Genomic DNA, 49,195 nt, shown 5'->3' on the forward strand with positions numbered 1-49,195 from the left:
GATGCAGGCTGTTACGACGGTACAACGGCCAAGCAGTTTTTGCAGTGGGGCGGCGGTAAAGTCAAAAAAATTTATTCCTTCGAGTTCGACCCGGTCAACGCGGCCAAGTGTGAAGAGAATCTAAAAGATTTGCTCGATAAAGTTACACTCATAAAAAAAGGTACTTGGGACAAAGACGAAACTCTTTATGTAGATACTTTAGGCACCTCTGGAAGTTCAGCACTCCGCAAAGGAAATGAAAAAGTTTATCTCACTACAATAGATTCTGTAGTAAATGATGAGCGCGTTACATTCATAAAAATGGACGTTGAGGGCGCAGAGTTGAAATCCTTAATCGGCGCAAAGAATACTATAATCAAGAATAAGCCCAGACTCGCAATTTGTGTGTATCATAAGCCTGAAGATATTTACGAGATTCCAGAATATATTTTATCGCTTGTGCCGGAATATAGATTTTATCTGCGTCATTATTCTTCTATTCGTTGGGAGACGGTTTTATATGCCTCCTGCGATTAAGTGCTAATTGTAAAAATTTTTATGCGCTATAAATGTCGGTAAACTTTATTTGCACGTCAAAAAATTATCGCTGACTCTCATAATCTTGTCTAATCTTTGCAACGAATGAATTTATATGATATTCTAGCCAGTAAATTGAATCAACAAAAAATTTCATACTTATAAAAGGAGGAGCTTGTCGGATATGGGATTTCGTTCTATAGAAGAACTTTGCGGAGAACTTAGCGAAAAACGAAATGCTGCACTCTCAGGAGGCGGAGCAGATGCCGTATCAAAGCAGAAAGACAAAGGCAAAGGAACAGCCCGCGAACGTATTGCACAATTACTAGACCCGGGTTCATTCGTTGAGATCGACGAATTTGTGACTCACCGCTGCAATAATTTCGGACTCAACGAGAAAAAACCTTTAGGCGACGGCGTTGTAACAGGCTGGGGAACTATTGAAGGCCGCAAAGTTTTCATTTATTCGCAAGATTTTACAGTTTTTGGAGGCTCGCTCGGAGAAAAGCACGCAGACAAAATTTGCAAAGTTATGGATATGGCCATGCAAATGGGTTGTCCAATAATCGGCATTAATGACTCAGGCGGCGCAAGGATTCAGGAAGCTGTTGACTCACTTAACGGCTACGGAAAAATTTTCAAGCGCAACACACTAGCAAGCGGCGTTATTCCGCAATTTTCTATCATAATGGGGCCCACTGCCGGAGGAGCTGTCTACAGTCCCGCACTAACAGATTTTATTTTCATGGTCGATAAAGAAAGTATCATGCACATAACCGGCCCTGAAGTAATCAAAGCTGTAACCGGCGAATCAGTAACAAGTGAGGAACTCGGCGGCGCAGTAACTCATAACACAATCAGCGGCAACGCACATTTTTGCGCAAAAGATGAGGCCGAATGCTTTGCACAAGTCCGCAAAATTTTATCTTACTTACCGTTAAACAATCTCGATGACGCACCATTTAAGCCCAGCAATGACAGTGTAGAACGCGCTGACATGACATTAAGAGAAATCGTCCCGGTTAATCCTAATAAAGGCTATGACGTTCACGAAGTTTTATGCAGAGTCCTTGACGACGGAGAATTTACGGAAGTTCAAGCAGGTTTCGCGAAAAATATCGTAACAGGTTACGGGAGAATCGGCGGACGTTCTGTCGGAATTATCGCAAATAACGCTGATGTAATGGCCGGCTGTCTTGACATTAACGCGTCTGACAAGGCATCAAGATTCATCAGACATTGCGACTCGTTTAATATTCCGATTGTTACATTTGTTGATGTTCCCGGATATTTGCCCGGCGTTGAACAGGAAAACGGCGGAATCATTCGTAAGGGCGCGAAAATGTTATATGCCTACAGTGAAGCAACTGTGCCGCTTGTTACAGTTATTATGCGCAAGGCTTACGGCGGAGCATATCTCGCAATGAGCAGCAAATCACTTGGAGCCGATGTTGTTCTTGCGTGGCCTCAGGCAGAAATAGCAGTAATGGGCGCAGAAGGTGCAGCAAGTATCGTGTTCAAGAATGAAATTAACAACGCTGACGACCCAAGCGCAAAGAGACTCGAAAAAATCGACGAATACAGAGAAGCATTTGCTAACCCTTATAGAGCAGCTGAACGAGGCTACGTCGATAAAGTTATTTTGCCGGAAGAAACAAGAAAAGCAGTTTGGCAGGCAATCGAGGCAGTACAAAGCAAACGTGAGACTATGCCCAGCAAGAAACACGGCGTAATCCCTCATTAATAAATATATACAGATAGGAGGAAAATTTTTATGCACTTTGAAGGACTTTCCGGAGCTATTAATGTCAGCATAGTAGCATTCTCTATCGTGTTCGGAGTTTTGCTCGCATTGACCGCAGTAATTTTCGGAATGAAACTCTTTGCAGGCGGTAAAGACGAAAAAAAAAATGATGTAGCACCGGCAGCAAATAAGCCCGCTCCCGCAAAAACTGTTCCCGCGAAACCGGCCATGAATGCAGATAAAGCAAAAATCGTCGCAGCAATATCAGCAGCCATTATCGAGTTCACGGGAAATGCAGATTTCAAAATTTTATCTGTACAAGCAGACAACGGAGCATATTTACCAGCCGGAGACTATTGGACAAGTTTATGGAAGACTGCCGGAACTTTCGCGCTTAATTCCAACAGGTTAAACCGCAGATGGCGTTAAATTTTTTACGATTACGAAAGGAGAAAATAAATCGTGAGCAATAAATATAGAGTTATAGTTGATGGAACAGCTTACACAGTCGAAGTAGAAGCACTCGGAGCAGGAGCAGCAATCCCCGCACCCGCAGCAGCACCAGCCCCGGCACCAGTTGCAGCACCCGCACCAACTCCCGCAGCAGCACCTGAAGCACCCGCAGCACCCGCACCCGTCGCAGAAGGCGCAATGACAGTAACAGCTCCCATGCCCGGAAAAATTTTAAACGTTAAAGTCAATGTCGGCGACTCAGTCAACAGCGGAGATCTTGTATTACTGCTTGAAGCTATGAAGATGGAAAATGAAGTCTTCGCAACCGCATCAGGCAAAATCACAGAGATTCGCGTCAAATCAGGCGACAGCGTCAACACAGGCGATGTATTAATGGTAATCGCATAAAATAAAACTTTGGAAACAAGTCCCTTCTGTAAATTCATGCAGGAGGGAAATTTTTTTATTTATTCAGGAGGCTATATCATGACAAAAAAATTTATTCTCGCAGCAATATTTATATTATTAATTGCGTCTGTGTCGTGTGCAGACAATATCAGCTATCAGCATGTAAGAAATGCAACCGCAAAAATTTATTATGCAGACTCTGTGTTTCTTGTTGATCCATTTCTCGCGGAAAAAGGAGCTTATCCCGGTTTTGATGGTACTCCTAACTCAGATAAAAGAATCCCGTTAATTGACTTGGCCGAACCTGCAGAAAATGTAATTAAAGGAGTCGACGCGGTAATTTTGACTCACACTCATTTAGATCACTGGGATGACTACGCGCAAAAAATTCTTCCGAAAGATATTCCGTTTTTTGTTCAGAATGCCGGAGACGCTAGAACAATTCGCGAGCAGGGTTTTACTAATGTAATGGTAGTAGGAAAAAATACCCCCTTCAAAAATGTTAAAATCTCACGCACAGGAGGTCAGCACGGCCCCGATGAAATGTATGCAGTTCCTCAAATAGCAGAATTTGCCGGTGATGCTATGGGATTTGTATTGCAGGCTGAAAATTTCCCAACACTTTACGTCGCAGGCGATACAACGTGGCACCCTTATGTTGATGTAGCACTCGGACAATATAAGCCCGAAATTATTATTATGAATACCGGTTATGCAATGATAAACGGTTTCTCAGGAAGTCTCATAATGGGAACAGATGACATTTTACGCATGTATAACTCAATGCCCGCAGCAAAAATTATAGCTGTTCACATGGACGCAGTAAATCATACGACTATAAGCAGCAGTCAAGCAAGAAAATTTGTCAATGATAACGGACTCTCAGACAGAGTTTATATCCCTCATGAAGGCGAAATATTAAAATTTTAGTGAGCTTATACAGTGAGAAATAAAAAACTTGCACTAGACCCGGAAATTTTCCCGGAAACTATTCAATATTTAGAGAGCATTAAAGATGTCGATTATGATTTATTGCCGTATGAGATTGCGTCTCGCCTTATGAACTGCGACAAAACAAGCGCAATGACTCCGGAATTATTTAATTTCATAGTTGAACTTTATGAGGAAGCTATAAAATTAGGTAATGACTACGCAATGAACGATCTCGGAGCTTTATACTACGACGGCAGAGGGTGTAATCAGGATTTCGCAAAAGCAGTGCATTATTTCAAAATGGCCGCCTCGCACGGGAATAGCAAGGCACGTGAGAATTTAGGTTACTGCTATTATTACGGCAGAAGCGTCCCCGTTGATTACGAGAAGGCATTTAAATATTTTGCGTACGGAGCTTTTGAGGGCGAAATTATTTCACTCTACAAAATCGGCGACATGTACAAAAACGGCTATTACGTCGAGAAAGATTTATACGAGGCATTTATCATTTATTCCCGCTGTCTTGAGATGATAGAGCAGACTTCACAATATTACAGTGCAGGCCAAGTATATTTAAGACTCGGAAATGCTTATCTTCACGGCGAAGGGACAAATCAAGATCTCAAGGAAGCATTAAAACATTTTCAGCGCGCAGAAATTTTCTTATATAATCTCGTAGAAAACGGGGACTTAATGTACAAAAAAAGTCTTCAGGCAGCTATTGACGGTCAAGCACAGGCAAGAGCAGAAATTATAAAGCAATTACCCGCCAGAAATTGGCCGAATGAATAAAATTTTTTAAGGAGTGTTAATTTATTATGGAACTCGCAAAGAAATTCAGCAAAACAAAACCGTCCGGCATGGTCAGAGTCTTTCGTGCAATTGAAGAAATGCAGGGAGTCTTGAATCTCAGCATAGGAGAACCCGATTTTGTAACAGAACCCGACATCGTTGACGCAGGTGCAAGAGGCGCGAAAGAAGGTTTTACGCATTATCCTCCGTTGCAGGGCTTTCTTGACGTGAGAGAAGCGGCCTGTAATTATTGGGAACGTCATCACGGTTTTAAAGCTAATCCCGATGAAGTTCTAATCACTGTCGGAGGCTTACATATTCCGTGGCTGGCATTCGAGGCGTTATTAAATCCCGGCGATGAAGTAATGTTAATCGAACCTTATTTTACGCCCTATGAAGCACAAATCAGATACAGCGGAGGAGTACCCGTCGGCGTTAAGACTCGTGAGGAAAATAATTTTGCCCCGACAATCGACGAACTAAAAGCAGCCTGCACCGATAAAACGCGCGCAATAATATTAAATTATCCCGGCAACCCTTCAGGAAGAGTCGCGAGTCTCAAGCAGCTGGAAGACATTGCAGAATTTGTTATCGAGAAAAATTTATTTGTCCTCAGCGATGAAATTTACGAGTCAATGGTATTCAAGGGCGAGCATATTTGTTTTGCTAATTTACCCGGCATGAAGGAACGCACTTTATTAGCGTCGGGTGTATCAAAATCTCACTGCATGACAGGCTGGCGAATCGGTTATTTGTTTGCGCCAAAGAACGTAATTAATACAATGTGCGTGTTATCTTCTTTCCAAACATACGGGGTCAACACTTTATCGCAGAAAGCAGCAGCCTACGCAATGAACACTCAGGACGAGAAAGTCAAAGCCCGCGCAAAAATTTTCGGTGAACGCATGAAATACGTTGTTGATAGATTAAACGCTATGAAGGGCGTAAAGTGTGCACAGCCTGAAGGGGCATTCTATTTATTTCCAAACATTAGCGGTACAGGTTTAGACAGTGAAGCATTTACTTGGAAGCTGCTGCAGGATGCTAACGTTGCTGTATTGCCCGGAAGTGCATTCGGTGAATCGGGTGAAGGTTATATCAGAATCGCCTGCACTCAATCAATGGAAACTCTTATTCAGGCAATGGACAAAATGGAAAATTTATTAAGGAGGCTATAATTTATGAGCAGTAAAAAATTTTTGTTATGTATGCTCGTCTTAATGCTGGCAGTTTTTGCGCTGTCAGGGTGCGGAGGTTCTCCAGGGACTCCAAGCACAAGTTCAGATTCAGGAACAAACACGGGTGAAGACACTCAATCAGGCGAAATTATAACAGTTACAGACAGCGACACTCACGCAATATCTCTCACTGGGTCAAGCTCAACAGGTACATATTCAAACATTACGATTTATAAGAGCGGTGCAGCAAGTTCCAGCAGTGAAAACGCAGATTTTTACGGAACAAATGCGGCTGTATTGTCTTCAAACGGTGCGACTCTGACTCTTACTGATTCTTATGTATCAACTGACGCAAGATATGCAAATGCTGTGTTTGCTTACGGCGGTACGGTCAACGTCTCTAACACGACGATAAAGACTTATAGCAGCAACTCAGGCGGAATCATGACAACCGGCGGAGGAACTATGAACGCTACAGACTTGACTATCACGACATCGGGAAATTCAGCAGCTGCAATCAGATCCGACAAAGGAGGCGGCACTGTTACTGTTGACGGAGGAACTTACACGACAAGCGGCACAGGTTCGCCAGTAATTTATTGCACGGCAGATATTACAGTCAGCGGGGCAGATTTAGAGTCTCAGGCTTCAGAAGGCGTTGTAATTGAGGGCGGTAATTCCGTAACTCTTGATCAATGCAATTTAACAGCTAATCACACGAAATTAAACGGTCAAGACACGAGCTATCACGGAGTAATGATTTATCAGTCAGGTTCAGGCGACGCGAGCGACGGTACAGGCACATTCACAATGAAAAATTGCAGCTTTACAAATCAAAATGGTGCTGTATTCTTCACGACTCACACGACAGCAATAATAAATCTTGAGGATTCAACAATTACTAATAATGACAGTGATAATATTTTCCTGAACTCTTCCGAAGCAGCATGGGGCGACGGTGCAGCAGTTACACTCAACGCAACGAATCAAGCCATAACAGGAGATATTACAATTGACTCTACATCGTCATTAAATATGAATCTCACAAGCTCGTCAACTTTTAACGGCGCAATTAATAAGAGTTTAACGACTTCAGGCGGCACTGTTGCTGTAAATATTGCTTCCGGCTGTACTTGGACTCTAACGGGAAATTCTTATGTGAGCTCATTGACAAATAACGGCACAATAAATAAAGGCTCTTATACCCTTTACGTGAACGGAATCGCGCAATAAAATATAATTTACCCATGAACTTATATTTTTGCAGGAGGTAAATATTTTAATGACGAGCTTCAATTACGAAAACGCTTTAAAATTTGTACGCGCTCACGAGGTCGAAAGCATGAAAGTTATCACCCTCAATGCCGCCGAGAGACTCAAATCACGTAAGGGCGAGGGCAATGACTTCTTAGGCTGGATAGATCTTCCCGTCAATTACGACAAAGACGAATTTGCACGCATTAAGGCAGCCGCGAAAAAAATTCAGAGCGATTCAGATGTTTTGCTTGTTGCTGGTATCGGAGGTTCATATTTAGGCGCAAGGGCAGCTATTGAATTTCTGCGTCACGGATTCTATAACGAGATGACAAAGGAAGCCCGCAAGACTCCAAGAATTTATTACATCGGCAACAGCATGAACGGGACTTATATTCAGGACGTTATTGACTTGCTCGAAGGTCAGGACTTCTCAATTAACGTAATCTCTAAATCAGGCACTACAACAGAAACGGCCATAGCTTTTAGAGTCTTCCGCGAATTATTAATCAAGAAATACGGCCAAGAAGGCGCAGCAAAACGAATCTACGCAACAACCGACAAGGCTAGAGGCGCATTAAAGACTCTTGCTGATAATGAAGGCTACGAAACTTTTGTAATTCCTGATGATGTAGGCGGGAGATTTTCTGTTCTTACTGCTGTTGGATTATTGCCTATTGCTGTGAGCGGTGCAGACATTGACGCACTTATGGCAGGAGCGGCGGCAGGACGTGAGATCGCGTTAAATAATGCGTTCGAGAATAACCCTGCGTTACAGTATGCGGCGTTAAGAAATATCATGCGCAACAAAGGCAAAACTGTTGAAATTCTCGCAAACTATGAGCCTTCAATGCATTATATTTCAGAATGGTGGAAGCAGCTTTACGGCGAGAGTGAAGGCAAAGACCAGCGCGGAATCATGCCGGCCAGTGTTGATTTAACGACGGATCTTCACTCAATGGGACAATTTATACAGGACGGCTCTAGAATCATGTTCGAGACTGTATTAAATATCGAGAATGCCCGCAAAGATTTCGAGCTCAAGTCAGAAGAAAATAACCTCGACGGCTTGAATTATCTCGCAGGCAAAAAAATGAGCTACGTCAATCAATGCGCGATGAAAGGCACTATTGCAGCACACGTCGACGGAGGAGTCGCAAATTTATTTATCAGCATTCCCGAACAGGACGAGAAATCGCTCGGAGAATTATTCTATTTCTTTGAGTATGCTTGCGGAGTGTCAGGTTATATCGGCGGCATTAACCCGTTTGACCAGCCCGGAGTCGAGTTCTACAAGAGTAACATGTTTAAATTGTTAGGCAAGCCCGGCAAGTAAAAAAATTTATTTCCCCCTGTACAGCTTCTACGGGGGGATTTATTATTTTATGAGAGTCGGCCGCGTGAAAGAGTCTTAAATATTTTAGAGCGCATTATTTCAATTACAGTGCAGGAAATATACACGAGAAAAATTGCTAAAATAGTACACGGGATTAAATAAGGACTGTCATGCACACTAAAAATAAGAGCTTTACAATTTTCACGAATGAACGGCCAAACAAATCTATTCATGTGAATCAAGTACACTCCCAAAACGGCCGACGCTGTTAAATTTAATAATCTGCTGTGAATATGAAGATGTTTAAACCCGATAAGCAATGATACTGTGCCAAAAACTGTAAACGGCCCCATCATTCCGCATAAAAAATATGTCTGTCCCACAAAATATGGAATTTTCACGCCTAATAAATCAAATGTTACAATCGACAAATAATTTATCGCAATAGAACCAAATCCCAGCCAAATAAATTTTTTACTCCCAAAATCATCCGCCCATAGCCTTATATAACCGGCAATAAAATAAAGGCACACAAGAGTTACAAATCTTTCTTGATAATATGACTTAAACACGGTCGGAATTATACACCAGCACAACACAAGCGTAATTAAAAATTTCTTGTATTCATCGTGACTCATTGCACGCAGAAAAATATTTATGTATGGATGAAATATATATATCACAAAATATGCGGTCATAAACCACCATTGATTTTTTACGACAGGCAGAATACACTGAAGCATTGTCTTAATCGAAAAAGGTTCAAGCCCGGAAATAGTGAATATCAAGAAAAATGTTACTGAATAAAAGAATATCCGCAGCCATAAATTTAATAATCTCATCGGTTTTGCTTCATGAGACTTTGCGAGGAAATATCCGGAAATTAAAATAAATATGTCATTTCCTAAAGCTCCCCCCATTGTGATAAACTGCCCCCAAAGAGTATTAATCGTCGAAATATTAAATGGTAAGCGAAATTGCATCGAGAAATAATAAAAAAACATCTGCCCTACATGACAAGAGACTATCATTAACATTGCAACAATCCTCAAGAGTTCAAGCGCAGAATTTCTCTGACTCCTGACTCCTGACTCCTGACTCCTGACTCCTGACTCCTGACTCCTGACTCCTATTATATTATCCTTATATGTGTCCATGAAAAAAGTCAAGCTCCTTTTTACGTAAATTTTTAGCATGAAATTATTTTATCACGTTTATAATAGAGTCTAACGGCCTTCTTTGTGCACAAGCTGTAATAACTTCCTCGTCAAGTTCACCGAACCCGATAAAAGCTGCAATTATTTCACCGGGTTTAATGCCAAATTCGCGTTTAATTAATTCCTGCCTGTTATTTATCTGCAAGAACTGAAACAAGCAAGACCCAAGCCCGTGAGCATGTATCGACATAACTAGATAGCCCAGAAAAATCCCAGCGTTTAATAATTCCTGATCGTTAAGTTCAGCAGAATAAAATAATGCTCTGTCGCAAGTTACAATAAAACAATTATGCACGCACCCCGCACCCGTTACAAAACCGTCGCAATTTCTCAAGATTTTTGCTGTAATTTCCGGATTAGACGAGTAATAAACTTTGCATGGCTGTCTGTTACACGCTGAAGGATAATATTTTGCGTCGTCGATTATGGAATTTATTATTTCGCTGCTTATGATTGAATCCTTAAATTTTCTGATTGAATGCCGGGTTCTCACAAATTCGCGCCAATTCTGCGGAGTATACTTGAAAATTTCTGACTTTGCAAAACGTTCGCAGCCTCCCTTGAAAATATTTTGCGGGATATTATATTTTGCGATGAGTGAGTCTAATTCGCTCTTCTCGCTCTCATGGCCTGAAATGGCATTCAACGCAGATTTTATTATCGCAATACTTCCGGCCGTCTCGAAATTATTTGCGCTAATTCCGGATTCTATTAATTCAGCGATATTTTGAATCAGTGCGCTATAATTTATTGCGTTGAGATATTTTGTGTTGCCCATTACTAGACCTTTTTCGAGCATATGAACGGACATAAGAACAGATAAAATTTTTTCCCCGCGTCCTGTTTTCAGAGTCCCGGCTGATTTGTTCCATTCATCTTTTGCGGCGGATAATGCACTCTTTAAGCGTCTGACCCGCATTACATTTTTTGCGCCAACTAATTTTTTCACAAGCTGCTTAAATGCATAATAATAGTGATGTGATGTGATGTGATGTGATGTGCGATTTTACACGACTCATAATATTTTGTCAAGCCCCTTTTTTACGATTTTATAAATTCTTCGACGAGTTCGACTCCGTTTCTTACGCAGTCATCGCATGAACATAAAATTTTACCTGTGCCGACTCCTTTTATTTCTTTGCAGATTGAAGCCCCGCACTTATCCGCAAATTTTTTGTGAAGTTCAGCAGCTTTATCACGAATTGGAGAGCCTTTATATTTTGTGAGGCCAAGAATCATTTCAGCACCGCACAAAGCTCCGCAAGTCCCTTCAGTGCAGCCCATACCCAAACCGAAGCCCGCGCCGAGTCTCCGTAAAATATTTTCGTCGAGTCCTACTTCATCGGCAAACATGCACGCAACAGCCTGACAGCAATTATAATGTGCGTTACCGGTTCTGTTCTTGAGTTCGACTGCTTTATCCTGCTTTAATGACATTATATAATTTTCCCCTCTTTTAAGTATGTGAGAAAGATTTTATCAGCGAGAGAGAATGCACGCAAATTATGTCATACTTGTTTATGCTGCAAACGGGACCGGCACCGATTGTAAAAAGGTTTGCATTTATAGATTTTAAAGTATTCTCAGTATATAATGTATAAAGAAAATTCCCGCGAAAATTTATAAATCCCAGAAAAATATTTTACTAATACTTTTACCAATACAAAAATGTGAGTTAATTTCTATTATCGCAATGATTCACAGAGTAAAAAATTTTTATATCAACAAATAAATTCTCGAAAAAATTTTTACAGCAATTTATCTTGACGCACAAAACTAATTACTTTATCGCGCTGACATATTTTTTTGCCCGCACAATAAACATTTTCTGGAAGCTATGACAAAAAAACTTGAATATTTGTTGTACGTGTGCACCCCGTTTTTCCCCGTCCGTAATTATAAATGCACGTTTCCGAAAGACTTTATAGAAATTTTCTGCAAAATTGTATCAATTAATCTGCTAAAATTCTGAGTAATATAATTTTACATAAGGGAGCAAAAATTTTTTATGGTCGAAGCGATTCATAAAGTTAGAGACTCACTTGACAAGCTCGGAGCCTCTGACATTGAGATAAAAATTTCTGACAACACAATTTTTACAGTTGATGACGCAGCAAACGCAATCGGAGTAACACCCGGCGAAATCTTGAAGAGTTTAATATTTATACTGGACAAGAAGCAGCCCTGTTTAATCTTAATGAGCGGTGCAAATAAAGTCGACTCAAAACTTGCAGCACTATCACTCGGAGGCAAACGAGGCCGCATGATGAGTCCTGATGAAGTCTTTGCGCGCTACGGTTTCAAAATTGGAGGCGTTCCCCCGCTTGGTTATTCTGAAAATTTGCCGGCTGTCCTCGATGAAGATTTATTCACGCATAAAATAGTCTGGAGTGCAGCAGGTACGGATCACGCGTTTTTCCCCGTTGAACCTGAACGATTATTAGCACTCACTCACGGAATCAAAGCAAACATAAAGAAGGAATAATTTATCATGAAGACTAACGAAGATAAACAAGCAATTTTTGAGTCTTGGCCTATCCCGAAGGCACTTGCAGAGCTCGCTATACCGATGATATTCGGGCAATTAATTATATTGATTTATAATCTTGCTGACACGTTTTTTATCGGACGCACAAATAATCATTTAATGGTCGCCGGAGTCTCGTTATTATTGCCGGTATTCAATATTTCGATAACGTTTGCAAATTTATTCGGAGTCGGCGGAGGCACGTTAATATCGCGTTTAATGGGTGCAGGACGTAACGATGAAGCAAAGTCCGTAAGCTCATTTTGCTTTTACATGACAATTTTGACGGCTGGAATTTATGCGGGATTGATTTATATTTTCATGGATCCTGTATTAAAACTTTTGGGCGCGAGTCCTGACACGATTTTATTTGCCGGACAATATACTTTTTGCGTTATAGTAATAGGAGCGATTCCGACAATTTTAGGAATGACTCTCGCAAATTTTCTGCGTTCGACTGGATATGCAAAGCAGGCCGGTTTTGGTGTCTCAATGGGAGGAATAATAAATATTTTTCTTGACCCGTTATTTATGTTTGTCTTGCTGCCAAAGGGTTATGAAGTTCTCGGGGCGGGCATCGCTACAATGTTATCAAATTTGATTATATGCGTGTATTTCCTGATTGTGATATGCAGGTTGAAGAATAGCATTTTATCGCTGTCAATAAAAAATTTTCGTGCGTCCCTGCAAAATATCAAGTCAATTTTTTATGTGGGAGTACCTGCTGCAATTGCCGTAACTTTATTTGACGTTACGTATATTATAATCGATAAATTAATGTCGCTTTATGGTGATGTGCCTTTAGCTGCTGTCGGGATAGTTTTGAAAGCTGAGAGACTGCCGTTAAATGTCGGAATAGGGCTTTGTATGGGAATGATGCCATTAGCAGCTTATAATTATTCGTCGGGAAATTTTGCGAGAATGCGTGAGGCTGTAAATTTTTCGCGATTAGTGGGGCTTGTAATTGGATTTGTGAGTGTTGCATTGTACGAGATTTTTGCGGCAGACATTATGAAAATTTTTATTGAGGACTCTAAAACTGTTGAATTAGGGACTCATTTTTTGCGCGCGAGGACTCTTGCGACACCGTTTATGTTTATATGCTTTCACTTGGTGAACTTTTTTCAAGCTGTTGGGATGGGGGATCGTGCGTTAATTTTGGGTTCTGCAAGGTGGGTAGTGTTTAATATTCCGTTATTGTTCGTGTTAAATTATATTTTCGGGATGTACGGAATAGTATGGACGCAAGTTATCGCGGATATAATGATGACTCTTGTATCTATAATAGTGTACAAAAAATTTATTGCGCAATATAAATTATAGTGCGGATTATGCGTTAATTTTGGGTTCTGCAAGGTGGGTAGTGTTATTGTTCGTGCTAAATTATGTATAATAATACAGTCAGCACACTTTAATAGCAGTAAAAACTTTTTGTATATTATGTCATACTTGTTTATGCTGCTAGCAACGGGAGTAGCACCGGTTGTAAAAAGTTTTTTGCTTTTGACTAAAGTGTTTTCGCTATAATGTACAAAAATTTTTATGAAAGGATTAATATTTATGAAGTTTACAAAGTTTATTCCCGGTTTCATTAAGCGCAAAATCAAGGCAACAACATTTTATAAAGTCTACGCAATTTACACTAGGGGGGGGGGGGGGGATGTATCGCGCAGAAGGACGGACATGTTATTAACTGCGGAGCTACTTACTCACAATTTGGCGAAGACTGCATAATACGCGCTATATTTGAGTGTCTCGGAATTGAGAAGCCTTCATATATTGACATTGGAGCAAATGACCCGTTTTTACGCAGCAACACAGCATTATTTTACGATCAAGGCTCACGGGGAATTAACATCGAACCAAATCCGATTTTATTCAAGAGAATCGAATCAGCCCGCAAAGAAGATATTAACATTATGGCCGGAATAGGCGAGTCAGATTCTGTCATGCAATTTTACTTAATGGACGCTGACACTTTAAGCACTTTCTCAAAGCAGGAAGCAGAATCATATCGCGATAATCACGGGTTTAATATAATCGGCACAATAAATGTAAATGTTATCACGCTAAAATCTATAATCGATAAATATTGCGCGGGAGTCTTTCCTGATTTTATGTCGCTCGATACGGAAGGACTCGACGAAATTATTTTACGCACGTTAAAAGATTGTCCTTCGCTCCCAAAAGTTATTTGCACAGAGACATGGGAGTATGGCCGGAAAGTTCATCATATTCCGGAAGTGTGTGAAATTCTTGAGCCTCTTGGTTATATGCTGCTGATTGATAATAGATTGAATTCAATTTTTGTTATGCGCGGCTTATGGGAGAATGCGATAAACAGCAAAAAATTTCGGGACTCATAGTATAATGAATCACAAAATTTTTTATGAAAGGGGCTTGACACATGATTCATAATTTTGTAAAATTGGTTATCGGTTATCGGTTATCGGTTATCGGTTCTTATTGTCTTAATGATTCCCAGTTAAATTTATTCTCGTTGCGTAATGATTCTTGCTCTATGAGGAGGAGTCATAATGCGTGAGTTCATGAAGAAACATTTTCCAGCGTTAAGGCCTGTTGTGCGTTATTTTCGCAGTTATATCCTTTAGTGTGCTATCTTGCTTCAAAATATGATTCAGTGTTTAAAGATTTCAAGCGCAATTGTTTCTATAACCGCATTCTTGAATGTACCAGCGAACAAGAAGAATACGGCAGCCATATGTTGAAATTAATTGCAAAGATTCCAAATTTCAGTCCGACATTTGAAGACTGGCGGGAATTTGCAAAAAATGACCTCTACGGCAATCCGAGAGTATATCCCGTAAAATTTGACGGCGGGAAAATTAATCTCTCAAGCACTACAATCAGATATGTAAAAGTTCTCGGCGATATAATTTCAATGTTCGACACAAGCGAAATAAAAACTGTTGCAGAAATAGGAGTCGGTTACGGCGGACAATGCAGAATCATAATAAACAAATTACCGATAGAATCATATTCACTTTTTGATCTGCCGGAAGTACTTGGCCTCGCTGAAAAATTTTTGTCTCACTACGACGAGGGACGCAGAAATATTCGTTACATCGACGGCAGACATATTTATGTGAGTGACAATTATGATTTCTTCATGAGTAATTATGCTTTCACTGAATTAAGGCGCGAGATTCAGGATTATTACATGGAAAAAGTAATCTTGAAATCAAAAGCGGGCTATATAACTTGGAATGAATTTTCTGAGAATTGTTTTAGCGGCTATTCTGTCGATGAATTTATGAAGATTATACCCGGTTCCTCAAGAATCGAAATTGATTATCCCGGTGAATGCTTAGTAGTCTGGGGCAATAAGTAGCGCAAAAAAAATTCCCGGCCGTTAATGACCGGGGAAAAATTTTTATTCGAGTATTGCGCCTTTGTCGGCACTCGTAACGAGTTTTGCATAACGCGCAAGATAACCGGTTTTAATTTTTGGCTCGTTGGGAGTCCAATTTTCGCGGCGTTTTGCGAGTTCCTCATCAGAAACTTTCAGAGTTATGCTGTAATTATTTATGTCAATCGCAATAATATCACCTTCATGAACGAGTCCGATATTACCTCCTGCAGCTGCTTCCGGTGAAACATGGCCGATACTTGCTCCCCTTGTTGCGCCTGAAAATCTGCCGTCAGTGATAAGTGCAACGCTTGTATCGAGTCCCATTCCGCAAATTGCGCTTGTAGGATTCAACATTTCGCGCATTCCGGGGCCTCCCTTTGGTCCTTCATAGCGAATTACAATAACGTCGCCGGGCTTGATGACTTCTCCGGAATAAATTGCTTTGATTGCGTCATCTTCTGAGTCAAAGACTCTTGCGGGGCCTTCGTGCTTCATCATTTCAGGAGCTACAGCAGACCTCTTCACAACGCAGCCGTCCGGGGCGAGATTACCCTTTAATACTGCGATTCCTCCGTTCGGTGAATATGGCTTATCGATCGGGCGTATAATATTTTCGTTGAGGTTATGTGCGTCTGCGATATTTTCAGCGACAGTTTTTCCCGTTGCAGTAATTAAACTCGTGTCAATTAAATTTTTCTTCGCAAGCTCATTCATTACGGCATAGACTCCTCCGGCGCGGTCAAGATCTTCCATGAAAGTATCACCAGCCGGCGCTAAGTGGCATAAATTCGGGGTGCGTTCGCTGATTTCGTTTGCGTGGCTTAAATCTATAGTTATTCCGGCCTCGTGAGCAATTGCAGGCAAATGGAGCATTGTATTTGTTGAGCAGCCTAACGCCATGTCAACGGCCTCTGCGTTATTGAATGCTTGCTGAGTCATAATATCGCGCGGACAAATATTTTTCTCGACGAGTTCCATAATTTTCATGCCGGTTAATTTCGCGAGTCTTATTCTTGCGGAGTAAGGAGCTGGAATCGTCCCGTTGCCCCTTAATGACATGCCGATAGCTTCAGTCAAACAGTTCATAGAATTAGCCGTGTACATTCCTGAACATGAACCGCACGAAGGGCAGGCATTTTCTGTATAGTCATTGACTCCGGCCTCGTCAAGTTTTCCTGCGTGATAAGCTCCTACAGCCTCGAACATATGACTCAAACAAGTGCGCCGGCCGTCCTTCAAGTGTCCTGCGAGCATAGGTCCTCCCGCACAAAAAATTGTAGGAATATTTACGCGTGCAGCTGCCATTAATAAGCCGGGAACGTTTTTATCGCAGTTAGGAATCATTACAAGCCCGTCGAACTGATGAGCTAGAGTCATTGCTTCTGTAGAGTCTGCAATTAAATCACGCGAGACCAAAGAATATTTCATCCCGATATGACCCATTGCAATCCCGTCGCACACAGCAATAGCAGGAAACATTATAGGCGTTCCTCCTGCTGCTCTGATTCCTGCTTTGACGGCCTCTGCGATTTGATTCAAGTGCATATGACCTGGCACTATCTCGCTGAAGGAATTAACGACTCCGATTATAGGGCGTGAAATTTCTTCTTTCGTGAACCCGAGCGCATAAAGCAGACTCAAATTAGGAGTTCTCTCAACGCCCGATTTGATATTATCACTTCGATACGTCGTCAAGGCTTGAACCGTCCTTCCATAACATTTGTTCGCGTAATTCCTTGCCGATTACTTCCATAGGGTGCTTGGCCAATTGATCGCGCTTTGAGTTAAAGAATGTGCGGCCGTTTTTGTTTTCTGCGATCCAGCGTCCTGCAAAAGTTCCGTCCTGAATGTCAGCTAAAACTTTTCGCATGTTAGCTTTTACTTTGTCATGAGGTAAAACGCGCGGGCCTGATACGTACTCGCCAAATTCAGCCGTGTCAGAGATTGAATAATTCATAGCAGCGACTCCGCCTCTGTTGACGAGATCAATAATTAATTTCATCTCGTGAATGCATTCAAAATAAGCGTTGACAGGATCATAACCAGCCTCGCAAAGAACTTCAAATCCGCACTGCATTAAATCGACGACTCCTCCGCACAAAACAGTTTGTTCACCGAATAAATCAGTTTCTGTTTCCTGCTGCATTGTTGTTTCGAGGACTCCTGCGCGCGCACCTCCGATTCCAGCGATATAAGCAAGTGCAGTGTCGAGACATTTTCCGGACGCGTCCTGTTCAACAGCAACGAGACATGGAACTCCTTTACCCGCGACATATTGACTTCTTACAGTGTGGCCGGGTCCCTTAGGTGCAGCCATGAAGACATCTACTCCCTTAGGTGCAACTATTTGCTTATAACGAATATTGAACCCGTGAGCAAATGCGATAGTTTTTCCTTCTGTCAAGTAGGGTGCGATTTCGGATTTGTACATGTCGGCTTGCTTCTCGTCATTGATGAGTATCATAATAATATCTGCTGCCTTAGTGCATTCACTGACGGTCATAACTGTAAAGCCGTCTTTCTCAGCGATCGGCCAAGATTTTCCGCCCTTGTAGAGTCCGACGATGACATCACAGCCGGAGTCGCGTAAGTTCATTGCGTGTGCGTGGCCTTGTGAACCGTAGCCGATGATAGCAATTTTCTTGCCTGTAAGTTTGCCTAAATCACAGTCTTTCTCATAATAAACGCGTGCCATAAAAAAATTACTCTCCTTCATAAATAAATATCAGCGTAAAAAAGTTTAGAATATTTTAGCAGAAAAAAATTTAACTTCACGCTATAATTTCAAATATGTACAAAATCGACGAGATAAAAAATTTATTTCTTTGCGGGGACGCTGTCGAGGAAATGCAAAAGATTCCTGACAAGAGCGTTGATTTAGTTGTTACATCACCGCCCTATAACTTGAAGAACTCAACGGGAAACGGCCTTAAAAACGGGAGCTGCGGAAAATGGGCTAATGCTGCGCTAATAAAAGGTTACTCAACTTACGACGACAATATGCCCTATGACAAATATGTGAAGTGGCAGCGTGAATGTCTAAGTGAAATGATGAGACTCATAACTGACGACGGAGCAATATTTTATAATCACAAATGGCGTGTGCAAAACGGTTTGCTTCAAGACAGACGCGAAATAATTGACGGTTTTCCCCTCAGGCAAATAATAATCTGGAGGCGTAAGGGCGGAATAAATTTCAATCCCGGCTATTTTCTGCCTACTTATGAAGTTATATATCTGATAGCGAAACCAGCATTTAAACTCGTTCCGCACGCAAACTCATTCGGTGATGTGTGGGAGTTCCCGCAAGAAATGAAGAATAAGCACCCGGCACCGTTCCCAGTAGCTTTGATTGAACGCATAATATCAAGTACGAACGCGAACATAATTTTAGATCCGTTTATGGGCAGCGGTACTACGGCAGTTGCGGCGAAAAAACTTGACAGAAATTTTATCGGTATAGAGATTGCCCCGGAATACTGCGAAATGGCCAAGGAGAGACTATCATGTCAGTTACGAAGTACACAAAGAGAACTCTTATTGCCGCTTTGAAGGAAATAAGAAATATCGGCTGGATAAAGAATCATCGTAATACAAATAATGACGGTGCAATAGGAAATACACTTGAGGATTTATTAGGCATTGCAGAAAATAATTTGCCTATTCCTAATGCTGCTGAATGGGAATTAAAGACTCAAAGAAGAAATACTACAGCTTTGTTGACGTTATTTCATTTGGAACCTTCGCCGAGAGCATTGCATATAGTTGACTATCTTTTATTGAATTACGGCTGGAGACATAAAGAAGCCGGAATAAAGTATCCTGACAGCGAAAAAAGTTTTAGGCAGACTTTATGTTATATGCGGCCTACATTGCGGGGATTCTTTGTTGACATAGACTCAAAAAATGAAAGAGTAACAATAAACTTTGATCCTGATAAAATAGGCGGTGAAGCAGCTGACTGGAAAAACGAGCTTATAAAAAATTGCAGGCTGAAATATGATAAAGATTATATGCCGTACTGGGGATTTTACGATTTATATCATAAGGCCGGGATAAAATTAGGAAATTGTTTCTACATAATAGCTGATGTGAAACAGGAAAACGGAGAATATTTTTACAGATATTCAGATATTATGCAATTGTCGGGCTTCTCTCTTGATAAATTTCTGCTGAACATACGAGAACGAAATATTGACGCACGCACAGGACATAATCACGGCACAAAGTTTAGAATTATTCAAAGTGCAATCCCATCTTTGTATGATAATGTCATTCACATATGAAGGAAAAAAATTACCCCGGCTCGTGAAAACCGGGGCATTATGTGTGTGTAATTATTAATGTCTGCGGAATCTCTTAATCACGAATACAAGTCCTAATACAGCACCTAAGCCGCTAATTGCATTACAGCCTCCGCTGCCTGAACCTGCATAATTTGAACTACTTATCATAAAGTGTCTCGTTATCGTTCCTGAATAGTCCCCAACGCCTTGTACTCTGACTACTGCATGATCGCCGGACTCTGTATTATTAATATACGTTACTGTATAGCCGTCTTCAGGCACAATATCATCACTGCATAAAACTGTTACAGCAGGCTCGATCGGATCACCGGTATATGTGAATGAATCACTCTCAAGCAAAACGTCAGTAATATCTTTGCTGAGATTCATATAGTGCGGGGTGTCATTGTCGGAAATTCCAGGAGTCAGAGTCACACACTCAAATGCATAGAACGGGTTTTCAATGTCAGATGAATCAATATCTAAATTAAGGCTGGCTATAGAACTTATATCTGACGTCCTGCCTGCTGTAATGACGCTGCCATGATAAACTTGAGAAGACAGTGTATCTACAAAAAAGTAACACGTTACCTTGCCACTATCCCAGGCAGCAAAATCAACACCAGAAGGCTCTGTATGGAACGCCCATGCTTCATCAAAGCCCCAGTACCAATGCGATTCACCGTACAGAGCCCTTGCAGCAAGCATCGTATTTGAAGGCGGGTTGCCGTTACTACAATCAAATAAATCCGCCATTACTTTATCATGGCAGTGATAATATTGTTGTTCCACTTTTGAACCTGTGCCGACATCAATATGATACCAGCTCCCATCGGAAAAATAATCACCAACATACTTGGTCGCCTTCATATATATACCTTCCCCAAAGGAAAAATCCTCCGCCCCGCGGTAGTTAGTCATATAGATCTTATTATCGGTATCACCCTGTGCTCCGTACTTGTGGAGATATTCTCCAAAACTATTTGTTCCCTGAGGCAATTTCGTATACTGCTTGTAGATTATCGGCAAATAAACACTGTCTACGATAGTAGATATATTTTCTAGAGACCAATTATTTACATCGCAGCCGTCATATGTGAGGCCCTTGGCTGAAAGATGTATATTCATACTATAACTAATTTTCGGCGTTGACGCTTGAAGTATCGTTCCGGTGATGTAGCAGTAATTATCATATCCGGTAATGGCTTTACTTTTCCTGTTATTAATGCTTAATACAGTATTTACGAAGTAGTCCCGTATTTGTGTTTTTGTGTCCGTTGTCTGCAAACTGTCCTGACCCGCGCAGGTAAGTGCAAATTCTCCGTAGAAACCGACCTGTGCTATCATAGCATCTAAGAAATTAGTTATGTCGTCTTTGACTTCTCCCTCAAATGCATGTGTTAAATATATATAATTCAGGAATGCGTTAATACCTGAGTCCCGCTGAAGAATGTTATCGCAATAATGCGTGTAATTGCTTAGGACTTCTGCTACCCAAGAATTATTTTCAGTCATGACTTGGCAGGATATTTTATAAATTACTGTATTCAAAACATTTTCCGCGTAACTTTCCAGCATTGCCTGCTTAGATGAGCCGTTGTACTCGCTTTTTACTGAAGCACCGCAGTTCGAATCCAGTGCGTTGGCTGTTATAGCGTTCTCAAGCGCAGTAATCATTAAATTTTTGAAGTCATTACGGTATGTGTCGACATTAAATGTCGTTGCGCTTGTATTAGGCATATAAGCTGAAGGGATTCCGATACTCCATTCTTTATTTACTGTTTCATTGTTGATGTCGGATGTTGCCGGAAGTCCTGCACTATAATTCTGCTTTGAATATGTCAGTGCTCCTTCTTCAGTGTATTTTTTCGTCATGAGCACATAAACGCCGTCGTGTGAAGTCTGATTCCACCATGCTTGAATACCGGAATTAATTTTTGCCTGATACGCAACTACATAATTTGCTAATTTCTCCGTGTAGTTAGTATTGAAGTTATTCCAGTTCGTTGACATTGTAGTTGCATTATTGTTTCTGGATATTTCCTGCTGGGCTATCTGTATATTGATAAGATCCTGCGCGATTTGATTGAGGGTATGATTCATATTATCGAGCGTAGTCTGCACATCTTTTACAGCGTCGAGTATCTGCCCAAGCATTTGTACTGTCGGATCCTTAATAATTCCGGTCATCTGAAGAACTCCGATAACGCCTGAAGCAACAGATGTAATTCCGCCCAAACGATTACAGAAATTTGCGATTTTGCCTATGTTCTCACTTGCATCTTTTGCTGCAAACTTACCTATTGCGCTAGAGAATTTATCTACTGCGTCATTAACTTGCTGCGGAGTAACAGCATAGGCCTTGACGTTAGTTAGTGCTATCCCGTTGAACACGGTTACAGTTAGAACTAACACACTTATAAAATGCTTAATAAATTTGTGTTGCATTGTATATATTCCCTCTTTATGAATTGAGTATTTACCGTGTAAGTGTAGCAAAAAATTTCTATATTGCAATAATAAAAAAAATCCCCCTGATATTTCACAGAGGGAACAGCAGCAAATTATTTACTGATAAAATCTTCTCTCATGGGCGTAAAAATGTCTAACAGAGTCCCCGTTTCAATACATACAGTCCCGTGCGGCAAATTCGGAGTAAATGCAAGTGAATCCCCTGCGCTGACTTCTACTTCTTGGCCGTCAACGTTGAATCTGAATCGCCCTGAAATTATATAAACGTTCTGTGAATGCGGGTGAGTGTGGACACTGCCTATACTTCCTGCACAAAAATTTACTTCAACGATCATTAATTTTTCAGTGTATGCCAGAATCCTGCGCGAGACTCCCCCGCCTAAATCCTGTAATTTTGCATCACTATGCTTCGTGCATAACATGGGCGCACCTCTCACAAAGTCCGTGTTCGTTCACATGCTCTGAATATTTCCAGCAGCGAGGGCATTTATTACCAGTTGTGAATCCTCCGGCGATCTCAAAGCCTGTTTCAGAGTCAACAAATAATTTCGGCAGAGTCAAATTTTCGACCCATTCAAATTTTGAGACAATAGCAATATCTGCAAGTTCATCGGTCGTGAATGAGTCAGCGAGTTTAGCAAGTGATTTATCTTTCTTGACCTGTACAGCTGCTTCAAGTGAAGTCCCGATTGTTTTATCTGATCTCATAGTCTCAAGCATGCGGCTAATTGCACTCTTGAAATTAACTGCTTCGTCCCATAAAGAATTAAGCTCGTCATTTAATTTTGCGTTGTCCTGCTCTGGGAAGTCAGATAAAAATATGCTCTCAGGAAGGCTAGAGTCTATCTGTCTCATTTCCTGCCAAATTTCTTCAGCTGTGAAACTGATTAACGGCGCTAACATTCGAGTCAAACATGAAAGAATCTCCCACATTGCAGTTTGTGCGCTGCGTCGGGTGAGTGAGTCAACGCCTTCAACGTATAATCTGTCTTTGCTGATATCGAGATAAAACGCGCTCAACTCATTAACGCAGAAAGAATGAATCATCGACACAGGCACATGAAACTCGTAATCCTCAAATGCCTCGCGTACACGTTTAATGATCCTGTGCAGGCGGTCAAGAATCCATTTATCCATTGACAATAATTTATCGTATGGGAGTGAATTTTTTTCGGGGCTGAAGTCGTGCAAGTTGCCCAGCAAGAACCGCGCTGTATTTCTGATTCGCCTGTAGGTCTCTGACAAAGATTTTAGGATTTCCTTAGAGATTCTAACGTCATTGCGATAATCTGTTGAAGCAACCCATAAACGCAAAATATCAGCTCCGAACTCATCGCAAACTTCTTTAGGCGCGACAGTATTTCCCAGAGACTTTGACATTTTACGGCCTTCACCATCAAGCGTAAAACCGTGAGTCAAAACTTGTTTGTAGGGTGCCTCGCCTTTGATTGCTGTAGCTGTGAGTAATGAAGACTGGAACCAGCCCCGGTGTTGGTCGCTGCCTTCAAGATACATATCACACGGCCAATTGAGTCCGAATCTTTCATTTAGTACTGACATGTGAGAGACTCCGGAATCAAACCAGACATCTAAAATATTGCTGTCCTTCTCGACGTTGTGAGAGCCGCATTTGTCGCACTTGGCCAAGTCCCCGAATAAATTTGCAAGACTTTCACGCCACCATATAGAAGTGCCGTCGGGAGAGTCTTTAACTTTTTCGGCGAGGATTCTAATTCTTTCGGGAGTGAGGGTAAAAGCTCCGCAGTCCTTGCAGTGCATAGCGGGAACAGGCACGCCCCAGACTCTTTGTCTCGATATGCACCAGTCAGAACGCGAACTTACCATATTATAAATTCTGTCATGACCCCATTCAGGAATCCATTTTACTTTATTGTCAATTATGTCGAGTGCTTCATCTTTAAATTTTGCGACATTGATAAACCATTGATCTGTTGCTCGGAAAATAACGGGTTTCTTGCATCGCCAGCAATGAGGGTAACTGTGCATAATTTTGCCGAGTCCTAATAATCGTCCCTTAGCTTTGATTAACTCAAGTGCTTTATTTCCGCCGTCAGTTAAATTCATTCCGCCTACAATGGGTAATTCCTGCTCGAAATGTCCTGAATGATTAACAGAGCTGAAGACTCTTAATCCGTAACGTACTCCGGTTTCGTAGTCTTCCACGCCGTGCCCCGGTGATGTATGCACACAGCCTGTACCCGTTTCGAGTTCTACATAATCAGCAAGCACTACTAAAATTTCATGCTCGTAAAATGGGTGAAGAGGCTTTAAATTTTCGAGGTCTGCGCCTTTTACGAGTTTAACTGCGTCGCCGAAATTGAGTCCTGTTGCTTTGCTGACAGAATCTTTTAACCCTTCAGCGAGAATATAAACTTTTCCGTCAACCTCATAGAATCCGTAATCATAGCGCGGGTGAACAGCAACGGCAGCACTTGAAGGAAGAGTCCAAGGAGTTGTCGTCCAAATTACAATATTTACTTCTTTGTTAGCGAACTCCGGGAATTTCTGAGCTATACTTGGAATCGGGTAAGCAACATAAACGGAGGGCGACTCTTCATCCCAATATTCAATTTCTCCGGCGGCCAAAGCTGTTTGACAATCTGTGCACCAGTAAACCGGCTTTAATCCGCGATAAATTAAATCTTTCGCGACCATATCTGCAAAGGCGTGTAACTCTAAATGCTCGAATGCAGGATCAAGCGTTAAATAAGGTTTCTCCCATTCACCGAGCACACCGAGTCTCTTAAATTCTTCGCGCTGAACGTCTAAATAATGTAGTGCTGTTTCTTTACATTTTTTGCGTAACTCAACGGGATCGATTCCTGTACCTAATTTCGAGAGTCCGCCGTCCTTGAGTGCCCTTAATTCAATCGGTAGTCCGTGAGTGTCCCAGCCCGGCACATAAGGTGTATAACGTCCTGTCATTGTCTTCGCTTTGATAATAAAATCTTTCAGAACTTTATTGAACGCTGTACCGATGTGAATATCGCCGTTTGCGTAGGGTGGGCCGTCGTGAAGCTGAAAACTTTCGTGTGAATCTTTTCGCGCGTTTAGTGCTTTGTGATAGATGTCGTGAGAGTGCCAGAACTCAAGAAAGCCCGGCTCACGTTTTGAGAGATTCGCCCGCATAGGAAAATTTGTAACGGGTAAATTGAGTGTATCTTTATAGTCTTTAGTGTCCATTAAAAATTTTTGCCTCCTGTAATAACTGCTATAAAAAATTTTATAGATATTATCACAATTTTTGCAGGGAAATAAATTTTTGTGCGCTAAATTTATTATACGGATCTGATATATTATAAATGATATAAATTGCAATTATGATATACAAATATTATTATAAGGATGAGGCGATAATATGACGAAAATTATACGTCATTTAATATTAAATAATGTAACAATTTCCGAACTATCAGCAGGGACAATTTTTGATGGTGTTCATGAGATACCAGTTATAAATAAGCCGTCAAAAATATTAATTCCGGATTCATTTACGCCGTTTTCAGAGCGCAATAATATATCAGATTTTAACTCTGCAATATGCTTTTATGAGCGTGAAGAAAATTTTTCTGAATTACTGCTAAATCCTGCGCGCTATCTTGACGATTTGAGAAAATTTCAAGCTGTTATTTCTCCGGACTGCTCAATGTATAGAGATATGCCCTTGTCCATGCAAATAACGAATCTTTTCTACAGCCGGTTAATAGGCAGTTATTATCAACGTAAAGGCCTGTACGTTATTCCAAATATCCGCTGGGGAAGCGAAGACACGTATAGAGATTCAATTTTGCCGGAAAAAATTGCATTTCTAGGAGTCGCAAAACACAGCATTATTTCTGTAGGGTCATATGGCTGCATAAAAGATAAAGAAAATAAATTTTTCTTTGAGGCAGGACTCGCGTCAATGATGGAAACATTAGAACCTGAAATTGTGCTTGTTTATGGTGCAATGCCTGAGTCAATTTTCGGTAAATATTTTAACTATGCTCAATTTGTGCAATATGACAACTGGATAAAACGCAGGCACATGAAAGAAGGTAATAATTAATGGGGACAGGTATAAGCGGACGTTATTCAAAGACTAAAGGAGGCTCGCAGCCATATGCAGATGTATATCATGTCGTGCGTGAAATGCTGGAGAAGGACAAGAAAGATCCTGATGTTTATAACAAGGAAACTGGATATTTTAATAATCCTTCTGCTATTTCTTTACGTGAAGCCAGAAGAGGCAATAAATTTCATCAACGTAATGGAGATGTAGCGCAAGGAGAATTTACATATGTTATGGACAAAAGAGGGGAAATTATATTTGGTAAGCGGGAAAATCCTAATAATGCTACAGGACATGCACCACACCCAACTTTAATAGGCGGTAAAGACCCTGAAGTTGAGTGCGCTGGTATAATTGAATTTAGGGATGGCAGAATCTTTAGAGCAGACAATCAAAGCGGACATTACAAACCCGATATAAGGTCTTTAGACAAGGTTGAGGAATATCTGCAAAAGCTTTTTGAAGAAAATCCCTTATCATTTTACAAATTTTCTAAATGGAGGCTCAATAAATGGAAAACGAACAATTAAAATTAAAAACTGAGTATTTATTTAATCGTGTATGGGATGAAGAAATTTCCGACGAAGCTTCGGAAGAATATCTTGACAAAGCAAATGAACTTATTGCTGAATATGGCTGGCCGAAAGTTTTTGAAGCATGGAATAATTATCTTCATGAGAAATGTATATCTCCTGATTCTGTAGTCAACTTCGCAAATTTATACTGGACTTACTGTGGAGATTTATACTCAATACCAGAACCGCATAAATTTTTAGGGTATATGCTCTATAAAATTGATAATAATATGCATGAATACTCTAACGGCGACATAATCGAAAGCCTGGCAGTAAATATTTTATCTAAGGCAGGTTACAAAGAAGCAGATTTATTCTTGAATCCATATTACAGCGTCAATAAAGACTCTAAACTTTTAGCAGCTGTTGATTTCTGGAAAAGTCAGAACGCATAAATAAATCCCTCCCGCAAAAACAGGAGGGACAACAAAATTTTTTACTTCAACACACCTAATGCCGCATGAGCCGCCGCTATTCTCGCAACTGGGACTCTAAACGGTGAGCAGCTAACATAATTCAAATTAACGCTATGACAGAATGCAATACTAGAAGGATTCCCGCCGTGTTCGCCGCAAATTCCTACTGATAAATTCGGGTTCACGCTGCGTCCTTTCTCGACCGCCATTTTTACAAGCTGTCCGGGGCCGTCTCTGTCAAGTTCTGCAAATGGATTTTCCTTGAAGACTCCTTTGTCGATGTACTGGAACAAGAATTTATTTTCTGCGTCGTCGCGTGAATATCCCAATGTCGTCTGAGTCAAATCGTTTGTACCGCACGAGAAGAACTGTGCATACTCTGCTAACTGGTCAGCAACAAGAGCAGCTCTCGGAACTTCTATCATTGTCCCGACCAAGTATGAGAACTTAACGCCGCTTGCCTGCATGACTTCATTTGCGATTCTGTCGGCCATTTCACGGAAAAATTTCATTTCTGGTTTGGTGCCTACTAATGGGATCATGACTTCAGGTTTGACGGTGATATTTGCCTTTGTGAGCTCGACAACTGCCTCAAAAATTGCGTTCATCTGCATTTCGTAAATTTCCGGATAAATCATTCCAAGACGGCAGCCTCTGAATCCTAACATAGGGTTATTTTCGTGGAGCTGATGAACTTTTTCGAGAGTCTCATTTAAGCGCTTGGCTTCGGGTGAGTCGGGTGCTACTTTCTTGAGATCCTCTAAAATATTCGGCTCCTTCGGCAAAAATTCGTGTAAAGGCGGATCAAGCAATCTAATAATAACCGGCAGTCCGTCCATAGCTTTGAATATGCCTAAGAAATCTTCTTTCTGCATGACCTTCAATTTTGCAAGAGCGTCTTTGCGTTCTTCCTTGCCTGACTCACTTGTGCCGAGTGCTACAACTAAACGCTGCATGACCGGTAATCTGTCAACGCCCATAAACATATGTTCAGTTCTGCAAAGTCCGATACCTTTTGCGCCAAATTCACGAGCTCTCTTTGCGTCTTCGGGTGTGTCAGCATTTGCCCAGACCATTTGAGTCGCGTTCTCGTCAGCCCATGATAAAATTTTCTTGAAATCATCGCTGAAAGTTGCATCAATCATTTTTGCTTCGCCCGCAAGTAATTGACCTGTAGTGCCGTCAACTGTTACAAAATCGCCCTTCTTGAAGACTCTATCTCCGACAGTGAGAGTCTCTTTGTCAACGTCGATAATTGCACTTTCGCAGCCGCAGACAGCCGGTTTACCCATTCCGCGAGCAACAACAGCAGCATGACTCGTCATTCCGCCCCTTGACGTTACAACACCGTTTGAAGCAAATAATCCGTGAATATCATCAGGACTCGTTTCAGGACGCGCTAAAATTGTAGGTTTATTTTGTCTTGACCATTCTTCGGCCTCATCAGCAGAAAATACGAGCATTCCTGCACCTGCACCGGGGGAAGCTGGTAAACCTTTTGCGATTACGTCAAGAGCTGCGTTTTTGTCGACCTGCCTGTGTAACAACATTTCGACCTGCTCAGGAGATACGCGCGTTACAGCTGTTTTCGTGTCGATTAATCCCTCATTGACCATATCAACAGCGACTTTTACGGCTGCACTTGCTGTGCGTTTTCCTGCTCTTGTCTGAAGCAAGAATAATTTTCCGCGCTCGATCGTAAATTCGATGTCCTGCATTTCCTGATAAGTATTCTCAAGAAGTTTTGTGAGTTCGCAAAGTTTCTTATAATTATCGGGCATTTTTTTCTCAAGTTCAGCAATGGGCATAGGCGTTCTTATACCTGCAACAACGTCTTCACCCTGAGCATTAATGAGAAATTCGCCGTATAATTTATTCTCGCCTGTCGAAGGATTACGGGTAAAACAAACGCCCGTCCCGCAGTCGTCGCCGAGATTGCCGAAAATCATTGCGATAACGTTCACTGCTGTTCCTAAGCTGTCATCAATTTTGTTAATTTTCCTGTAAGTTATTGCGCGGGGGATATTCCAGCTCTTAAATACTGCCTCGATTGCGCGCCTTAATTGAACCCATGGATCTGTCGGAAAGTCTTGGCCGATTGCGTTTTTGTAGATTGCTTTGTACTCGACTAATAATTTTTCGAGCTGTTCTGCTGGGATTTGATAGTCCTGCTCTGCTCCTGACTCTTTGCGTGCCTTTGCGAGTGCTGCCTCGAATAAATCAAAATTTACCTCATCGACAACGCTTGAAAACATCTGAATGAATCTGCGATAAGAGTCAAGTGCAAATCTCTTATTTCCGGAAGATTCTGCAAGTCCCTTAACTGTTTCATCATTGAGTCCGAGATTTAAAATAGTTTCCATCATTCCGGGCATTGAAATAGGCGCACCCGAACGAACAGAGACTAACAGCGGATTTTTTCCGTCGTTGAAGCCTTTGCCGGTTTCCTGCTCTAATTGTGCAACAGATTTTTTCACGTCATCCCAGATTGAGTCCATAATTTTGGGATCCTGCATATATTTGCGGCACACTTCAGTTGTAATTACGAAACCTGCGGGAACGGGAAGACCTGACTGCGCCATTTTGCAGAGGTTAGCGCCTTTACCGCCTAATAAAAGCCTGTTGGAGCTGTCGCCATCCTTCAAGCTGTAAACGAATCTTTCACTCACTGATTTATCACTCCTGAATAAAAATTTTGTGTGCTTGCATTATAAACAATTTCGCGCTAAATTCATTACGTTATTTCACTAGTTTACATTTACGCGCCGTCCCTCTTGAGCTGACAAATAAGCCGCATAAATTATTTTCACTGTGTCAAACGCGATATTAAATCCTGATAACGGCTCTTTGTCATATGCGATAGTCTCTAGAAAGTCTCTTAACTCACCAGAATAGCCGCGTATAATTTCATCGTTGATAAATGCTTTGTTCCAACCGGTTTTACCCGGCAGCATTTCAGAAATATAAACGTTTTCGAGTCCTTCTTCATCGAGAAAGTAAGTATTTAATATATCAGTGGGGGTTATATTACACATTAAGGCCGAGTCATTTGAGTAAATCTCGATATAATTTTTTGTTCCGCCTAAGACCGTATCACTTGCGATTGTTAAACATTTAGTCCCGTCAGAAAAAGTTACAGTTACCGCTGCAAAGTCTTCTACATCTTCGGGATTTGCTGAAATATGCCGGTGTTCATGAGGGGTCAAAATTTTTGTAGTCGTTCCAACGTCGGCCAAAACGCTGGAAATTATTATATTTTCGCCTCGTGCTTGTGCTTCCTGCTGCTTAAGCCATAACATGCCGCTTAAAGGGTGAGTCCCTGTCCTGATTAGAGTCCCTCCGCCGGTTTTGTTCCATTTGCCTGCGACCGGTGAGCTTGAGCCTTTGAGACTCTCTTCACCCTTCATGAATAAAATTTTAGATTTCTTTGCTCTGATAATTTCTGCAGCTTTCTGAACCGGACTCGCATAAATAAAATTTTCGGCGTAAAGAAATTTTTTATCTGACTCGTTCAAGACCTCGCGCAATTTGTTCATCTCGTTAATTACGCTTTCATACATTAGGGCGCGCGGGGTAGTGAGTCCGATTCTTTCCTCGCCATTATGACCGAAATAACCTGTTAAAGGCTTCTCGCAGATTACATTTTTCCCGGCCTGAAGAGCTTTAATCGCCATTGGGATATGCAAAAACGGAGGTGTTACGATGTCGATTAAATTTATTTCTGGGTCTTGCAGCATTAAATCAAAATCTGACTCGACTCGTTCATAATTAAAATTTTGCTTTATTTCCTCTGCAAGTTTTGTGTTTACGTCACAGATAGTTTTTAGCTTGAATGGGACTGATGCGACATTTTTATAACCGTTTGCGTGGAGTCTGGCGGCGTAACCTGCTCCGACTGTACCGATAATTACGGGCTGCATGAGAAATTTCACCTTCTTAATTTATTAGAACATGCACATGTCCATTTTGTAAATTTTGCCTGCTGTAGTCTTGATTCTGAGATATGCAAGATTATTTTTATCTTGAGTGAGCCTGATCATATTTCCCCCGAAGTAAGGATCTTTCACTATGGAGACATCAATTATTGAGCCGCATTTACGTATTGTATTAAATTTCCCGGTTATGTAGTCGGGATATTCATTTGCATACATTGAAGCAAGTACCTTTTGAGAGTCATATTGAAATTCGGGATGAATATATTTAAGCAGTTCGGACGCGTTTAAATTTTTCCATGCATCAGCTAATATTTCGAGCAATTTTTGATGATTCTCCCAGTCAAATTCAGGATTCCATTTTGCGCGGGCATTATTTACGAGCCTGATTCCCAAATGATAAGCCTTTTGCAGATCTTCGGGAAAAACTTTTTCGCGGCGTTCTCTGCGTTCTTCTTCAGAGAATAAATTAATGTCGTACTTGCTGTAATCGCTAAATTGATATGTTTCGTAACAGTATAAAATCTCGTTATGACCGTATAAACGCCTCATTTCTTCGCCTGTAAACCCTAAGAGAATATCATAATTAAATTTGTGCGATAAATCTTCAGGACAGTTCATCGTGTAAATAATTGCTGTCTGCACTGGTTTATGAGAAATTTTTACGCGTTGGCCTTGATCATCAATTAAATATGTGTCCAGCGGGAACAAAAGACGCTCGATTAAATTTCGTACTTGTCCCGTAGGATAGCCGAAATAAACCGGACTACCGATTACAATTACATTTGCTTCGTTAGCTTTCTCGATTACGGGGCGGATTTTGTCATGAATTGCGCACATTCCGTTAGTTGTACTATTTTTTATTTTGCAAGCGAAACAGCTTTTACAGCCTGTATACTCATAATCGAACAAATTTATTAATTCGACTTCAGCGCCGGAATATTTTGCGCCTTCCATTGCTTTATTAAGAAGTTGCGCGGTATTAAAATTTTTTCTGGGGCTGCCGTTCAAGAATAATGCTTTCATGAAAATTTTCCTCCTGATTGATTTACGCGTAATTTATTATATAACATGGCTGTAAAAATTTTCTTCGCCATCTCTAGTATATGAATAAATATTTTTGTTGAGCTTATATATTTACAAAAAATTTGTTGTATGTGTGCGACCCGTTTTTATCGCGCTATTTTCCCCGCCCGTAATTATAAATGCATGTTTCCGAAAGACTTTAATGAAAAATTTTTATCAGAATTCTATAGTTGTAATGTTCGCACCGTAAATTATTTCATACGTGTTTATGCTGCAACCAAAGAAGCAACCGATAAGATTTTGCCTATTTATAGCTTTTAAAGTGTTTTCACTATAAAGCATGTACCCGAATTAAAAAATTTTGACAGCGACGATAATTTATGCAGAATCTACGAGCAACGCCCATTAATTTGTAAAGTTAAAGCAAATATTTCAGCAAATCACTTACTCACAACGAATTTATTAATTTTATGCGATAATAGCACTAATAAATTTTTGGAGGAATAAAATATTTTGGATTTTACTTCATACGGCCTCAGAAAAGAATTATTGCGTGCATTAAGTGAGCGCGGCTTTGATACCCCTATGGAAGTGCAGGACAGAGTTTTATCTGAAGGCTGGAATCATGATTTTATAGTTCGTGCTAAAACAGGTTCAGGAAAAACTCTCGCGTTCTTACTGCCGTTAATGCAGGAATTGAAAATCGGCGAAAAAATGCCGCAAATTTTAGTTCTCGCACCAACTAGAGAATTAGCACAGCAGACAGCAGAAGAGTCCGACTTTCTCGGAAAATTTTTAAAAGTTTCTACAGCTTCACTCGTCGGAGGCATGGACATTTACCCGCAATTACGCACACTCAAGCACGGAGCAGCAATTATCGCAGGCACCCCCGGAAGAGTCAGAGATCACATCAGGCGCGGGACTCTCGACACAAGCGAAATAAAAAATGTCGTTCTCGATGAAGGCGATTTAATGCTTGATATGGGATTTCGTGATGAACTCGAGTCAATTCTTGACGCTTTGCCGGAGGGTAGACGCTGGCTGTTTTCCGCAACAATGCCCGCAGAAGTCAAAGAGTTAGCAAACAAATATTTAAACGATCCTATAACGCTTTCAATCGATGACGAGGACTCACAGCATGAAGACATTTTGCACAGAGTCTATAAGATTCCGTCAAATAAAAGATTCGAGGGACTCGTTGATGTCTTATTATGGGAGCACCCGTCAAGAAGTCTAGTTTTCTGCCACACAAAAATGGAATCAATCGAGATCGCGCAAAGACTTCAAGATCACGGATTCAGCGCGGCAGCTCTTCAGGGCGATATGACTCAAAGCGAACGTAACGCCGTACTTGCATCGTTTAAATCGGGGTCTGTGCCTTGTCTGGTCGCTACAAACGTTGCTGCACGGGGACTCGATATTGAAGGCGTGAGTCACGTTATACAATTAGGCCTCCCTGACGATAAAGAAACTTTCATACACAGAAGCGGCAGAACAGGCAGGGCAGGTCATGAAGGTGTGAATCTCGTGTTGTTGTCGCCTCCTGAAATGCGCCGATTCAGAGAAATGCTGCGTGATACAAGCATAAAAACTGAATGGGTTGATATTCCCGGAATTGATAAGATTCGTTCAGCATGGAGAGACGCGGCCGAGCAGGAAATTTTTGCAGCACCTGTTGACTCTTATTACGGCGAGTGCGTGAAATGGGCGGCAGATTTAATCACACGTGCAGCTCCGAAAGTTATTATCGCGAAATTATTAGCAGTCCTCAGCGCAAAAAATAAAGGCTATAATCTTGAGAACGAGCTAAAACACGAACTCGAACGCAGAGACAAACGCAAAAATTTTACTCACAGCAAGAACAAGAGTCAGACTCAATCATATCAACGCGACAAATCATCACGCCCGGCCAAGCAATATAATAATAAGAGCAAGACAGGCCGATATTCCGACTCCGACAGAAAAAATAAAAATTATTCCCGCAAGCATTGATTAAAGTTAAATTTAACATGATATTATATTGCAAAACTTTACTAGGGGGTAAAATTTTATGTCATTCTTAGGCGAGGACATCAAAAAATTAGGTTTCGGGTTAATGCGTCTGCCTCACATTGACGAGAATACTATCGACATCGAGCAGACAAAACAAATGGTCGATGAATTTCTTGCAGCAGGTTTCACATATTTTGACACGGCCTGGGCTTATCCGGGGAGCGAGGACGCAATGAGAATCGCACTTGTCGAACGTTACCCGCGGGAAAAATATCAGATCGCTACAAAAAATGCCGCGTGGATCAACTGCAAGACAAAAGAAGACGCAATTAATCAGTACGAGACATCATTAAAGCAGACCGGCGCAGGATATTTCGATTTCTATTTACTTCACAACTTAGGCGACTCAAGAACTGCACCATTTGATGATTGGGATTTATGGGGATATTTCCTGAACGAGAAGAAGAAGGGCAAAATTAAACATTTGGGATTCTCATTCCATTCAACGCCCGAACAGTTAGAGGAGATTCTCAATAAGCACCCTGAAGCGGAATTTGTACAGCTGCAAATTAATTACGGAGATTGGGAGAGTCATTCTATACAGTCAAGAGCATGTTACGAGGTCGCGCGCAAACACAATAAGCCCGTTATCATAATGGAACCCGTGAAAGGCGGAAATTTGGCGACTCCTCCTGAAAACGTAGAAAAAGTTTTGAAAGCTGCCGAACCTGAGTCATCATGTGCATCATGGGCGATTAGATTCGCTGCTGACTTGGAAGGCGTTATAACAGTTTTGTCGGGAATGTCGAATCTTGAACAAATGCGCGATAATTTATCGTTCATGAAAAATTTTACTCATTTGACTCCCGAACAGAAAAAAGTTATCGAGGCTGCACGCGTTGAACTCGCAAAAGTTCCGATTATTCCCTGTACGACATGCAATTACTGCGCGAAAGTCTGCCCGATGAATATAGGCATATCAGCATCATTTAATTCATTGAACATGTTGACGCTTTATAAAAATTTCGAGAGCGCACAGCATAATCACGACTGGAACGTAACCGGAATGGGACACAAGCCCGCGAAAGACTGCATTAAATGCGGAAAATGTGAGAAAGCTTGTCCGCAGCACATAGAAATACGCAAAGAACTTGAACGGGTCGCACAAACTTTTAAAGCCTAACGAGATATAATTTAGCGGTCTGGATTTGTTGTCCGGGCCGTTTATTTTTTTCGCGGAGGTTAGCATAATTGAACAATAAAACTATAATCGAGATCAACGGAGGCACTAAAGGCAGTACAGCAAGTATAGCAAAATTAGCAGCTCATGAGGCCGAGTCACGCGGTTATGAAGTCTGGCAGGCTTTCTCGTTGAACTGGCGCGAGGACGGGTTATTATTCGGCGGAAAAAGGACTCTTCAACCTCACGAAATAAAAATTTCCGGTAATCTAGCAATGTCAGTAAATGCAAAAATTGAAAGGTTATCGGGCTTTATTGACTGCTTAAATTATTTTGCGACTAAAAAATTTCTGAACAGGGTTGACTCGTTAAAGCCTTCTATATTTCATCTGCACAATTTACACGGGAATTATATAAATCTTTCATTATTATTTGACTACATCAAGCGCAGAAAAATTAAAGTTGTCTGGACTCTTCACGACTGCTGGAGCTTCACCGGCAGATGTCCGTATTTTACTATATCACATTGCGAAAAATGGCGCACCGGCTGTCATCATTGCCCGACGTTAAAAGAATATCCCGCTATGTATATTGACCGGACGAAATTATTATGGCAGTTGAAGCGCAAATGGTTTACAGGAATTGACCGCGATAAAATTATAATTGCATGTCCGTCTAAGTGGCTTGCTGATCTCGCGAAAGAGTCATTTTTGGGCGGTTATGATATCAGAGTCATTCACAACGGTATAAATTTAGAAATTTTCAAGCCTTCACCGGGGAAATTCCGCGAAAAATATAATATTCCTCCCGAAAAATTTATAGTGCTGGCTGTTGCGTCCGGCTGGGGAGTCAGAAAAGGTTTTGACGTTCTTGTAAAATTGGCGCGCGATCTTGACGATAGATTCAAAATTGTAGTAGTAGGCGATGTTAAAGGGGTAAAATGCGATATTCCAGAAAATATTTTACACATTAGACGGACTTGGAACGCTCAAGAATTAGCAGAAATTTATTCGGATGCAGACGTTTTTGCGAATCCTACCAAAGAAGAGAATTTCCCGACCGTAAATCTTGAGTCAATAGCTTGCGGGACTCCTGTTGTAACTTACAGAACCGGCGGATCACCTGAGACAATAAATAATACTTGCGGCGTAGTAGTAAATTATGAAGATTATGACTCATTTAAGCGCGAAATAATAAGAGTCTGCGAGGAAAAAATATTTTTGCGTGAAAATTGCGTGAATTATGCGAGAGAAAATTTTGCAAGCTCTGACCGCATGAAGGAATATGTAAATTTGTTCGATGAGCTTATGACGAGAGAATGATATAATTTTTTCACCGAGTGTTTATGACATATTGAAGTACCGTCGTAATACATCAATGCCTTAAAAAATTTCCCCGGCTTCAAAACCGGGGGGAGCCAGTCCAGACGGGGCTGGTATCCTTGAAGAAAGGAGAAACTTCAAATGTCGCCAAACATTCGAAGAATTTATCTTAGCTTCAAACTGAGATTAGGGCGGTTGCTTATATCCTTTGGATTTAAGTACAGCTCTGAATCAAATAAGAAGCAGAAGCCATCGCGCTTAAGATAATCAGTAAGAGTCGGGGAATATCTCCGGCTCATTATTTATATTATACCAGCTGCGAAAAATTTTCATGATAAAATATTTGCACTATATATCAGTAATGAGCATTTAGTACGTCGCTGATTTGTTTTGCTGGTTTCGATAAAAATTTTGCTGTGAGAGTTCCATTATCATAGCAAAAGCCCACCCTTTAGCGACGGATGGGCACTCCCTTAAGAAAGGAGGTAAACTCAATGCCTAAAGCTGATAGCAGCAGTATAACCTACCGATTTAGCTTCAGGTTCTGCAGCAAGGTTTTTTCTGTAACATTTACAGTTTGCCGCAGGAAGATTTCTTCTAAGACAAACAAAAAGAAATAACCTTATAGTAGGGGTGGGAGGACAAATCCTGCCCCGATTTTATTTAACGCTAAAGGAAGTGCGAAAAATGTTAAAATCTTTATTAATCGTCTGTTCCTTTGTAAGTATTATACCAGTTCCGCAGAAATTTTTGCCTGAATGGACGAGTCAGAATTTGCGATTTTTTTGCGTAATGCTGGCTTTGACGGGAATAATAATTTTTTCGCCGTTATGGATGGGATTATATATTTTATTGCGTGAATGCGTAAAATTTTCCGGCCATTTTCGCGGATTAGTCATGACTCTTGCAACACTTGCATTAACCGGCGGTCTTCACATGGACGGGCTTATGGACACTAGCGACGCAATTTTTTCACACAGAGACAGACAGACACGGCTAAAAATTTTATCGGACACTCACGCGGGGTCATTTGCTGTAATGGCTTGCGTAAGTGCTTTAATGCTGAAAACTTTTTTATTTGCTGAAATTTTCGAGAGTGATAATATAAATTTTTATGAGCTTGCATTAATTCCGGCTTGGTCGCGTTTGGGCATGGCTTTATTGCTGAATAATGTAAAATTTGCGAAATCCGGCGGGCTTGCTGTAATGCTGGGAACGTCAAGAAGTTCACGCGATAATTTTATTTTTGCGGCGGTTTATGTATTTCTTGCAGTAATTGATATTTCATGCGGGGTAATTATTTTATTGAGTCTCGTGATATGGCGTAAAGTTTGTATAAAAATTTTCGGCGGCATAACTGGAGATTTGCTCGGCGCATTTGTTGAGGCCAGCGAGATAATTTTATTGTTCGTGAAAGTCTTGCAGTGAAGCGGGATAATTATTTTATTGAGTCTCATAATATGGCGTAGAGTCTGCATAAAAATTTTCGGCGGCATTCGTTGGGGTCAGCGAGATAATTTTATTGTTCGTTAAAGTCTTGCAATGAAGCGGGGTAATTATTTTATTGAGTCTCGTGATATGACATAGAATCTGCACAAAAATTTTCGGCGGCATTCATTGAGGTCAGCGAAATAATTTTATTGTTCGTGAAAGTTTGGCAGTGAAGCGTAATAATTATTTTATTGAGTCTCTTAATATGACATAAAGTCTGCATAAAAATTTTCGGCGCATTTGTTGAAGTCAGCGAAATAATTTTATTGTTCGTGAAAGTTTGGCAGTGAAGCGTAATAATTATTTTATTGAGTCTCTTAATATGACATAAAGTCTGTATAAAAATTTTCGGCGCATTTGTTGAGGCCAGCGAGATAATTTTATTGGGACAATCCAGTTAAAGCAAGAAATACAGCATAAATCAAAATTTTTCTCTCTGCAATCTTTAATAAATTCGCAATAATAACGTAACTGACTGAATCTAAGCTATAATTACACAAATTATATTTATATTAGAGAAGGTGTTAAACAATGGCATTTACAGTTTGTGTATTAACTGCGGCACTTAAGCGCGATCAATATATAGCAACTTACATAGCAGGAGACGCGCCCGTAACTGGTCATGACGTAATGGAAGAAATGATCGCCCGACACGGTATGCCCCAGCGCAGAGTTATAGCTTGGTTCGTAAATAATTACACCCGCCCTCTTGATTGGGTTATAGATGAAGATGCAACAGTTGAATTTATCATGACAAATTCGCCTACAGGTGTGAGAATATATCAACGTTCATTAGGCTTTGTATTAATAATCGCATGTGCAAGAGTTTTAGGCCGCAAAGCAATTCTAAGACATTCATTAGCAGATAGTTTGTACTGGGAATTTGAGGACGGGGCAGTAACTCAAGCCGACATTGACAAAATAAAATCAGAGATGAACGACATAATCAGGCGCGATGCAGTTATAACGCGTGAAATTCTCACGATAGACAAGGCACGTAGAGTCTTTCAGAGGCAGGGAGAAACGGAAATTGCAGAATTATTTGTGCGCGCAAATTTAGATCCTGTTGAAGTTTATCGCTGCGGGGAAAATTACGGATATTTTTGCGGCGGGACAATGGCTCCATCAACAGGAATGCTGCGATTATTTGACATAGTTTTATATGAGCAGGGCATGTTATTAAGGACTCCGACTGTTCAATCACCCGACGAGATCCCGCCGTTGAAAGCAGATCCTTCAATGGGAAAAATTTTCTTTGATTATGCTCACTGGCTGCAAGTCTTAGATTTAAATTATTTGAACAAATTACATCACAGAGTCACAGAAGGGAAAATTCAAGAATTAATCTTAATCGCCGAAGCCTTTCACTCGCAAAAACTCGGCAGCATAGCAGAAGACATCGCCGCACATCCCGTTAAAGTCGTAACAATTGCGGGGCCTTCAGGATCTGGCAAGACAACATTTTCAGAACGTCTCAAGGTTCAATTAATGGTCTGCGGAAAAACGCCCGTGACTCTCCCTCTTGATAATTACTTCAAGGAACGCGAAGACTCACCCAAAGACGAGACCGGAGAATATGATTATGAAAGACTCGACGCGCTAGATCTTGATTTACTCGGTGATAATCTTGCAAAAATCTTAGCTGGCGAAGAAGTTATTACACCCGTTTATAATTTCATAACCGGAAGGAAAGAGCCCGGCAAAGTCATAAAATTAAAACCTTCTGACGTGTTAATCATGGAAGGTATTCACGGCCTGAACGATAAAATTTTAGAGATGCTCCCAGAGTCGAGCCGTTACGGTATATTTGTCTCGCCATTGACTGGAATTTGCATAGACCCTCACAACAGAACGCGCACGAGCGACAATAGATTATTACGGCGCATAATCCGCGATTACAGAACAAGGGGAAAATCTGCGCAGGTAACTCTTGAAGTTTACCCGAAAGTTATCAGAGGTGCAAAACAATATATTTTCCCGTACAGAAGCCGTGCAAATGCGATATTTAATTCTGCTCTGCCATATGAACTCGGAGTCTTGAAGCCCTATGTTGAACCGTTATTGCACACTGTAGACGAGAATTCATCAGTTTTTAGCGAGGCCTTGAGATTATTAAATATTTTGCGGTTTGTGCCTGCGTTGAATAATGACGGGATCCCAAATAATTCAGTAATTCGCGAATTTATCGGCGGAAGCTGTCTCGACGTATGAGTCAAATTTCTTTATCTCTGGTTATATAAATAATTTTTCGACGTTAATATCCGAACTTGTCAGGATTCTTGCTAATGACGGGAATATTTGCTGGCAGGTCGGAAATTTTGTCGATAATCTGGATTTACGAACAGGCAATCAAGATACGAGTCACAACGTTTGACTCACAAATAAATTTATCTGACTCTCTAGCTCATCAAGTCCGTAATTATTTGCTATTATATAATCACTCAATGAAATTTTATGACTCTCTGATAATAAAAGATTTTCGCGCCGTGATAGTTCTGACTCACTCCAGCCGCGATTATTTATGCACCTTTCGAGCCTGACTCTAAAATCTGCGCGGACATAAATAATTTCATCAATCCATGAAGGCCGCCCGACTTCAAATAATAACGGAATCTCTAACACGGAAAGTGATAAATTTTTTGCGCGCTCGTGTAATTCTGCCATGACTAACGGGTGTAACATGTCATTACAAAATTTATATTCGCTCTCATTATTAAAAATGTGCCGTGAAATTTCTGACTTGATAATATTTCCTGACGAGTCAATTATATTTTTTCCCCAGCGTTTGACGGCCAGAGATTTAATTTTTTCGCTCGACCACAAATCAGCGACTATTGAATCAGCGTCAAATCTTTCACAGCGCAATTTTTCAGCCAGTAATTTACTAACTGTCGATTTACCAGCTCCGATACTTCCTGTTACTGCTATAACTGTCATAATAATTATTTTTCTTGTAAAAAGTTTTTTGTATGGGAGCAGCTTTACCCCTGTCATCAACTTTTTGACACGAGTCGGGAATCTCGAACAAGAATCGCGAGAAACCTTTTTGAATTATTCCGCCGTAAAGCCTTCTCGACCTTGCAGCAGTCAAATATAATCTCTCTTCAGCGCGTGTCATTCCGACATAACATAATCTGCGTTCTTCTTCCATTTCGTCGGCGTTGTCGCGGGCGTGTGAACTCGGAAAAATATCTTCTTCGAGTCCTACGAGAAAAACAACAGGAAATTCTAACCCTTTTGACGCATGAAGAGTCATTAAATTTATTGCGCTCTCTTGGTCATCATTCTGCGTGTCTGCGTCGGTGTATAGTGCTGCTTCTGCAAGAGTCTCGCTTAATTTTCCTTCCGGTACGATAGATTTTAACTCTTTGACGTTTTCGAGTCTGTCGCTCCAGTTTTCGGGGTCATGCTGCTTTAGATATTCGCGATAATTCATATCATCTATTACATAATTTACTGCTGGTCTAATTCCGTCATCGGCAATTTCTAATATTGCGCACATGTGAGACGCGAAATTTTTTATAGCCTCAAGAAACGCGCCTTTAACGTCCCAAGCACCGCCGAGAACGAGAGACCATATTTTTGACGGATCGTCGCGAAAATCTTTCTGTGATGAGAGCCACTCTTCAAACTCTGCACGACGCTTCGGCCCCATACCCTTAATTGCGAAATTTGCGGCTCGGTCAAGTGCTGCACGGTCAAAGGGATTTAACGCGAGCTTCAACAGTGATAAAACGTCGCGCACCTCCATGCGGTCATAAAACGACAAGCCTTTAATGATTCTGTAGGGTATGTGATTCTCTAAAAATTTTTGCTCGTAAATTCGGCTCATTGCATTTTGTCTGTATAAAATCGCGATGTCATCATAATCGTAATTATAAATTCGCTGTAACCTCTCGACTTCCTGAACGATAAAATCTGCCTCTTGAAAATCGTTTTGCGCTAAAAGTGTGTAAATTTTTTCGCCGTTACTTCTTGACGTGTGCAAATTTTTCTTGAGTCGCGCTGTATTGTTGCGTATTAAGGCATTAGACGCGGTTAAAATATTTCCTGTAGATCTATAATTCTCGTCTAATACAATAGTTTTTGCGTTGTTAAAATCGTGCTCGAAATTAAGAATCATTCGAATCTCTGCGCCTCGCCAGCCGTAAATTGATTGATCGGGATCTCCTACGACATTTACAATACAGTTAGGGCCGGCCAAGTATCGAATTAATCTGTATTGAGGCAAATTAACATCTTGATATTCATCAACTAGAATCCATTGCAGGCGGTCTTGTTCATAACGTTTAATTTCAGGGACTCGGCGTAAAATTTCGAGCGGCAAAATCATCAAGTCATCAAAATCTACCGCGTTTAATTCTCTGAGTCTTGTTCTGTATGCCTTAGCGAGCTTAAATGTTGCCTCGTCAAGTTCAGACTCCTGCGAATGTTCCGACCATAAAATATAATCGCGTGCTATTGCGTCCATTGCCTGAGCCGGTGTTAATTCGCCTTCAGGAAATTGCAACTCTTTCATTAACTGCTGCAATAATGACCGTGAGTCGTTCCTGTCAAGGACTGAAAAATTATTTGCGAGTCCTGCAATATCTGACGCTGCGTCCCTGTGCCTGAATAAGAATCTAACGCCGAAACCGTGAAATGTCCCCGCCTGAACTTTAACGCCCGGAAGAAGTGAATCAATGCGCGATTTCATTTCCCCTGCTGCTTTGTTCGTGAAGGTTACTGCTAAAATTTTTTCAGGGTCTGCGATATTTTCAGCTGCGAGCCAAGCTATTTTATGAGTCAGGACTCGAGTCTTTCCGCTTCCTGCACCTGCTAAAACAAGTAAAGGCCCGTCAGTGTAAGTAACTGCTTCCTGCTGTCGTGCTGATAATTGACGTAAAATATTTTCTCCGTTTTCATTCATGATTGTAAAAATTTTTGCCTGCCTCGTATTGTTATTATAGCGAAAATTTACCCGTGAGTCGTCGCCACCCGAACATGAGTCTAACGCCGCGCGATTTCATTTCTTCTAAAATTTTTTCAGCTGCGAGCCAAGCTATTTTGTGAGTCAAGACTCGAGTCTTTCCGCTTCCTGCACCTGCTAAAACAAGTAAAGGCCCGTCAGTGTAAGTAACTGCTTCCTGCTGTCGTGCTGATAATTGACGTAAAATATTTTCTCCGTTTTCATTCATGATTATAAAAATTGTTGTCTACTTCTATAGCTTCTATACCGAGTTCGAGACCCGATAATAATTTAACATCGCTGCTTCCGCAAGTGGGACAGGTAAAATCTTTGTCTTCGCGGATTCCTATTCTGCCACAGGAATAACAGCGCAAAGTTACAGGCAGCATAATAACCGATAAAATTGCGCCTTCTGCGGGAGTGTCCTTTGTGAGACCTGCGAAAATAAACGACATTAATTCAGGATTGACGCTCCGCAGGCCTCCGACTCTAGCAATGACTCGGCGTACTTTTTTCCAGCCTTGTTGATTGCATAGGGTCAACACTACATTTTTCAGCGAATTTGTTAAAGAGTGCTCATACATTATTTTTTCGTATACAAGAACGGACCGGCCGACTCAAATCCTATTTGCTGATAGCCGTAAATCTGCTCAGTTGATCCGACCAAGAAATAACCGCCCGACGCAAGAGCATCAAAAAATTTCTTGTAGAGCTTATCTTTAGTAGCACCGGTGAAATAAATTACTACGTTACGGCAGAGAATCAAATCAAAATTTGCGCCGAAGGGATCTTCAATCATGTTTAATTTCTTGAATGAGACTCTGCGCTTTATTTCCGGGTTAACGTCGTAAGTAGCTCCGCCGTCCTTAGTTGTGAAATATTTTGCGAGATATTCTTTAGGGACGTTGAGTAATTGAGACTTGCGGTAATTTGCTTTCTGTGCCGTATTAATTGCGCCTTGATCTATATCAGCAGCTAAAACGGGATTCATCGTGTCGAGACCGCATACAGCCGACAAAATTGCGAGTGAGTAAGGCTCTTCACCGGTTGCACAACCTGCGCTCCAGAGTTTGAGACGTTTTGTACCGCGTTTCTTGATTAATTCAGGAATAATTTTATCGCGCAATTTCCACCATTGAGAGTCGTTGCGGAAAAATTCAGATACGTTAATTGTCAAGTGGTCAAGAAATTCACGTAATTTTTTCTCGTCGCTGTTGATGATGTCAAAATATTCGTCGTGATTCTTGCATTTCCAGCGGTTCATTAACTCGTGAGTCCTGCGGTGGATTTGGTCTTTGTACGAGTTTAAATCTATTCCCGTCAGACGCTTAAATTTCATCTTGAACGTTACATAACCGGGCGTGTTATACTGGGTGCTTTCGTCTGGCATAATTTATAACCTCCTTTAATCTTCGAGTACTTCTTTTTCCTTTACCTTGTAGACCTCGTCAATTTTCTTGATGTACTTGTCCGTAATGTCCTGCACATCTTTAGTCAATTTCTTGAGGTCATCTTCTGTAATTTCTGAGGCCTTCTCCTGTTTCTTGAGGGCTTCTATTGTGTCGCGGCGGTAATTTCTGATTACGACTTTAGACTCTTCTGCTTTGCGTGCTAAAATTTTCGTGAGTTCAACGCGCCTAGCCTTTGTCAATTCCGGGAGGGTCATTCTTATTACAGTGCCGTCGCTTTGAGGGGTCATTCCGATATTTGCTGCTAAAATTGCCTTCTCGATAGCTTTTAGAGTCGACTTGTCGAACGGTGCGACCTGAATCGACCTGCTTTCAGGTATAGTAACATTTGCGAGCTGCTTAATCGGTGTAGGGCTGCCGAAATAATCAACTTTTATATCACTCACGAGTCCCGGGTGCGCGCGGCCTGTCCTGATTGATAAATATTCACTCTGAAGAAAAGCTATAGCCTTATCCATATTTGCGCGGAGTTCTGCAAGTTCATCTATTGCCATCGTAAATTAATCCTCCTTTAATATTGTGCCGGTGTTGATGCCGTTAATTATATTATCTGCCCAGCCTGAGTCCTGAATATTTATGACCCAGACAGGAATTTTATTCTCGCGGAAAATTGCGAATGCTGCCGTGTCCATTACTTTAATATCGCGTGAGATTGCTTCATTATAAGTAAGTTCGGGAATAAATTTTGCGTCAGAAAACTTTTCCGGATCCTTGTCATAGATTCCATTGACCTTAGTACCCTTTATAACGCAGTCGAGTCCGAGTTCAGAAGCACGCAGAGCCGCCGCCGTATCAGTCGAGAAAAACGGATGTCCGGTCCCCGCCGCAAAAATTACGACATTCCCCGACGCAAGAAAATCTCTAGCGCGTTCACGATTATATAAATCAGCAATAGGGGGCATTCCTACAGCAGATAAAATTTTCACGGGAATATTCAAATTTGCAAGAGCTGCTTTTACTGCTAGTGCATTCATGACAGTTCCAAGCATACCCATTGAATCAATTATTACGCGGTCAAGTCCGTAATCAAGCGCATCACGTCCGCGTAACATATTACCTCCGCCGATTACAAGTGAAAGCTCAAAGCCTGCATCACGAATCTTTGCTAAATTTTCCGCGAAATCCTGAACGACTCCGAAATCAAATCCTGAGTGCTTATCCCCTGCAAGCACTTCACCAGAGAGCTTTAATAATATACGTCTGAATCTGGGCATTATATCAGCCTCCGTTCATAAATTACAAAAATACCCGGCGCGAATTAACACACCGGGCAAAATTTTTTATTACTCGCCTATAGCAAAACGTGCAAAACGCTTCACTGTAATTTTTGTGCCGAGCTTCTTTCCGACCTCAGCAAGCAAATCTTTTATTTTCTTGTCAGAATCTCTAATATATTCCTGTTCGAGCAAACAAGCTGTCTCGAAATATTTTCTTAATTTGCCGGGAATAATTTTCTCGATCTTGTCGGCCGGTTTTCCCTCGTCTAAAAGCTGCTGGCGGTAAACTGCTTTCTCGCGCTCTAAAACGTCTTCGGGTACATCTTCAGACACTAAATATAACGGGTTGGCCGCTGCTATCTGCATACAAATTTCGTGTCCTAACTCTGCAAATTCGGGTGAGTCAAGTTTTGATTTATCTGCTGACTCGAGTTCAAGCAACGCACCTACTTTATAATTGCTGTGAATGTAACAGAATGCGCGCCCGTCAGCTACGTCAAATCTTGCAAAACGCTTCAGCACGATATTTTCGCCGAGTTTGGCAATAATCGCCGTGATTAATTCATTAATTGTGCTGCCTGACTCGTGAACGCTTGCAAGTAATGACTCAGTGTCAGCAAATGCCTTATTGAATAAATGAGTCGTGATGTTATTTCCGAGTCCGTTAAACTCATCAGTCTTAGCAACAAAATCTGTCTCGCTGTTAAGTTCGATCATTACACCCAATTTACCGTCAGGGCTTACGATGTGGAAGATTCTTCCGTCGCTTGCGTTGCGTTCTGCCTTCTTTGCTGCCTTTGCTAGACCTTTTTCGCGGAGATAATCAATTGCTTTCTCCATATCGCCGTTAGTCTCTGCAAGAGCTTTTTTGCAGTCCATCATGCCTGAACCTGTGCGCTCGCGTAATTCTTTAACTTTTGCGGCTGTAATTTCTGCCATAATTTAACCCTCCATTGTCTCGTCGTCGATATTGCCCTCATAAGTATCATGGAGGCGTTCACGTTCAGCAATTAATTTTTCGTCGTCGCTAAGTGCATCGGTGCCGCTTAACTCCTGAACAGGAATAATAACAGCGTCCTCGCCCTGCCTGCCCTCGATAACAGCATTAGCCATTAAACCTGTAATTAATTTAATTGCTCTGATAGCGTCATCATTGCCGGGGATGGGATAATCAATCATTTCAGGATCGCAGTTTGTGTCTACGATTGATACGACCGGAATATGTAATTTTCTTGCTTCTGCGATTGCGTTTTCCTCGCGTCTTGGGTCAATCAGGAAAATTGCATCAGGTACGGCTGTCATTGCTGCGATACCGCCGAGATATTTCTCAAGTTTTAACTGCTCTTTCTTGAGTGCTGCTGTTTCCTTCTTTGTAAATTCTTCCCATGTGCCTTCTTCATCATATTTGCGGAGTTCAAGCATACGGGAAATTCTGCGCCTGATTGTCGGAAAATTAGTCATTAAACCGCCGAGCCAGCGTTGATTGATGTAATACTGCCCGCAACGTGTAGCCTCGTCTCTGATTGTTTCCTGAGCTTGTCTCTTAGTGCCGACAAATAAAACGTGTCCGCCTGCTGCTGCTGTTTCGCGAATAAAATCGTATGCGCGGTCAAGGCCTTTGACGGTCTTCTGAAGGTCAATGATATAGACTCCGTTACGTTCGGTGAAAATGTAAGGCTTCATTTTGGGATTCCAGCGGCGTGTTTGATGTCCGAAATGGACTCCGCATTCAAGCAACTGCTTCATACTTGCTACTGCCAATTTGTTATGTCCTCCTATAAAGGTTTAATCTGCGCCCAAGTTTTAATCACGTTCTTGTGTGACACCTTTAATTTAACCGGGCGTGCGAAATTTGTTACGTCTCTAAGTATATCACAAAAAAAAGCGGGACACCCACACTCGGATATCCCGCTTGAAATTTCTTGTTTTACTTCAGAAGTATTGAACCGAATCTATATTCCGTTTTCCTTCCCCTTGTATCATCAAAACTTTACGGTAAAATCTCGATTCAAAACCTCTTTGCGCTAAATAATTAATTGTTTCAGTCTCAGATTAGAAGGAGATTGACGTTCTGAATCTGACGATATTGTCTTTCTCTTCTGTGTTGGGCGCGCCGAAGTCGTTATCAACATGTACGTAGTTAAGTCCCATTGTTGTGTAGTCATTGAGCTTATACTGTACGCCTACGCCGATTTCTTTCGGTTTTGCTTCTGTACCGTTGTAGTTTGCATTCTTAACCTTGTAGCCATAGTAGAAGATGTGAGTTGCAATCTTGTCTGTCCACTGCTGGCCGAGAGCGATTCTCCAGTACTTAATGTCGTAAGCTGCCTGAATACCGCCATATGTATAGTAATCATTGACGATATCGCTTCCGCTATAGAAGAAACGACCCTTATCAGCTTTCGTATTGATAAAGCCTTCGTCGAACTGGCCGTACTCGAGCCATAAGCTGGTGAACTTCAATGCGTCTTGCTTTACGTCAAAGAGAACTGCCCAGTGGTTAGAATCGTCAAAGAGTTTGCTACGATCGGTTCTATTCAATGAATGCCAGCCCCAATGTCCAGCTGCATCCTGCTGAAGCTGCTCTAACTTCCAGTCCTGATGATAGAAAATACCTCTGAATGCGATATTCTCGGTGAAGTTGAAGTTGAGTGCTGCATAAACTGTCCATAAGTTCTTAAATGTAAGATCGCCTACGCCGTAAGCAGGATTTCCATTTGCATCCGTATAAAGCGCACCTTTTGTATCTTCATTGTCTCCGATGAAAATCTGACCGCCGAGATCTAATCCGATACGCTCTGTGAACTTGAATGAACCTCTTGCCATGAACATCCAGTCGCCGCCATTGAAGCCATCATTATACGCCTTCACAGCAGTTGTACCTTTTGAATCGGTAAATACGCTCTTGTCGTTACCGCTGATACGGTTAGGATGTGCTAACACTGCCTGAACCTGGCCAATACCGAAATTCTTTGTAAGTCCAAATCCGTTATACTCCCAGTCTGTAAGGAGTGCACCGCCGACCCAGCTTCCAGTCTCCGGAAGAGGTATCTTGTTGAATGCGCC

General features: G+C 41.3%; 45 protein-coding genes. 23 read left to right on the top strand and 22 right to left on the bottom strand.

The features are described 5' to 3' along the window. The 9 genes from IJT21_01325 to IJT21_01365 form a co-directional block, all read left to right on the top strand. Positions 1-516 (top strand): FkbM family methyltransferase (locus IJT21_01325; protein ID MBQ7576887.1); only part of this gene is annotated, 516 nt, incomplete at its 5' end. A gap of 184 nt (positions 517-700) precedes the next feature. Continuing rightward, the gene (locus IJT21_01330) at positions 701-2,260 is read left to right on the top strand and encodes a methylmalonyl-CoA carboxyltransferase (protein ID MBQ7576888.1); all 1,560 of its coding nucleotides are present in this window, start codon (positions 701-703) and stop codon (positions 2,258-2,260) included. Positions 2,261-2,290: 30 nt separating this feature from the next. After that, positions 2,291-2,689, top strand: coding sequence for an OadG family protein (locus IJT21_01335; protein ID MBQ7576889.1), 399 nt, complete (start codon positions 2,291-2,293; stop codon positions 2,687-2,689). 33 nt (positions 2,690-2,722) lie between these two features. Then, positions 2,723-3,121, top strand: a complete 399-nt coding sequence (locus tag IJT21_01340; GenBank protein ID MBQ7576890.1) for a biotin/lipoyl-binding protein — start codon at positions 2,723-2,725, stop codon at positions 3,119-3,121. Positions 3,122-3,199: 78 nt separating this feature from the next. Next, a complete protein-coding gene (locus tag IJT21_01345) occupies positions 3,200-4,051 on the top strand; it encodes an MBL fold metallo-hydrolase (GenBank protein ID MBQ7576891.1) in 852 nt (283 codons plus the stop codon). Positions 4,052-4,063: 12 nt separating this feature from the next. Next, on the top strand, positions 4,064-4,846 hold the full coding sequence (locus IJT21_01350; GenBank protein MBQ7576892.1) for a sel1 repeat family protein: 783 nt from the start codon (positions 4,064-4,066) through the stop codon (positions 4,844-4,846). 26 nt (positions 4,847-4,872) lie between these two features. Further along, on the top strand, positions 4,873-6,024 hold the full coding sequence (locus IJT21_01355; protein ID MBQ7576893.1) for a pyridoxal phosphate-dependent aminotransferase: 1,152 nt from the start codon (positions 4,873-4,875) through the stop codon (positions 6,022-6,024). Positions 6,025-6,027: 3 nt separating this feature from the next. After that, positions 6,028-7,257: a hypothetical protein gene (locus IJT21_01360; GenBank protein MBQ7576894.1), complete on the top strand. Its 1,230-nt coding sequence runs from the start codon at positions 6,028-6,030 to the stop codon at positions 7,255-7,257. Between the two features lie 49 nt (positions 7,258-7,306). Continuing rightward, on the top strand, positions 7,307-8,614 hold the full coding sequence (locus tag IJT21_01365) for a glucose-6-phosphate isomerase (GenBank protein ID MBQ7576895.1): 1,308 nt from the start codon (positions 7,307-7,309) through the stop codon (positions 8,612-8,614). A gap of 47 nt (positions 8,615-8,661) precedes the next feature. Here the strand turns inward: IJT21_01365 and IJT21_01370 are convergent, their stop codons facing one another. The 3 genes from IJT21_01370 to IJT21_01380 form a co-directional block, all read right to left on the bottom strand. Further along, positions 8,662-9,771, bottom strand: a complete 1,110-nt coding sequence (locus IJT21_01370) for an acyltransferase (protein ID MBQ7576896.1) — start codon at positions 9,769-9,771, stop codon at positions 8,662-8,664. A gap of 43 nt (positions 9,772-9,814) precedes the next feature. Then, the gene (locus IJT21_01375) at positions 9,815-10,780 is read right to left on the bottom strand and encodes a nitroreductase family protein (GenBank protein MBQ7576897.1); all 966 of its coding nucleotides are present in this window, start codon (positions 10,778-10,780) and stop codon (positions 9,815-9,817) included. A gap of 92 nt (positions 10,781-10,872) precedes the next feature. Continuing rightward, positions 10,873-11,268 (bottom strand): C_GCAxxG_C_C family protein, encoded by a 396-nt coding sequence (locus IJT21_01380; GenBank protein MBQ7576898.1) that lies wholly within the window; start codon positions 11,266-11,268, stop codon positions 10,873-10,875. A 571-nt stretch (positions 11,269-11,839) separates the two neighbouring features. On the opposite strand from IJT21_01380, the gene IJT21_01385 reads away from it, so the two are divergent. The 4 genes from IJT21_01385 to IJT21_01400 all read left to right on the top strand — a co-directional run bounded on the left by IJT21_01385 (position 11,840) and on the right by IJT21_01400 (position 15,710). Further along, positions 11,840-12,316: a YbaK/EbsC family protein gene (locus tag IJT21_01385; protein ID MBQ7576899.1), complete on the top strand. Its 477-nt coding sequence runs from the start codon at positions 11,840-11,842 to the stop codon at positions 12,314-12,316. A 6-nt stretch (positions 12,317-12,322) separates the two neighbouring features. Next, positions 12,323-13,681 (top strand): MATE family efflux transporter, encoded by a 1,359-nt coding sequence (locus tag IJT21_01390; GenBank protein ID MBQ7576900.1) that lies wholly within the window; start codon positions 12,323-12,325, stop codon positions 13,679-13,681. Between the two features lie 341 nt (positions 13,682-14,022). Continuing rightward, positions 14,023-14,724: an FkbM family methyltransferase gene (locus IJT21_01395; GenBank protein MBQ7576901.1), complete on the top strand. Its 702-nt coding sequence runs from the start codon at positions 14,023-14,025 to the stop codon at positions 14,722-14,724. 245 nt (positions 14,725-14,969) lie between these two features. Continuing rightward, complete coding sequence (locus IJT21_01400) at positions 14,970-15,710, top strand: putative sugar O-methyltransferase (GenBank protein ID MBQ7576902.1); 741 nt, start codon at positions 14,970-14,972, stop codon at positions 15,708-15,710. 42 nt (positions 15,711-15,752) lie between these two features. Here the strand turns inward: IJT21_01400 and ilvD are convergent, their stop codons facing one another. Together ilvD and ilvC are read right to left on the bottom strand one after the other, a co-directional pair. Continuing rightward, a complete protein-coding gene (ilvD, locus tag IJT21_01405) occupies positions 15,753-17,426 on the bottom strand; it encodes a dihydroxy-acid dehydratase (GenBank protein MBQ7576903.1) in 1,674 nt (557 codons plus the stop codon). Further along, a complete protein-coding gene (gene ilvC / locus IJT21_01410; GenBank protein ID MBQ7576904.1) occupies positions 17,407-18,426 on the bottom strand; it encodes a ketol-acid reductoisomerase in 1,020 nt (339 codons plus the stop codon). The genes ilvD and ilvC overlap by 20 nt, the downstream gene beginning before the upstream one ends. Before the next feature lie 152 nt (positions 18,427-18,578). On the opposite strand from ilvC, the gene IJT21_01415 reads away from it, so the two are divergent. Both IJT21_01415 and IJT21_01420 read left to right on the top strand, forming a co-directional pair. After that, a complete protein-coding gene (locus tag IJT21_01415; protein ID MBQ7576905.1) occupies positions 18,579-19,283 on the top strand; it encodes a site-specific DNA-methyltransferase in 705 nt (234 codons plus the stop codon). Next, entirely contained in the window at positions 19,238-20,017 is a 780-nt protein-coding gene (locus tag IJT21_01420; protein MBQ7576906.1) for an MvaI/BcnI restriction endonuclease family protein, read from the top strand. The genes IJT21_01415 and IJT21_01420 overlap by 46 nt, the downstream gene beginning before the upstream one ends. Before the next feature lie 54 nt (positions 20,018-20,071). Here IJT21_01420 and IJT21_01425 read toward each other — a convergent pair whose 3' ends face one another. The 3 genes from IJT21_01425 to ileS all read right to left on the bottom strand — a co-directional run bounded on the left by IJT21_01425 (position 20,072) and on the right by ileS (position 25,693). Beyond that, positions 20,072-22,465 (bottom strand): hypothetical protein, encoded by a 2,394-nt coding sequence (locus tag IJT21_01425; protein MBQ7576907.1) that lies wholly within the window; start codon positions 22,463-22,465, stop codon positions 20,072-20,074. A 116-nt stretch (positions 22,466-22,581) separates the two neighbouring features. Then, positions 22,582-22,911, bottom strand: coding sequence for a cupin domain-containing protein (locus tag IJT21_01430; GenBank protein ID MBQ7576908.1), 330 nt, complete (start codon positions 22,909-22,911; stop codon positions 22,582-22,584). Next, complete coding sequence (ileS, locus tag IJT21_01435) at positions 22,892-25,693, bottom strand: isoleucine--tRNA ligase (GenBank protein MBQ7576909.1); 2,802 nt, start codon at positions 25,691-25,693, stop codon at positions 22,892-22,894. Before ileS ends, IJT21_01430 begins: the two co-directional genes overlap by 20 nt. Positions 25,694-25,868: 175 nt before the next feature. Between ileS and IJT21_01440 the strand changes: the two genes are divergently transcribed. Genes IJT21_01440 through IJT21_01450 form a run of 3 tightly spaced genes read left to right on the top strand, consistent with a single transcriptional unit; the run spans position 25,869 to position 27,531 of the window. Further along, complete coding sequence (locus IJT21_01440; protein MBQ7576910.1) at positions 25,869-26,558, top strand: DUF4417 domain-containing protein; 690 nt, start codon at positions 25,869-25,871, stop codon at positions 26,556-26,558. Beyond that, complete coding sequence (locus IJT21_01445) at positions 26,558-27,091, top strand: hypothetical protein (protein MBQ7576911.1); 534 nt, start codon at positions 26,558-26,560, stop codon at positions 27,089-27,091. The genes IJT21_01440 and IJT21_01445 overlap by 1 nt, the downstream gene beginning before the upstream one ends. Further along, on the top strand, positions 27,073-27,531 hold the full coding sequence (locus tag IJT21_01450) for a hypothetical protein (protein ID MBQ7576912.1): 459 nt from the start codon (positions 27,073-27,075) through the stop codon (positions 27,529-27,531). The genes IJT21_01445 and IJT21_01450 overlap by 19 nt, the downstream gene beginning before the upstream one ends. Positions 27,532-27,572: 41 nt before the next feature. Here IJT21_01450 and IJT21_01455 read toward each other — a convergent pair whose 3' ends face one another. The 3 genes from IJT21_01455 to IJT21_01465 all read right to left on the bottom strand — a co-directional run bounded on the left by IJT21_01455 (position 27,573) and on the right by IJT21_01465 (position 32,510). Further along, positions 27,573-30,221 carry a pyruvate, phosphate dikinase gene (locus tag IJT21_01455; GenBank protein ID MBQ7576913.1) on the bottom strand — a complete coding sequence of 883 codons (2,649 nt, stop codon included), beginning with the start codon at positions 30,219-30,221 and terminating at the stop codon, positions 27,573-27,575. A 78-nt stretch (positions 30,222-30,299) separates the two neighbouring features. After that, the gene (locus IJT21_01460) at positions 30,300-31,472 is read right to left on the bottom strand and encodes a Gfo/Idh/MocA family oxidoreductase (GenBank protein MBQ7576914.1); all 1,173 of its coding nucleotides are present in this window, start codon (positions 31,470-31,472) and stop codon (positions 30,300-30,302) included. 24 nt (positions 31,473-31,496) lie between these two features. Then, positions 31,497-32,510, bottom strand: a complete 1,014-nt coding sequence (locus IJT21_01465) for a flavodoxin family protein (protein ID MBQ7576915.1) — start codon at positions 32,508-32,510, stop codon at positions 31,497-31,499. 513 nt (positions 32,511-33,023) lie between these two features. Here IJT21_01465 and IJT21_01470 point away from each other — a divergent pair. The 4 genes from IJT21_01470 (at position 33,024) to IJT21_01485 (ending at position 38,432) form a co-directional block, all read left to right on the top strand. Beyond that, entirely contained in the window at positions 33,024-34,502 is a 1,479-nt protein-coding gene (locus IJT21_01470; protein ID MBQ7576916.1) for a DEAD/DEAH box helicase, read from the top strand. Between the two features lie 58 nt (positions 34,503-34,560). Continuing rightward, positions 34,561-35,685, top strand: a complete 1,125-nt coding sequence (locus IJT21_01475) for an aldo/keto reductase (GenBank protein ID MBQ7576917.1) — start codon at positions 34,561-34,563, stop codon at positions 35,683-35,685. Between the two features lie 68 nt (positions 35,686-35,753). Continuing rightward, positions 35,754-37,004: a glycosyltransferase gene (locus tag IJT21_01480; protein ID MBQ7576918.1), complete on the top strand. Its 1,251-nt coding sequence runs from the start codon at positions 35,754-35,756 to the stop codon at positions 37,002-37,004. Positions 37,005-37,691: 687 nt separating this feature from the next. Continuing rightward, positions 37,692-38,432 (top strand): adenosylcobinamide-GDP ribazoletransferase, encoded by a 741-nt coding sequence (locus tag IJT21_01485; GenBank protein ID MBQ7576919.1) that lies wholly within the window; start codon positions 37,692-37,694, stop codon positions 38,430-38,432. A gap of 15 nt (positions 38,433-38,447) precedes the next feature. On the opposite strand, the gene IJT21_01490 is transcribed toward IJT21_01485, so the two are convergent. After that, positions 38,448-38,618 (bottom strand): hypothetical protein, encoded by a 171-nt coding sequence (locus tag IJT21_01490; GenBank protein MBQ7576920.1) that lies wholly within the window; start codon positions 38,616-38,618, stop codon positions 38,448-38,450. 408 nt (positions 38,619-39,026) lie between these two features. On the opposite strand from IJT21_01490, the gene IJT21_01495 reads away from it, so the two are divergent. Beyond that, on the top strand, positions 39,027-40,706 hold the full coding sequence (locus tag IJT21_01495; GenBank protein ID MBQ7576921.1) for a nucleoside kinase: 1,680 nt from the start codon (positions 39,027-39,029) through the stop codon (positions 40,704-40,706). A 150-nt stretch (positions 40,707-40,856) separates the two neighbouring features. Here IJT21_01495 and coaE read toward each other — a convergent pair whose 3' ends face one another. From coaE to IJT21_01545, 10 genes are all read right to left on the bottom strand, one after another. Further along, positions 40,857-41,432 (bottom strand): dephospho-CoA kinase, encoded by a 576-nt coding sequence (gene coaE, locus IJT21_01500; GenBank protein ID MBQ7576922.1) that lies wholly within the window; start codon positions 41,430-41,432, stop codon positions 40,857-40,859. Continuing rightward, complete coding sequence (locus IJT21_01505) at positions 41,392-43,404, bottom strand: UvrD-helicase domain-containing protein (protein ID MBQ7576923.1); 2,013 nt, start codon at positions 43,402-43,404, stop codon at positions 41,392-41,394. The genes coaE and IJT21_01505 overlap by 41 nt, the downstream gene beginning before the upstream one ends. Before the next feature lie 34 nt (positions 43,405-43,438). After that, on the bottom strand, positions 43,439-43,672 hold the full coding sequence (locus IJT21_01510) for a UvrD-helicase domain-containing protein (protein ID MBQ7576924.1): 234 nt from the start codon (positions 43,670-43,672) through the stop codon (positions 43,439-43,441). Beyond that, on the bottom strand, positions 43,665-44,027 hold the full coding sequence (locus IJT21_01515; protein MBQ7576925.1) for a hydrogenase maturation nickel metallochaperone HypA: 363 nt from the start codon (positions 44,025-44,027) through the stop codon (positions 43,665-43,667). Before IJT21_01515 ends, IJT21_01510 begins: the two co-directional genes overlap by 8 nt. Then, on the bottom strand, positions 44,027-44,833 hold the full coding sequence (locus IJT21_01520) for a protein-glutamate O-methyltransferase CheR (GenBank protein ID MBQ7576926.1): 807 nt from the start codon (positions 44,831-44,833) through the stop codon (positions 44,027-44,029). The genes IJT21_01515 and IJT21_01520 overlap by 1 nt, the downstream gene beginning before the upstream one ends. Before the next feature lie 15 nt (positions 44,834-44,848). Beyond that, the gene (frr, locus tag IJT21_01525; GenBank protein MBQ7576927.1) at positions 44,849-45,406 is read right to left on the bottom strand and encodes a ribosome recycling factor; all 558 of its coding nucleotides are present in this window, start codon (positions 45,404-45,406) and stop codon (positions 44,849-44,851) included. Positions 45,407-45,412: 6 nt separating this feature from the next. Continuing rightward, the gene (locus IJT21_01530) at positions 45,413-46,126 is read right to left on the bottom strand and encodes a UMP kinase (GenBank protein MBQ7576928.1); all 714 of its coding nucleotides are present in this window, start codon (positions 46,124-46,126) and stop codon (positions 45,413-45,415) included. Between the two features lie 69 nt (positions 46,127-46,195). After that, positions 46,196-47,068 (bottom strand): elongation factor Ts, encoded by an 873-nt coding sequence (locus tag IJT21_01535; GenBank protein ID MBQ7576929.1) that lies wholly within the window; start codon positions 47,066-47,068, stop codon positions 46,196-46,198. A 3-nt stretch (positions 47,069-47,071) separates the two neighbouring features. Continuing rightward, positions 47,072-47,890, bottom strand: a complete 819-nt coding sequence (gene rpsB, locus IJT21_01540) for a 30S ribosomal protein S2 (GenBank protein MBQ7576930.1) — start codon at positions 47,888-47,890, stop codon at positions 47,072-47,074. A 291-nt stretch (positions 47,891-48,181) separates the two neighbouring features. Further along, positions 48,182-49,195: hypothetical protein (locus IJT21_01545; GenBank protein MBQ7576931.1), on the bottom strand; the 1,014-nt coding region annotated here is incomplete at its 5' end.

It is taken from the genome of Synergistaceae bacterium (genome assembly GCA_017443945.1).
Lineage (GTDB): Bacteria > Synergistota > Synergistia > Synergistales > Aminobacteriaceae > JAFUXM01.

Coding starts and splice junctions, on each gene's coding strand:
- IJT21_01330 (MBQ7576888.1), top strand. CDS start 701: ATGGGATTTCGTTCTATAGAAGAACTTTGCGGAGAACTTAGCGAAAAA.
- IJT21_01335 (MBQ7576889.1), top strand. CDS start 2,291: ATGCACTTTGAAGGACTTTCCGGAGCTATTAATGTCAGCATAGTAGCA.
- IJT21_01345 (MBQ7576891.1), top strand. CDS start 3,200: ATGACAAAAAAATTTATTCTCGCAGCAATATTTATATTATTAATTGCG.
- IJT21_01355 (MBQ7576893.1), top strand. CDS start 4,873: ATGGAACTCGCAAAGAAATTCAGCAAAACAAAACCGTCCGGCATGGTC.
- IJT21_01360 (MBQ7576894.1), top strand. CDS start 6,028: ATGAGCAGTAAAAAATTTTTGTTATGTATGCTCGTCTTAATGCTGGCA.
- IJT21_01365 (MBQ7576895.1), top strand. CDS start 7,307: ATGACGAGCTTCAATTACGAAAACGCTTTAAAATTTGTACGCGCTCAC.
- IJT21_01370 (MBQ7576896.1), bottom strand. CDS start 9,771: ATGGACACATATAAGGATAATATAATAGGAGTCAGGAGTCAGGAGTCA.
- IJT21_01380 (MBQ7576898.1), bottom strand. CDS start 11,268: ATGTCATTAAAGCAGGATAAAGCAGTCGAACTCAAGAACAGAACCGGT.
- IJT21_01385 (MBQ7576899.1), top strand. CDS start 11,840: ATGGTCGAAGCGATTCATAAAGTTAGAGACTCACTTGACAAGCTCGGA.
- IJT21_01390 (MBQ7576900.1), top strand. CDS start 12,323: ATGAAGACTAACGAAGATAAACAAGCAATTTTTGAGTCTTGGCCTATC.
- ilvC (MBQ7576904.1), bottom strand. CDS start 18,426: ATGGCACGCGTTTATTATGAGAAAGACTGTGATTTAGGCAAACTTACA.
- IJT21_01415 (MBQ7576905.1), top strand. CDS start 18,579: ATGCAAAAGATTCCTGACAAGAGCGTTGATTTAGTTGTTACATCACCG.
- IJT21_01420 (MBQ7576906.1), top strand. CDS start 19,238: ATGTCAGTTACGAAGTACACAAAGAGAACTCTTATTGCCGCTTTGAAG.
- IJT21_01425 (MBQ7576907.1), bottom strand. CDS start 22,465: ATGCAACACAAATTTATTAAGCATTTTATAAGTGTGTTAGTTCTAACT.
- IJT21_01430 (MBQ7576908.1), bottom strand. CDS start 22,911: ATGTTATGCACGAAGCATAGTGATGCAAAATTACAGGATTTAGGCGGG.
- ileS (MBQ7576909.1), bottom strand. CDS start 25,693: ATGGACACTAAAGACTATAAAGATACACTCAATTTACCCGTTACAAAT.
- IJT21_01440 (MBQ7576910.1), top strand. CDS start 25,869: ATGACGAAAATTATACGTCATTTAATATTAAATAATGTAACAATTTCC.
- IJT21_01445 (MBQ7576911.1), top strand. CDS start 26,558: ATGGGGACAGGTATAAGCGGACGTTATTCAAAGACTAAAGGAGGCTCG.
- IJT21_01450 (MBQ7576912.1), top strand. CDS start 27,073: ATGGAAAACGAACAATTAAAATTAAAAACTGAGTATTTATTTAATCGT.
- IJT21_01460 (MBQ7576914.1), bottom strand. CDS start 31,472: ATGCAGCCCGTAATTATCGGTACAGTCGGAGCAGGTTACGCCGCCAGA.
- IJT21_01465 (MBQ7576915.1), bottom strand. CDS start 32,510: ATGAAAGCATTATTCTTGAACGGCAGCCCCAGAAAAAATTTTAATACC.
- IJT21_01475 (MBQ7576917.1), top strand. CDS start 34,561: ATGTCATTCTTAGGCGAGGACATCAAAAAATTAGGTTTCGGGTTAATG.
- IJT21_01485 (MBQ7576919.1), top strand. CDS start 37,692: ATGTTAAAATCTTTATTAATCGTCTGTTCCTTTGTAAGTATTATACCA.
- IJT21_01490 (MBQ7576920.1), bottom strand. CDS start 38,618: ATGCCGCCGAAAATTTTTGTGCAGATTCTATGTCATATCACGAGACTC.
- IJT21_01495 (MBQ7576921.1), top strand. CDS start 39,027: ATGGCATTTACAGTTTGTGTATTAACTGCGGCACTTAAGCGCGATCAA.
- coaE (MBQ7576922.1), bottom strand. CDS start 41,432: ATGACAGTTATAGCAGTAACAGGAAGTATCGGAGCTGGTAAATCGACA.
- IJT21_01505 (MBQ7576923.1), bottom strand. CDS start 43,404: ATGAATGAAAACGGAGAAAATATTTTACGTCAATTATCAGCACGACAG.
- IJT21_01510 (MBQ7576924.1), bottom strand. CDS start 43,672: ATGAATGAAAACGGAGAAAATATTTTACGTCAATTATCAGCACGACAG.
- IJT21_01515 (MBQ7576925.1), bottom strand. CDS start 44,027: ATGTATGAGCACTCTTTAACAAATTCGCTGAAAAATGTAGTGTTGACC.
- IJT21_01520 (MBQ7576926.1), bottom strand. CDS start 44,833: ATGCCAGACGAAAGCACCCAGTATAACACGCCCGGTTATGTAACGTTC.
- frr (MBQ7576927.1), bottom strand. CDS start 45,406: ATGGCAATAGATGAACTTGCAGAACTCCGCGCAAATATGGATAAGGCT.
- IJT21_01530 (MBQ7576928.1), bottom strand. CDS start 46,126: ATGCCCAGATTCAGACGTATATTATTAAAGCTCTCTGGTGAAGTGCTT.
- IJT21_01535 (MBQ7576929.1), bottom strand. CDS start 47,068: ATGGCAGAAATTACAGCCGCAAAAGTTAAAGAATTACGCGAGCGCACA.